General features: G+C 62.5%; 40 protein-coding genes and 1 pseudogene (1 of these 41 running past the window's edge). 26 read left to right on the top strand and 15 right to left on the bottom strand.

The genetic code is table 11. From position 1 onward, the window contains the following. Both mfd and FHW83_RS21525 read right to left on the bottom strand, forming a co-directional pair. Window positions 1-334, bottom strand: partial view of a transcription-repair coupling factor gene (mfd, locus tag FHW83_RS21530; RefSeq protein ID WP_218106390.1) — the beginning only. It extends 3119 nt beyond the left edge of the window; the window shows 334 of its 3453 coding nt (coding positions 1-334); its start codon is at window positions 332-334; its stop codon lies off the left edge, out of view. A 22-nt stretch (window positions 335-356) separates the two neighbouring features. Continuing rightward, window positions 357-1289, bottom strand: a complete 933-nt coding sequence (locus FHW83_RS21525) for a 5'-nucleotidase (RefSeq protein WP_176648409.1) — start codon at window positions 1287-1289, stop codon at window positions 357-359. A 145-nt stretch (window positions 1290-1434) separates the two neighbouring features. On the opposite strand from FHW83_RS21525, the gene FHW83_RS21520 reads away from it, so the two are divergent. Next, window positions 1435-2568 carry a GGDEF domain-containing protein gene (locus FHW83_RS21520; RefSeq protein WP_373997246.1) on the top strand — a complete coding sequence of 378 codons (1134 nt, stop codon included), beginning with the start codon at window positions 1435-1437 and terminating at the stop codon, window positions 2566-2568. Window positions 2569-2690: 122 nt separating this feature from the next. Here FHW83_RS21520 and FHW83_RS21515 read toward each other — a convergent pair whose 3' ends face one another. Then, window positions 2691-3920: a lipase family protein gene (locus FHW83_RS21515; protein WP_176648407.1), complete on the bottom strand. Its 1230-nt coding sequence runs from the start codon at window positions 3918-3920 to the stop codon at window positions 2691-2693. 115 nt (window positions 3921-4035) lie between these two features. On the opposite strand from FHW83_RS21515, the gene FHW83_RS21510 reads away from it, so the two are divergent. Together FHW83_RS21510 and FHW83_RS21505 are read left to right on the top strand one after the other, a co-directional pair. Then, on the top strand, window positions 4036-5052 hold the full coding sequence (locus FHW83_RS21510) for a helix-turn-helix transcriptional regulator (RefSeq protein ID WP_176648406.1): 1017 nt from the start codon (window positions 4036-4038) through the stop codon (window positions 5050-5052). Between the two features lie 63 nt (window positions 5053-5115). Next, window positions 5116-5640, top strand: a complete 525-nt coding sequence (locus FHW83_RS21505) for a DUF1640 domain-containing protein (protein ID WP_176648405.1) — start codon at window positions 5116-5118, stop codon at window positions 5638-5640. Here FHW83_RS21505 and FHW83_RS21500 read toward each other — a convergent pair whose 3' ends face one another. Together FHW83_RS21500 and FHW83_RS21495 are read right to left on the bottom strand one after the other, a co-directional pair. Next, window positions 5641-6570 carry a lipase secretion chaperone gene (locus FHW83_RS21500; RefSeq protein ID WP_176648404.1) on the bottom strand — a complete coding sequence of 310 codons (930 nt, stop codon included), beginning with the start codon at window positions 6568-6570 and terminating at the stop codon, window positions 5641-5643. Continuing rightward, window positions 6570-7484: a triacylglycerol lipase gene (locus FHW83_RS21495; RefSeq protein ID WP_176648403.1), complete on the bottom strand. Its 915-nt coding sequence runs from the start codon at window positions 7482-7484 to the stop codon at window positions 6570-6572. Before FHW83_RS21495 ends, FHW83_RS21500 begins: the two co-directional genes overlap by 1 nt. Window positions 7485-7631: 147 nt before the next feature. On the opposite strand from FHW83_RS21495, the gene FHW83_RS21490 reads away from it, so the two are divergent. Beyond that, window positions 7632-8342 carry a TetR/AcrR family transcriptional regulator gene (locus tag FHW83_RS21490; protein ID WP_176648402.1) on the top strand — a complete coding sequence of 237 codons (711 nt, stop codon included), beginning with the start codon at window positions 7632-7634 and terminating at the stop codon, window positions 8340-8342. Here the strand turns inward: FHW83_RS21490 and FHW83_RS21485 are convergent. Then, window positions 8311-10671: a penicillin-binding protein 1A gene (locus FHW83_RS21485; protein WP_176648557.1), complete on the bottom strand. Its 2361-nt coding sequence runs from the start codon at window positions 10669-10671 to the stop codon at window positions 8311-8313. The genes FHW83_RS21490 and FHW83_RS21485 overlap by 32 nt on opposite strands. Window positions 10672-10821: 150 nt before the next feature. On the opposite strand from FHW83_RS21485, the gene glpD reads away from it, so the two are divergent. Then, window positions 10822-12357, top strand: coding sequence for a glycerol-3-phosphate dehydrogenase (gene glpD / locus FHW83_RS21480; RefSeq protein WP_176648401.1), 1536 nt, complete (start codon window positions 10822-10824; stop codon window positions 12355-12357). Window positions 12358-12535: 178 nt separating this feature from the next. On the opposite strand, the gene FHW83_RS21475 is transcribed toward glpD, so the two are convergent. Continuing rightward, complete coding sequence (locus FHW83_RS21475; protein WP_176648400.1) at window positions 12536-14035, bottom strand: peptide MFS transporter; 1500 nt, start codon at window positions 14033-14035, stop codon at window positions 12536-12538. A 177-nt stretch (window positions 14036-14212) separates the two neighbouring features. Between FHW83_RS21475 and ppnN the strand changes: the two genes are divergently transcribed. After that, the gene (gene ppnN, locus FHW83_RS21470) at window positions 14213-15583 is read left to right on the top strand and encodes a nucleotide 5'-monophosphate nucleosidase PpnN (RefSeq protein ID WP_176648399.1); all 1371 of its coding nucleotides are present in this window, start codon (window positions 14213-14215) and stop codon (window positions 15581-15583) included. A 105-nt stretch (window positions 15584-15688) separates the two neighbouring features. On the opposite strand, the gene lysS is transcribed toward ppnN, so the two are convergent. The 3 genes from lysS to prfB form a co-directional block, all read right to left on the bottom strand. After that, entirely contained in the window at window positions 15689-17218 is a 1530-nt protein-coding gene (lysS, locus tag FHW83_RS21465) for a lysine--tRNA ligase (protein ID WP_176648398.1), read from the bottom strand. A gap of 27 nt (window positions 17219-17245) precedes the next feature. Beyond that, window positions 17246-17914, bottom strand: a complete 669-nt coding sequence (locus FHW83_RS21460) for an HAD family phosphatase (protein ID WP_176648397.1) — start codon at window positions 17912-17914, stop codon at window positions 17246-17248. Window positions 17915-17917: 3 nt separating this feature from the next. Then, a protein-coding gene (gene prfB / locus FHW83_RS21455; RefSeq protein ID WP_176648396.1) for a peptide chain release factor 2 occupies window positions 17918-19022 on the bottom strand; the annotation gives its coding sequence in 2 pieces (ribosomal slippage) (window positions 17918-18940 and window positions 18942-19022; 1104 coding nt in all). Between the two features lie 168 nt (window positions 19023-19190). Here prfB and FHW83_RS21450 point away from each other — a divergent pair. The 18 genes and pseudogenes from FHW83_RS21450 (at window position 19191) to FHW83_RS21370 (ending at window position 51409) form a co-directional block, all read left to right on the top strand. Beyond that, the gene (locus FHW83_RS21450) at window positions 19191-21188 is read left to right on the top strand and encodes a bifunctional 2',3'-cyclic-nucleotide 2'-phosphodiesterase/3'-nucleotidase (protein ID WP_176648395.1); all 1998 of its coding nucleotides are present in this window, start codon (window positions 19191-19193) and stop codon (window positions 21186-21188) included. Further along, window positions 21185-21727, top strand: a complete 543-nt coding sequence (locus FHW83_RS21445; RefSeq protein ID WP_176648394.1) for a tetratricopeptide repeat protein — start codon at window positions 21185-21187, stop codon at window positions 21725-21727. The genes FHW83_RS21450 and FHW83_RS21445 overlap by 4 nt, the downstream gene beginning before the upstream one ends. A gap of 127 nt (window positions 21728-21854) precedes the next feature. Then, window positions 21855-23012, top strand: coding sequence for an ABC transporter substrate-binding protein (locus FHW83_RS21440; protein WP_176648393.1), 1158 nt, complete (start codon window positions 21855-21857; stop codon window positions 23010-23012). 70 nt (window positions 23013-23082) lie between these two features. After that, window positions 23083-23973 carry a branched-chain amino acid ABC transporter permease gene (locus FHW83_RS21435; RefSeq protein ID WP_176648556.1) on the top strand — a complete coding sequence of 297 codons (891 nt, stop codon included), beginning with the start codon at window positions 23083-23085 and terminating at the stop codon, window positions 23971-23973. Between the two features lie 3 nt (window positions 23974-23976). Continuing rightward, the gene (locus FHW83_RS21430; protein WP_176648392.1) at window positions 23977-25914 is read left to right on the top strand and encodes an ATP-binding cassette domain-containing protein; all 1938 of its coding nucleotides are present in this window, start codon (window positions 23977-23979) and stop codon (window positions 25912-25914) included. A gap of 12 nt (window positions 25915-25926) precedes the next feature. Then, a complete protein-coding gene (locus FHW83_RS21425; protein ID WP_176648391.1) occupies window positions 25927-26649 on the top strand; it encodes an ABC transporter ATP-binding protein in 723 nt (240 codons plus the stop codon). Between the two features lie 160 nt (window positions 26650-26809). Next, window positions 26810-28504, top strand: coding sequence for a ShlB/FhaC/HecB family hemolysin secretion/activation protein (locus FHW83_RS21420; RefSeq protein WP_176648390.1), 1695 nt, complete (start codon window positions 26810-26812; stop codon window positions 28502-28504). 41 nt (window positions 28505-28545) lie between these two features. After that, window positions 28546-43497 (top strand): hemagglutinin repeat-containing protein, encoded by a 14952-nt coding sequence (locus FHW83_RS21415; RefSeq protein ID WP_176648389.1) that lies wholly within the window; start codon window positions 28546-28548, stop codon window positions 43495-43497. Window positions 43498-43507: 10 nt separating this feature from the next. Next, on the top strand, window positions 43508-44014 hold the full coding sequence (locus FHW83_RS21410) for a hypothetical protein (RefSeq protein WP_176648388.1): 507 nt from the start codon (window positions 43508-43510) through the stop codon (window positions 44012-44014). Window positions 44015-44951: 937 nt separating this feature from the next. Then, window positions 44952-45185, top strand: a pseudogene (locus tag FHW83_RS31100) (PoNe immunity protein domain-containing protein); the annotation flags it as partial. A 9-nt stretch (window positions 45186-45194) separates the two neighbouring features. After that, entirely contained in the window at window positions 45195-45644 is a 450-nt protein-coding gene (locus tag FHW83_RS30855; RefSeq protein WP_373997248.1) for a PoNe immunity protein domain-containing protein, read from the top strand. Window positions 45645-45655: 11 nt separating this feature from the next. Next, complete coding sequence (locus FHW83_RS21400; RefSeq protein WP_176648387.1) at window positions 45656-45958, top strand: hypothetical protein; 303 nt, start codon at window positions 45656-45658, stop codon at window positions 45956-45958. A 247-nt stretch (window positions 45959-46205) separates the two neighbouring features. Then, a complete protein-coding gene (locus FHW83_RS21395; protein WP_176648386.1) occupies window positions 46206-46628 on the top strand; it encodes a hypothetical protein in 423 nt (140 codons plus the stop codon). A 92-nt stretch (window positions 46629-46720) separates the two neighbouring features. Beyond that, the gene (locus tag FHW83_RS21390; RefSeq protein ID WP_176648385.1) at window positions 46721-46915 is read left to right on the top strand and encodes a DNA-binding protein; all 195 of its coding nucleotides are present in this window, start codon (window positions 46721-46723) and stop codon (window positions 46913-46915) included. A 13-nt stretch (window positions 46916-46928) separates the two neighbouring features. Next, window positions 46929-47768: an aldo/keto reductase gene (locus tag FHW83_RS21385; RefSeq protein WP_176648384.1), complete on the top strand. Its 840-nt coding sequence runs from the start codon at window positions 46929-46931 to the stop codon at window positions 47766-47768. A 14-nt stretch (window positions 47769-47782) separates the two neighbouring features. Further along, window positions 47783-48853 carry a DUF4272 domain-containing protein gene (locus FHW83_RS21380; protein ID WP_176648383.1) on the top strand — a complete coding sequence of 357 codons (1071 nt, stop codon included), beginning with the start codon at window positions 47783-47785 and terminating at the stop codon, window positions 48851-48853. Between the two features lie 9 nt (window positions 48854-48862). Further along, window positions 48863-49318 (top strand): YbaK/EbsC family protein, encoded by a 456-nt coding sequence (locus tag FHW83_RS21375; RefSeq protein WP_176648382.1) that lies wholly within the window; start codon window positions 48863-48865, stop codon window positions 49316-49318. 42 nt (window positions 49319-49360) lie between these two features. Next, window positions 49361-51409: an alpha/beta hydrolase domain-containing protein gene (locus tag FHW83_RS21370; protein ID WP_176648381.1), complete on the top strand. Its 2049-nt coding sequence runs from the start codon at window positions 49361-49363 to the stop codon at window positions 51407-51409. Between the two features lie 18 nt (window positions 51410-51427). On the opposite strand, the gene FHW83_RS21365 is transcribed toward FHW83_RS21370, so the two are convergent. Next, window positions 51428-52111: a hypothetical protein gene (locus FHW83_RS21365; RefSeq protein ID WP_176648380.1), complete on the bottom strand. Its 684-nt coding sequence runs from the start codon at window positions 52109-52111 to the stop codon at window positions 51428-51430. Then, window positions 52111-53031 carry a family 43 glycosylhydrolase gene (locus tag FHW83_RS21360; protein ID WP_176648379.1) on the bottom strand — a complete coding sequence of 307 codons (921 nt, stop codon included), beginning with the start codon at window positions 53029-53031 and terminating at the stop codon, window positions 52111-52113. The genes FHW83_RS21365 and FHW83_RS21360 overlap by 1 nt, the downstream gene beginning before the upstream one ends. Window positions 53032-53267: 236 nt before the next feature. Here FHW83_RS21360 and FHW83_RS21355 point away from each other — a divergent pair, with 236 nt between their 5' ends. After that, window positions 53268-55124: a carbohydrate-binding module family 20 domain-containing protein gene (locus tag FHW83_RS21355; RefSeq protein ID WP_218106388.1), complete on the top strand. Its 1857-nt coding sequence runs from the start codon at window positions 53268-53270 to the stop codon at window positions 55122-55124. On the opposite strand, the gene FHW83_RS21350 is transcribed toward FHW83_RS21355, so the two are convergent. The 3 genes from FHW83_RS21350 to FHW83_RS21340 are packed head-to-tail and all read right to left on the bottom strand — an operon-like array spanning window position 55125 to window position 56587. After that, on the bottom strand, window positions 55125-55454 hold the full coding sequence (locus FHW83_RS21350; RefSeq protein WP_176648378.1) for a DUF2288 domain-containing protein: 330 nt from the start codon (window positions 55452-55454) through the stop codon (window positions 55125-55127). Between the two features lie 2 nt (window positions 55455-55456). Further along, window positions 55457-56152, bottom strand: a complete 696-nt coding sequence (locus tag FHW83_RS21345) for an RES family NAD+ phosphorylase (protein WP_176648377.1) — start codon at window positions 56150-56152, stop codon at window positions 55457-55459. Then, window positions 56153-56587: an antitoxin Xre/MbcA/ParS toxin-binding domain-containing protein gene (locus FHW83_RS21340; protein ID WP_155465591.1), complete on the bottom strand. Its 435-nt coding sequence runs from the start codon at window positions 56585-56587 to the stop codon at window positions 56153-56155. Between the two features lie 90 nt (window positions 56588-56677). Here FHW83_RS21340 and FHW83_RS21335 point away from each other — a divergent pair, with 90 nt between their 5' ends. Further along, the gene (locus tag FHW83_RS21335) at window positions 56678-57109 is read left to right on the top strand and encodes a DUF4440 domain-containing protein (protein ID WP_218106387.1); all 432 of its coding nucleotides are present in this window, start codon (window positions 56678-56680) and stop codon (window positions 57107-57109) included. Window positions 57110-57671 lie beyond the last annotated feature (562 nt).

The following is a 57671-nucleotide window of genomic DNA, read 5'->3' as shown; positions in this document are numbered from 1 at the left end:
CGTCGCATTGACCGCTGGAGATTTCGTGCAGCGTCGCCAGGCGTTCGGACACCAGGTCCTGGTGCGGCGAGAAGGCGTCGTAGGGCAGGGTTTCCCAATCCGGCAGCAGGTGGCAGCGCAGTTGATCGCCGCCGAACCACGGGATCTCATCGAGCAGACGCTGGGCGTCGCTGGCGTTGGCCACCACGATGGCCAGCATCTGGCCGCGCGACTTCAGGTCAAGCGCGATTTGCGCCAACGCGTAGGCATCCGCCGAGCCATGCAGCGCGGGCAGGGCAAAGCGGTTGCCGGGTTTGGGTATGGATTTGCTTAAGGCTGACGACACAACATACATTCAACAGTTATCCAGACCGCTATTATACCAAGCGGTTGGCAACGCCGAAGGGGATGTGCACCATCGGGATATTCCCGGCCGGGGACTTCAGGTGGCTCAGCTGGTCGTCGAAGAACATGTGCGGTTTGAAAATGCTCAGCACCCGCGCTTTTTCCATCCCGCCGAGGAAGAAGGTCTCGTTGGCCGACACGCCCCAGCTCTTCAGCGTGGTCACCACGCGCTCGTGCGCCGGCGCGCTGCGGGCGGTGATGATGGCGATGCGCAGGATCTTCTTGTACCCCGGATCGGCGCGCTGGGCGTCCTCCTCCAGTTGCTGCATCACCGACAGCTTGCGGAACAGGTCGGCCAGCGGCCCGGGCTGGTGCGGAATCGCCACTTTTTCAATCTCGTGGGCGTGGAATTCGTCGACGTTGTTGTTGCGCTTGAAGACGGTTTCCGACTCGTCGTCGGCGATCACGCCGTCAAAGTCGAAGGCGATGCGCAGTTCGCCGTCGTTCTCGTCGTCCTCGGTGCGCGAGGGCAGCACCAATCCGGCCGGGTAGTTGGCGTCCAGCGCGCGCCGCACGTCCTCCTCGTTGGCGCTCAGGAACAGCGAGGTGTTGAAGGCCGGCAGGTAGGTGTACGGCGACTGCCCGGTCAGGAAGCAGGCGCGCGAGATGTCCAGCCCGTAGTGGGCGATCGAATTCATCACCCGCAGCCCGGTCTCCGGCGAGTTGCGCGAGAACAGCACCACTTCCACCGGTGAACTTTGCGGATGGTGCTTGTTGATGCTCAGGAAGCGGCGGATGAAGGGGAAGGCCACGCCCTTGTCCAGGACGGTGCCGATCTGCTGTTCCTGATACTTGCGATACGCCTCGGCGCCGCCTTCCAGGTACACCTGGTGCGAGGCGGTCAGGTCAAACAGGGCGCTGGAGGCGATGCCGATCACCAGCTTGTGTTCAATCGGGTAGGGCATGGGTCAATCGATAGTCTGCGATGAACCACACTTTACCTGATACCGGCCCGCAGTGAGCGCCCGATTGATTTCTTTTCTGCAATTTAGTCATTGCCTCAAGGCAGTCGCTGCGCTACATTGATAGCTCCTCAAGATGGATGCTGGCGTGCTGAATCTCGATACACTTTTACTGGTCCAAATTTGCGTGACGCTGCTGACCACGGCGTTGCTGGTGGCGTCGGCCTGTTATACCGATAGCCCGCCGGAGCAACGCTGGTGGGCGGCCGGCAATGTGGCGGTGTCGGCCGGCATGGCGATGTGCAATATCGACAGCCTGCCGCTGGTGGTGACGGCCATCCTCGGCTATGGCGTGATCGCCTTCGGCCTCGGGCTGGTGCTGCGCGGCTTGCGCGTGTATTGCGCCAGCACGCTGTCCTGGACCAGCATAGGCATCATCACCGGCATCGCGCTGGCGATCGCGGCGTATTACACGCTGGTGGCGCCGAGCCTGCGCGCGCGGCTGTGCTTCAGCGGCTTTTACTTCGCGCTGCTCAACTGGATTTGCGCGGCGGCGATCGCGCGGCGCGGCAGCTGGCGCGTGTCCGGCATCGCGGTGGCCGGCTTTGTGCTGCTGGGCCTGGCGTTGTTCCTGCGTGGCGTGCACATGCTGACCCAGGGCGACCAGGCCGGCGGCGCCAGCTCGCTGGTGATACACCTGAGCGCGCTGGTGGTGCCGCTGGCGCAGATCTGCATCGCCTTCGGCCTGATCCTGATGGTGATGTGGCGCTATGCCGAGCGCCTGCGCCGCCTGTCGACGCTGGATCCGCTGACGGGCGCCCTCAACCGCTCGGGGCTGGAGATGCAGGGCAAGCGCACCGGCTTGCGCGCCCAGCGCGGCGGCCGCAGCCTGGCGGTGATCATGATCGACGTCGATTACTTCAAGGTCATCAACGATACCTACGGCCACCCGGTGGGCGACGAGGTGCTGCGCCACCTGGCGCGGCTGGTGCGGCTGGAGCTGCGTCCGCTGGATTTGCTGGCCCGTTTCGGCGGCGAGGAGTTCGTGCTGGTGCTGGACGGCGTCGACCGCGAGGCCGCGCTCAAGGTGGCGGAACGGCTGCGCGCGCGAATCGAGTACGAGGTGGTGGAGCTCGACAAGCTGACGGTGCGCTACACCGCCAGCATGGGCGTGGTCTGCTCGGACCAGTATGACTACGACCTGATCCGCCTGATCTCGGTCGGCGACGCCGCCATGTACGAAGCCAAACGCGCCGGGCGCAACCGCGTGATCGCCGGTTGATGCTGTGCGCCTGGCTGCTGCCAGGCGTGGAAAGAACTCTCAGCCACGTCGTTCCGGCGCAGGCCGGAAACCCATAGAACGCTCGCGACAAGAAAAGCTCAGCATCGACCGCAACAGCCCACCTAGTTACCGCAATTGCTGCTGGCGGCCTGCCCCTTGAACCGCCCCTCGACCCAATCCGGCAGCAGCTTGGCCGCTTCCGCCACCACGGCAACGTGATCCAGGCCGGCGAATTCCTGATAATTCACCGCCGAGCCGGCGCCGCACAGCGCCACGCGTTCACGCCTGGTCAGTGGCGGCGGGGTGGTGGTATCGGCCGAGCCCTGATAGATCATGAACGGCATGCTGCCCTTGGGCGTGAAGTTATCCACCGCCGTCATCGCATCCCACCATGTCGATCCGCTCACCAGCGCCCCCGGCACATAAGCATCCTTGACGCCGGACGCCGTGCTCCACACGTCAAAGCAGCCGCTGGCCAGCACCGGCAGCTGTTCCATCGCGTCGGCGGTCAGGAAATCGCGGTACTTCAACTCCGGGAAGTAAGCCTGGATGCCGGGCAGGGTGGAGATCACATAGCCGGCGTTTTCCGCGCTGGTCATGGAGTTCAGCGTCAGGTCCCTGATGCGCACGGCCGGTGCGATCAGCGCCGCGCCGAGGCCGGTGAATTCAGGCGCATACGTGGCGGCGATGCTTTCGCTCCACATCGTGGTTTGTCCGCCTTGCGACCAGCCGTACATCACATAGCGTTTGGACGGATTGGCGTCGGTGAATTTCTGCGCCACGCGCAGCATGTCGAGCGAGGCGCGGGCGTTCGGCTGGCCGGCCATGTAGTAGGCCGGACCGGGCAGGCCGAGGCCGGGATAGTCGCTCATCACCACGATGTAGCCCTTGGCCAGCAGGGCCGGCATGGCGGGCACGCGGTCATTGCCTTGCTCGACGGTGTTGCGGCGCGACGGCGCGCAGGCGTCGGCCAGGCCGGCGGTTTCGTGGTTCCACAGCACCACGTCGCGCTGGCCGCTGGCGGCGGCGGTCGGCACGTAGATCTCGCCGGACACGTAGGCCAGCTTGCCGGGCTGGATCTCGGACACGTAGATCACGCTCCAGCCCTTGCTGCCGCTGGGCGCGTCGGTGCGTGGCTGAACCTGGTGGATATCGCCGGCCTTGGCGGTGGCTGGCGGGGCGCTGTTGATGTCCCAGAAATCGCTGCCAATGTGGACCTCCTTGTAAGGCGGCACAGTGGCCGCGACCGCGATGCCGGCGCCGTCGCCGCAACCGCTTAACAAGGCCGCGCCGGACAGGGCTAGGCCGCAAGCCAAAGCCAGCGCCCGCAACTTGTTGCTGAATATCGTCATGATGGTCTCCGTTATGATTATGGATGATAAATATCAGGTGGCCTGATATGATCGATCTTACTGTCTGCATGGCCGCGAACGGCCCTCCTCAAATGCAGAGTATGGAGAGAGCGCGATGGAACAAGACTATCCATGGATCAAGGGAGTGGGCCGGGTGGCGGAGTTGCCGGCGTCGTTTTATCACTCGTTCAGCGGCGGCCTGTTGGAGATGGGCGAGCTGATGCGGCATGCCGAGCCGCAGGTTTTCCTGCGAGAGACCTTGCTGATCCTGCGCCGGTTTATCGGTTTCGATTCGGCGTGGTGGGGGCAGGTGTGTCCTGGCGTGGACGGCGCGGGGCCGCGCAATCTGCTGCATGCGAGCATAGGCTTGAGCCCGACCTTCGCGCAGGAGTGGAATGGCGTGATCGCGGCCTGCGACTGGTTCGCGCAGGATTCGATCGGCTCGCTGGGGACGGTGCTGCGCGCCAGCGGCGAGTGCGACGAGGGGCCGGAGGAGATGCTGGCGTTTGTCGAGCGTCACGGCCTGCATACGATCATGGCGATCACCTTTGAGTTGCCGGGCAGCGGCTTGTTGTTCTTTGTCTGCCTGTATCGCAATTGCCCGCATGCGGCGTTCAATGATGTGGAAAGCATGCTGTTCCTGGAGTTCTCCCAGCACATGCTGCAGAGCTGGAAGTATCGGCTGGCGGATTGGCGGGCGGCGTTTGGCGCGGCATCGCTGGAGGAAATGGCGGTGGCGGATACGCGCGGGCAGTTGTACTACCTTGGCCGGCGTATCGGAGATGCGCTGGCGCGGCATTGCGATGACTGGCAAGGAACGATATTGCCGCCGTCGATGATGGCGGCGTTCGCGCGGCTGCCGTGCGGCGTGACGCTGGGTGGCGCCAAGCTGGTGCTGGAGCCTGCGGGCGAGCTGGTGGCGATGGTGCTGGCGGGCGCCGGACAGCGCGCGCAGTTGTCGCCGCGCGAGCTCAGTGCGGCGCTGCTGTATGCGCGCGGCCAGTCGTACAAGGAGATCGCGCGCGAGATGGGTTTGACGCCATCGACGGTGCGAACCTACTTACGCAACGCCTACTACAGCTTGGGCGTCTCCAACAAAATCGAGCTCGCCGCCGCGCTGGCGCACGCTTGATCCGCATCAAAGCTGAACGGGAGCCTGGTGCTAGCTTGGTAGCTCATCGATAGGAGAGCGATCATGCACGGCACCAATGAAAACCCACGGGTTGAGGACTCTGGGAAAAGTTCTTATGATGTGCGTATCGCTGCACTGGAGACAGACGTGGCCGTCATACGCAACAGCTTTGCCACCAAAGATGACATTACGGCGCTGCGCGCCGAAATGCACGCCAGTCATGAGCGCCTTTTCGCCCTCATCTATGAGTTCAAACTTGAGGTTCAGACGAACTCAGCCAAGCAGCGGGAGGAATTTCAAACTGAGCACGCGACGCTGCGATTTGATTTCAAGGTCGCGCTGGACAAGCAGCGAGAGGAGCTCAATACCGCTTTGGCCAAGCAGCGAGAGGAGCTCAATGCCGCTTTGGCCAAGCAGCGAGAGGAGTTCAATGCCGCTTTGGCCAAGCAGCGAGAGGATTTTCATATCGCGTTGCAGGAGACCAGAATGGATTTGCACCGGGCGTTGATGGGGCATGTGTGGAGGCTGTATGGCTTCGCCTCGCTGCTGCTGGGCTGCGTGTATTACATTGCCCGCTACGTGCACTGATTATTCGTAGGCGGGCAGGCGTTTTTGTTCGTCGGCGCTGAAGCCGCTGTCACGCAGTTGCTGGAGGGCGGCGGCGGGGGCGGCGGATTGCAGCAGTTCGCGGCGCTGGGCTTGATAGGCGGCGATGCGGCGCTGCCAGTCCGCTTCCTCATGATCGACGTCGGCCAGGCGCGCCGCCGCCGCCGGGGACAGCGCGGCCGAGCGCAGACGGTAGACCTCGTTGTCGTCCGCGCCGCGCGCGCGGGCCGCGCTCACCGCCTCCTCCAGGCGCAGCACCTGGGTAGGCGCTTCTTTTTCTTCCCGGACTTTTTGCGGCAGGGCGGCGTCCAGCGCGGCCAACTTCTGCTTGCGCTGCGCTTCGCTCAGGCTGGCGTCACTGTTGATCTCAAGACGGGCGATGGCGTCGATATCGTAGGCGTCCGAAGCACTGAACAGGCCGGCGATTTCCTCGTTGCTGAAATATGTGGCGCGCAGTTGCTGCATGGCGGTGAGCCGCTGGCGCGCGCGCAGCACCGGATCGGCTTGCGCCGGCAGTCCGCGTTCCACGTCCACCAGTGCGCGCTTGTAGGTGAGATAAGCGTCCAGCAAACGCTTTGCCTCGGTGGCGGGCGCCGGCCGCAGGCGGCGCTCCAGCTCGCGGATGATTTCCGTGCGAATGGCTTCCAGCGGCCGCTCGCCCAAGCCGGCCAGATAATAGTCGAACAGGTAGGCCAGTTCGGCATTTACTTCCAGCCGGCCGTCGGCGCTGGCGCGCACGGCGCCGTCCGGGCGGGTGCCAGCCATGGACGGCACGAAGGCGAAGTAGTCAGGCGTGCCGCCTGCGGAAGCGACGCCGCCGGCCACCGCGTCGGGCGCCGGCTGGCGCCACAGCAGCGACGCGCCGCCAGCCGCGACGGCAAGCAGCACTGCCGCGCGCAGCGCGGTCCGCATCAGAGCCCCAGTCCTTGCAAGCGGTTGGCCTGCTGGCGGTAGATGGTCACTGGATTGGTCTCGAACAGATTGCTGATGCCGATCAGCTGATTGACCTCATCGAGGTGGTTGAGCGCGTAGTCGTCGCGGATCACCCGGCCCAGGTGGCTGGAGCAGCTGCTGACCAGGCCATCGTTCTTGGCGCCGTTGAAGGCCAGCGCCGTCAGCGCCAATACTGGATCGCTGGCGTCCAGCACGTTGGTATAAGGCTGCGCGCCGCTCCACGAGAAGTAGTACACGCCGTTCACCTGATAATCACCCTCGCCGCATGCGGAGGTCGGCACGCCTTGCGGATGACGGCTGTTGAATGCCAGCGTGCCCGCCGTGCTGAGCGAGGTCGCCGCCGCGCGCGCGTTCTGCGGCAAGGTCGGGCTGCCGGACAGGAAGCTGATCAGGCCCGACACCGCGTTCGCCACGTTGTAGGTGACATCCGGCACCGCGCCGATCAGCACGTCGGCCACGCGCGAGCCCTTGTTGACGCCACCGACACTGGTCACCGATGCCACCAGATCCGGCCGCACCGAGGCCACGTAGCGCGACGTCGGCCCGCCGTGGCTATGCCCCACCAGATTCACCTTGGAAGCGCCGGTGGCGGCCAGGATCTGCTTGACCTGCAACAGCAGCTGCTCGCCGCGCACCTCGGTGCTGTTGGCGGCCGATACCGACGTCACGTACACATTGGCGCCGCCGCTGCGCAGCGCGGACGCGATGCCGTAGAAGTAGTCCACCGGCCCCACGCTGTCAAAGCCGAACAGGCCGTGCACCAGCACGATGGGATATTTGGTCTGGGTGTAGCCGGCCGCCCACGAGGGGGCGGGCAGGGCGATGAGCAGGGTGAGGCATAACGTGAGGCAGTTCCAGAAGCGTTGTTTCATGGCGGTCTCCGATGGTTATGTTGTCTGCTCAATGTAACATCGGCGACGCGGCCTTGCAGGTCGCACGCTTGGCCTCAGGAGCCAATCCGCGGGCAAGGGGAGGGTCTGCGCTATAATCTTCTCAAAAATATCACTACAGGGACAACCTTGCCGGCGCAATTCGACTTCCAACATTTCCAGGCCAGGACGCCGCTGGACGGCGTGAACATCTGGGCCTATCTGCTCGATCGCTATGCCGATCGCATCACGGTCAAGCGCCGCAAGCCGGCGCTGGAGAACCTGGAGAAAATCTTCAACGCCACCTTCAAGCTGGCCAACGACGTCGGCTTCCGCGCCATGAACCTGCGCGACCTGTGCGGCGAGACGGGGCTGTCGATGGGCGGCTTGTACGGCTACATCAGCAGCAAGGACCAGCTGGCGGAAATGATCGAGGACGTGGTGCGCCACGCCACCCACGAGGTGCCCAAGATGTACGCCGACATCAGCGATCCGCTGGACCGTCTGGAGGCGCTGATCCGCGCGTCGATCTATGTGTCAGAGATCCTGCAGCCGTGGTTTTACTTCGTCTTCATGGATTCGCGCGTGCTGCAGGCCGAGCAGCGTAGCACCGCCAAGGAATCGGAGCTGCACGTGCAGGCGTTGTTCGCCGAAGTGATCGCGCAGGTGCCGGACCGTCCGCAGGTCAGCCCGGACTTGATCGCGGCGCACATCATGGCCATGTTCCAGGACTGGTACGTCAAGCGCTGGAAGTACCGCGCCGCCGATATCGATCCTGACCGCTTTGCCGACAGCGCCGTGCGCATGATGCGCGGCTATCTGAGCGCGGTTAGCGCCCCGGGCCCGCTGGCACCGGTTTGATGTTTTCCGCGTTCGGCGCGGCCGCCGGCGCCGCTGCCGGCGCGGGCGCCGCGGCCGGCGCCGCGCCCGCAGCGGTCGGCTCCACGTTCTCGGCGCCGGCCGGTTCCGTATCCATGTCCAGCGTATGGCGCGCGGCGTCGCCGGTGAATTCATCGTACAGCCACTCGCCGTTCACCTGCGTCAGGCCGGTCGGCACCGGGCGTTCCTGCGGCGGACGGCTTCGCATCGCCACCCGCATGTAGTCGATCCAGATCGGCAGCGCCACGGTGGCGCCGAACTCCTTGCCGCCCAGCGACTTGGAATCGTCGTAACCCATCCACGACACCGCCACGATGCCGCCGCCGTAGCCGGCGAACCAGCCATCGACCGCATCGCTGGAGGTGCCGGTCTTGCCGGCCAAATCAGGGCGGCCGAGGCGCGCGACCGCACCGCCGGTGCCGCTGCGCGTCACTTCGCGCATCATCGAATCCATGACATAAGCGTTGCGCGGATCGAGCACGCGCGCCTCGTCCGGCAGCGTGGTGCGCGGCTTGGCTTCCTGAATCACCTTGCCGTCGCCGTCAACGATCTTGGCGATCAGGTAGGGCTCGACGGTGTAACCGCCGTTGGCAAACACCGAGTAGGCGCCGGCCAGCTGCGCCGGCGTCACCGAGCCCGTGCCCAGCGCCATGGTCAGGTTCTTTGGATGCTTGGCCAGGTCGAAGCCAAACTTGCCGAGGTAGCTGTGCGCATATGGCACGCCGATGGCGCGCAGGATGCGCACCGACACCACGTTCTTCGATTCCGACAGCGCGCGGCGCATGGTGATCGGGCCGTCGAACTTGCCGTCGTCGTTGCGCGGCGACCAGGCCTCGTTGCCGGTTTCGGCGCCGGTCAGCTCCAGCGGCACGTCGTTGATCAGCGTCGATGGCGAGAAGCCGCGCTCCAGCGCCGCCGAATACACGAACGGCTTGATCGAGGAGCCGGGCTGGCGCCACGCCTGCGTGACGTGGTTGAACTTCTGCAGGTTGTAATCGAAGCCGCCGACCATGGCGTGGTAGCCGCCGGTCACCGCGTCCAGCGACACGAAGGCCGCCGCCACCTGCGGCACTTGCGTGATGCTCCAGCCGCCTTTGTCGTTCTGCATGATGCGGATCACCGCGCCGGGACGCACGCGCAGATTGTCCTTGGCCTTGTCGGTCAGCGCGTTGGCGGCCAGTTTCAGGCCGTCGCCGGTGATGGTGATTTCCTCGCCGGCGGGATTCTGCACCTTGACCGCTTTCGGGCCGGCCTCCAGCACCACGGCCGGAATCAGGCCGTCGCTGCTCGGACGTTTTTGCAGCGCGTCCTCGATGGCGTCGTCGCGTTCGTCCTCGTTGGCGGGCAGAGTGATCACGGCTTCCGGACCCCGGTAGCCGTGGCGCTGATCGTAGTTCAGCACATTGCGTCGCATCGACTCGTAGGCGGCTTTCTGGTCGGCCTTCAGGATCGTGGTGTAGACGCTGATGCCCTTGGTGTACGAGTCCTCCTTGAACTGCGCGTACACCACCTGGCGCGCCAGCTCGGCCACGTATTCGGCGTGGACGTCGAAGTCGACGCCCTTGCGGTTGATGTGCAGGGTCTCCTTCAGCGCCTTCTGGTACTGCGCCTCGGTGATGTAATCGAGATCGCGCATGGAGCGCAGCACCACGTGTTGGCGTTGCTTGGCACGCTTGGGATTGACGGCCGGGTTGTGGCGCGCCGGATTTTGCGGCAGGCCGGCCAGCATCGCCATCTCGGCCACGTCCAGGTCCTTGAGTGGCTTGCCAAAGTAGACTTGAGCCGCCGCGCCGAAGCCGAACGAGCGCTGGCCGAGGTAGATCTGGTTCATGTACAGCTCCAGGATCTGATCCTTGCTCAGCGCCGCTTCGATTTTCAGAGCCAGCATCACCTCGGTCAGTTTGCGGCTGACGAATTTTTCGCGCGTCAGGTAGAAGTTGCGCGCCACCTGCATGGTGATGGTGGAGCCGCCCTGGCGGAAGGCGCCGCCCAGGTTGGCCCGCACCGCGCCCAGCGCACGCACCCAGTCGATGCCGTTATGCTCGTAGAAGCGTTTGTCCTCGATCGCCAGCAGCGACTTTTTCATCAGCTCCGGCATGTCCTTGATGGGGATGAAGTCGCGGTGTTCTTCGCCAAACTCCCCGATCAGGGCATTGTCGGCGGTATAGATGCGCAGCGGGATTTTCGGGCGATAGTCGGTCACCGCCTCCAGCGACGGCAGGTTCGGGGCCACGTACAGCAGCATATAGGCCAGCAGCAGACCGCCGCCGATCAGGGCGGCCAGTCCGGCGGCAAGGGCGGCGCGTATCATATTGCGGCGATTGATCCAGGTGGGGATGGAGCTCGAGGTTGTCAAAACATCATCTCTCGGTTGCGGAAGTATGCGCGATTATAGAACAAGGCTATTGTTACTTGCCGTCACTTGTCGTAACGTACAGGTATACAGCTCCAAAGGGACCATATGGCGGAACCGCAGCACATACTCGATTGCGACGTCCTGATCGTCGGCGGCGGCATCAACGGCGCCGGTATCGCCCGTGACGCGGCGGGACGCGGGCTGTCGGTGGTATTGTGCGAGAAGGATGACCTGGCGTCGCATACCTCGTCGGCCTCCACCAAGCTGATACACGGCGGCCTGCGGTATCTGGAGTATTACGAATTCAACCTGGTGCGCAAGGCCCTGATCGAGCGCGAGGTGCTGCTGCGCGCCGCGCCGCACATCATGTGGCCGCTGCGTTTTGTGATGCCGCACGCGCGGGGCCAGCGCCCGGCGCTGCTGATCCGCGCCGGCCTGTTTTTATACGATATGCTGGCGCGGCGCGAGCTGTTGCCGGCATCGGCCGGCATCAACCTGCGCAACCACGTCGCGGGCAAGCCCCTGAAGCCGGAATTTGAGCGCGGCTTTATTTATTCCGACGGTTGGGTGGACGACGCACGGCTGGTGGTGCTGAACGCCATCGACGCGTGCGAGAAGGGCGCCACCATCCTGACGCAAGCCGTGTGCACCAAGCTGGAACGCAAGACGGCGGACTGGGAAGCGACTTTATTCAAACCAAGCTGCGGCCATATCCGCGTCAATGCGCGTTATGTGGTGAATGCCGCCGGACCGTGGACGGCCAACCTGCTGCACGCGGCCGTGCCGCGCGCCGGCGGCGGCCATCTGCGGCTGATCAAGGGCAGCCACATTGTGGTCAGGCGCATCTTCGAGCATGACAACGCCTATATCTTCCAGCATCCGGACGGGCGCATCGTGTTCGCGATTCCGTATGAGCGCGACTTCACGCTGATCGGCACCACCGATCTCGATTATCAGGGAGACGCCAACCAGGTCGCGATCAACGAAGAGGAAATCGCCTATCTGTGCCAGCTGGCCAGCCAGTACTTTGTCCGGCCCATCGTGCCGGCGGACGTGGTGTGGACCTATTCGGGCGTGCGCCCGTTGGTGGAGGATGGCGCCGACGCCAAGGCCGTCACGCGTGATTACCGGCTGGAGGTGGACAGTGACGGGCCGCCGATACTGAGTGTCTTCGGCGGCAAGATCACCACCTTCCGCAAGCTGGCGGAGGAGGCCGTCGATCATATCGCCAAGGCGCTGGACAACCGCCACGGCGGATGGACCCACAACGCTTGCCTGCCGGGCGGCGATTTGTTCGGCGCCGAGCCGCGGAATAAATCGGTGCTGGAATTCGACGCCTGGCGGCGCGCGCAGATCGCCCGCTACAGCGGACTGCCGTCGGAACTGGTGTCGCGCTACTGCCGCAGCTACGGCACGCGCATCCACACGCTGCTGAGCGAGCGCACCGATGTGGCGTCGATGGGCGAGGAAATCGTCCCCGGCCTGTTTGCGGCGGAAGTGGAATACCTGCGCCGCTACGAATGGGCGCGCACCGCGCAGGACATCCTTTGGCGCCGCACCAAACTGGGCCTGCACCTGCCCGCCGGCAGCGACGAAACGCTACAGACCTGGCTCAACGCCCATCCGCTGGCGCCCAAGTAAAAACGGCACCCTGGGGCGAATGCCGTTCAGTTAGCGCTTAATTCGTCATTCCGGCGAAAGCCGGAATCCATAGAACGTATGCGTAACCACAGCGCATGCGTTCTATGGGTTCCGGCCTTCGCCGGAACGACGCCGTTTAACTGAACGGCATTAGCGCCCTGGGGCGCCGTTTGCAGTCTTACTTCACACCGTGCATCAGTTTCTGGATCAGCGGGGCGATCAGGAACAGGAGCACGCCGCCGATGATCAGCGACCAGAACCCGAAGGTGTAGCCCGACAGTGCCGATGGCACCGACATGCCGCCTTCGCCCGATACCGCCGACGCGAAGATGCCCGACAGGTTGTTGCCGATGCCGGTCGACAGGAACCAGCCGCCCATGCCCAGGCCCACCAGACGGGTCGGCGCCAGCTTGGTCACCATCGACAGGCCGATCGGCGACAGGCACAGCTCACCGATCGATTGCAGCACGTAGACCATGAACAGGGTCCAGAACGGGATCTTGTTGTTGGCGTCCACCAGCGACGACAGCGCGAACATCAGCAGCAGGAAGGCGGTGCCGTTGAAGATCAGGCCCAGGCCAAATTTGCGCGGAATCGAAGGATTGGCGCGGCCCATGGCTACCCAGGCGAAGGCGATGATCGGCGCGAAGGCGATGATGGCCAGCGAGTTCACGGTCTGGAACCAGGCTACCGGGAATGTCCAGTTGAACATTTCGCGGTCGACGATTTTCTCGGCCAGGAAGGTGAACGAGCTGCCCGCCTGTTCGAAGAAGCACCAGAACATGATGTTGAAGAAGAAGATCACCAGCATGGCGATCACTTTGTCGCGCGCCACCTTGCCGTTCTTGATGCCTTCCACCAGCAGCATGACCGACAGCAGCACGAACAGCACCGACAGCACCACCTGCAGGCTCTTGGCGCCTGCCGCCAGCAGCGAGTACACCAGCGGAATCACGCACAGCGAGCCAATCACCACGTAAATCAGGCGTTTTGGATCGCCGCTCTGCGCATCTGGCGCGCCGATGCCTTTCAGGCCGCGACGGCCGATGTAGAACCATACGAGGCTAATCAGCATGCCGACACCGGCCGACATGAACACCACTTTGTAGGCCGGCATGCCGCCGGTGCCGAAGATGGCCGATGCCAGCCACTCGGTCAGCACTGGTGCGACTAGCGCGCCGGAGTTGATGCCCATGTAGAAGATGGTGAAGCCCGAGTCGCGGCGCGTGTCGGTGGTGCCATACAGCTTGCCAACCATGGTCGAGATATTTGGCTTGAACATGCCGTTGCCGACAATGATGGTGGCCAGGCCGAATTTGAATATCGTCTGGTCCGGGAAGGCGATCATGAACAGGCCGGCGGCCATGAAGGACGCGCCGACCAGGATGGAGCGCTGGTAACCCAGCACGCGGTCGGCCACGTAGCCGCCGAACAGCGCCGCCGCATACACCAGCGCGAGATAAGAGCCGTAAACGAGGTTGGCGGCGGATTCACCGGACGGGTCGCCGTTGTAGAACTGGGCGACCACGTAGAGCACCAGGGCCCAACGAATGCCGTAGAACGCGAAGCGCTCCCAGAACTCGGTCATGAACAACATCCACAGCGGGGCGGGATGCCCCATGATCTGCTTAAATTCCGGAATCGCGGCTTCCGTAGGTTGGGTGGTCGCACCGCTCATGCGGCTTCTCCTGTCATTATGGTCTATAGGAACTGGCGTCTGCCCTTGTGGGGCGGCCAAATTGGGCGACATTTTAATCTACAAATCGATCGCAACGCACTTTTTGCGAATCTCCCTGCGAAATTGTCGTATATTGGTGGCGCAGGACCAATAGAAACTGAATAGGACTTAAGCATCATGGAATATGACGTTGTCGATACCCAGATTTCGCCCGAAGGTCAGCTGGAGATCCTTTCGAAGGCGGAAGTGAACAAGCTGCTCGATACTAGCCAGGGCGGCCTTTATAACGTCTTCCGCAAGTGCGCCCTGGCCGTGCTCAATTGCGGCAGCACTATCGACGATGGAAAGGAACTGCTGGACCGTTATAAATCGTTTGACATCAGCATCGTGCAGCGCGAGCGCGGCATCAAGCTCGATATCAAGGGCGCGCCGGCCATCGCTTTCGTCGATGGCAAAATGATCAAGGGGATCCACGAGCACCTGTTCGCGGTGCTGCGCGATATTATCTTCGTCAGCAACGAGGTGACGGACAACCCGAAGTTCGACCTGAATAAAACCGAGGGCATCACCGACGCCGTGTTCCACATCCTGCGCAACGCCGGCGTGCTGAAGCCCATGCTCAATCCGAACCTGGTGGTGTGCTGGGGCGGCCATTCGATCAACCGCGAGGAGTACAACTACTCCAAGAAGGTGGGCTACGAGATGGGCCTGCGTGACCTGGATATCTGCACCGGCTGCGGCCCGGGCGCGATGAAAGGCCCGATGAAGGGCGCCACCATCGGCCACGCCAAGCAGCGCCTGCATCGCGGGCGTTACCTGGGCATCACGGAGCCGGGCATTATCGCGGCGGAGTCGCCGAATCCGATCGTTAATGAGCTGGTCATCATGCCGGACATTGAAAAGCGCCTGGAAGCGTTTGTACGCACGGGGCACGGCATCGTGGTGTTCCCGGGCGGCGCTGGCACCGCAGAGGAGATCCTGTACATCCTGGGCATCCTGCTGCATCCGGATAACGCCGAGATCCCGTTCCCGCTGGTGTTCACCGGCCCGGAAACGGCGCGCGAATACTTCGTGCAGATCAACCAGTTCATTCACGACACGCTGGGTCCCGAGGCGCAAAGCCGCTACAAGATCATCATCGACGATCCGGAACTGGTGGCGCGCGAGATGCAGGCCGGGATCAAGGCGGTGCGCGAGTTCCGCAAGTCGCGCAGCGATGCGTATTATTACAATTGGGGCCTGAAGATCGACACCGAGTTCCAGCGTCCGTTCCCGCCGACGCACGAGAACATGCGCAATCTGAGTCTGCACAAGAACCAGCCGGTGCACCTGCTGGCGGCGCATCTGCGCCGCGCTTTCTCGGGTGTGGTGGCGGGGAACGTGAAGGAAGAGGGTATCCGCGCCATCGAGAAGTACGGCCACTTCGAAATCCATGGCGACAAGGAGATCATGGGGCCGATGGACGCGCTGCTGGCCTCCTTCGTGGCGCAGCACCGCATGAAGTTGGCAGGGAAGCCGTACACGCCGTGCTACCGTGTGATCCAGTAAGCAGCGGTTCCGTCGTTCCGGCGGAGGCCGGAACCCATGGAACGCAAGCGATGTGTCAGCGCAAGCGTTCCATGGGTCCCGGCCTTCGCCGGGACGACAGCGGGATTACTCTTCGCGGCGCAGGTGCGGGAACAGCAGCACGTCGCGGATGTTAGGCGAATCGGTCAGCAACATCATCAGACGGTCGATGCCGATGCCGCAGCCGCCGGCCGGCGGCATGCCGTATTCCAGCGCGCGGATGTAGTCGGCGTCGTAGAACATCGCCTCCTCATCGCCGGCGTCCTTGGCCGCCACCTGCGCCAGGAAGCGCGCCGACTGGTCTTCCGCATCGTTCAGCTCCGAGAAGCCGTTGGCGATCTCGCGGCCCACCATGAACAGCTCGAAGCGCTCGGTGATGCCTTCGCGCGTGTCCGAAGCGCGCGCCAGCGGCGACACTTCCACCGGATAGTCGATGATGAAGGTCGGCTCCCACAGCTGCGCTTCCGCCGTTTCCTCAAACAGCGCCAGTTGCAGCGCGCCCAGGCCGGCGGTGGCGAATGGCTTCACGCCGAACTTCAGCAGCTCGGCCTTGATGAATTCCGCGTCATTCAGCTGCGCGTCGGTGTAGTGCGGCGCGAACTTGTTGATGGCGCCAACGATGGTCAGACGATGGAACGGCTTGGACAAGTCCAGCTCACGGCCGCCGTAGGTCAGCACCGCCGTGCCCTTGGCATCGATCGCCGCCTGGCGGATCACCGACTCGGTGAAGTCCATCAGCCACTTGTAATCGGTGTAGGCCGCGTAGAATTCCATCATGGTGAATTCCGGGTTGTGACGGACCGACACGCCTTCGTTACGGAAGTTGCGGTTGATCTCGAACACGCGGTCGAAGCCGCCCACCACCAAACGCTTCAAGTACAGCTCGGGCGCGATACGCAGGTACATCTGCATGTCCAGCGCGTTATGGTGGGTGATGAACGGCTTGGCCGCCGCGCCGCCCGGAATCGGGTGCAGCATCGGGGTTTCCACTTCCATGAAGTCGTTCTTTTCCATGAAGCGGCGGATCGACGACATGGCGGCGGTACGGGCCTTGAAGGTGCGGCGCGTCTCCTCGTTCATGATCAGGTCCACGTAGCGCTGGCGGTACTTGGTTTCCTGGTCGGCCAGGCCGTGGAACTTGTCCGGCAGCGGGCGCAGCGACTTGGTGATCAGACGCAGTTCGGTGACCTTGATGGTCAGTTCGTCGGTCTTGGTCTTGAACAGGGTACCGACCACGCCCAGGATATCGCCCAGGTCATAGTGGTGCAGGGCGGCCATGGCGGCTTCGCCGGTCAGGTCCAGCGTGGCGTAGATCTGGATGCGGCCATCGGCGCGCGGGCCGGACGAATCCTGCAGCGTGGCGAAAGCGGCCTTCTTGCCGGCTTCGCGCTTCAGCATCATGCGGCCTGCCAGCTTGACGGTGACCGGGTTGGCTTCCAGATCTTCGCGCGACTTCTCGCCGTACTGCGCATGCAGGTCGGCGGCCTTGTGTTCCGGCTTGAAGTCGTTCGGGAAGGCGACGCCTTGTTCGCGGATGGCGGCCAGCTTGGCGCGGCGCTCGGCGATGATTTTGTTGTCGTCAGGAGCGGCTGCTTGGTCTTGAAGATCCGTAGTCATGGTCTTTACTTTTGTTGAGGTGATGATTTAGTTGGTGGCGGATGCGAAGAGTTCTTCCACATCCAGCTCGCTGAAGTCGCGCACGACGGCGATGACGTTGTCGAACTCCTTGAACGCTTCAGCCGGCAAAGTGGTGGTCAGCACCACGGCGCGCATGCCCGCGCGGCGCGCCGCCTCCACGCCCAGCGGCGCGTCTTCGAACACGATGCTGTCGGCCGGCAGGGCGCCCGCGCGCTCGGCCGCCAGCAGGAACACGTCCGGATTCGGCTTGCCGCGCGCCACGTCGGCGGCGCCGGCGATGGCGCTGAATTCCTTGCGCAGATCCAGCCCGTCCAGCGTGAAGTCGATGTTCTCGACCGGCGCGGCGGTGGCCACGGCCAGCGTGACACCGGCCGCCTTGGCGCGCGTGATGAAGTCGATGAAGCCGGTGGTCGGCGCCAGGTGCGGCGCGTACATCTCGCGGTACAGTTCTTCCTTCTCGAAATCGAGGGCCGCGCTTTCCTCCTTGGTCAACTGCTTGCCAAAGTAGGTGCTCATGATTTCATGACCCTGGCGGCCGGCGGTGTTGCGGAAGAATTCATCCGCATCGACCACGTGGCCGCGGCGCTGGAAAAACTCCAGCCACGATTTCACGTGGAAGGACATATTGTCGACAATGGTCCCATCCATGTCGAAGATGAATGCACGCTTGGTCATGGATTACACGCCTTGTTTGAGCGAAGCGGAGATGAAGTCGTCCAGGTCGCCGTCCAGCACGCCCTTGGTGTTGCCGGTCTCGAAGTTGGTGCGCAAGTCCTTGATGCGCGACTGATCCAGCACATAGGAGCGGATCTGGTGGCCCCAGCCGACGTCGGTCTTGGAGTCTTCCAGTTTCTGCTGCTCGCTCATGCGCTTGCGCAGTTCCAGCTCGTACAGCTTGGCCTTCAGCATTTCCATCGCCTCGGCCTTGTTGCGGTGCTGCGAGCGGTCGTTCTGGCACTGCACCACGATGCCCGACGGGCCGTGGGTCAGACGCACCGCGGAGTCGGTCTTGTTAATGTGCTGACCACCGGCGCCCGACGCGCGGTAGGTGTCGATGCGCAGGTCGGCCGGATTGATCTCGATGTCGATCGAATCATCCACTTCCGGGTACACGAACAGCGACACGAACGAGGTGTGGCGGCCGCCGGCCGAGTCGAACGGCGATTTGCGCACCAGGCGGTGCACGCCGGTCTCGGTACGCAGGAAGCCGTAGGCGTATTCGCCTTCCACTTTCAGGGTGGCGGTCTTGATGCCGGCCACCTCGCCCTCGGATTCCTCCATCACCTCGACCTTGAAGCCCTTGCGTTCGCAATAGCGCAGGTACTGGCGCAGCAGCATGGAGGCCCAGTCCTGCGCCTCGGTGCCGCCGGCGCCGGCCTGGATGTCGATGAAGCAGTTGTTCGGGTCCATCGGATTGTTGAACATCCGGCGGAACTCCATGCCTTCGATGACTTTGCGGACTTCTTCCGCGTCGACGATCAGCGCTTCCAGCGTGTCGTCATCGCCTTCTTCCTTGGCCATCTCGATCAGGTCGGCCATGTCCTTCAGGTCGGCGTCGGCCTTGGTGAGCGCGAACACCACCGCCTCCAGCGATTTCTTTTCCTTGCCCAGCTCCTGGGCTTTCTTCGGATCGTTCCAGACCGCGGGATCTTCCAGCTCGCCGTTTACCTGTTCGAGCTTGTCGACTTTGCGATCGAAGTCAAAGATACCTCCGAAGTTCGGCTTCGCGCGTGGTCAGGTCGGCGAGCAGGGAGGTGAGGGCGTTGATGCGTTCGGCTTCCATGGTTTTCTTCTTTTCTAAGGCTGAAATCAAACCTTGGATTATACCGTAAGCGGCTACGCTCTCCCAGTACCGCACCGCAGCAAGCCCGGGTGCCGCCAAATCCTGCCATTTAAGCCACAAAACGGATAGAATGTTGCAGCCTGAAACTTAACCCGAGCCGTACCGTCCATGCGCCCAGACCACCGCGCCTGCCTCCTGTTGCCCGTTTTTCTGACCGCCTGCGCCAGTGTGCCGCAGGGCGGCACCGAGGCTACGCTGGCGCTGCTGGAGACCTCGGACCTGCACGCCAACGTGCTGAGTTATGATTATTACAAGCTGCAGGCCGATCCTGCCATCGGCCTGGAACGCACCGCCACCCTGATCCGCCAGGCGCGCGCCGAATACCCCAACAATCTGCTGTTCGATAACGGCGACGCCCTGCAAGGCACGGCGCTGGCCGATTACCAGGCGCTGGTCAAGCCGGCCGCCTGCGGCGACACGCTGGCCATCTACAAAGCCATGAACGCGCTCGGCGTGGACGGCGCCGGCGTCGGCAACCATGAATTCAACTATGGGCTGCCGTACCTGAACCAGGTCACCGGCAGCCATTTCGACGTCGACGGCGTGCCGGCCGACGCGCCGCGCTGCGCCGGCCCGAACTTCCCGATCGTGCTGGCGAATATCTACAGCGCCCGCACGCGCCAGCCGCTGTTCGCGCCGTACCGCATCCTGCGGCGCCAGATCGCCGCCACCGGCGCGGACGGCAAACCGGTGACGGTGACCATCAGGGTCGGCATCATCGGCTTCGCGCCGCCGGGTGTGCTGTCGTGGGACAAGCAATGGCTGGCCGGGAAGGTGTACGCGGAAGGCGTGCGCGAGACGGCGCTGAAGTACATCCCGCGCATGCGCGCCGAGGGGGCGGACCTGGTGGTGGCCATTTCACATGGCGGCATCGACGGCGCGCCCTACACGCCGGAGATGGAAAACGCCAACTACCATCTGGCGCAGGTGCCGGGCATCGATGCCATGTTGATCGGCCATGAGCACCTGCCATTCCCGGATGCGGCCAGCCAGCGCGCCGCCTTCAACCTGCCGGGCGTGGACAAGGCCAAGGGCACGGTCTTCGGCGTGCCGACCGTGATGGCCAGCCTGTGGGGCAAGCATCTCGGCGTGATTGGCCTGCATCTCAGGCACGACGGCACGCGCTGGGTGGTCGACAAGAGCCGCACCACGGTGGAGGCGCGCGGCACCAGGCAGAAAGATGGCGGCTACGTCGCCGCCGATCCCTCGATCGCGCCGCTGGTGGCCGACGAACACGCCGCCACCATCAACTACGTGAAAACGCCGGTGGGAACCAGCGATTTCCGCATGAGCAGCTACTTTGCCGACGTTGGCGACATCAGCGCCATTCAGCTGGTGAACCAGGCGCAGACGGCGTACGTGCAGGACTACGTCAAGGCCAACCTGCCGCGGTATGCGGCGCTGCCGGTGCTGTCGATGGCGTCGCCGTTCAAGACCGGCGCGGCCGGCGTGGCCGACTACACCGACGTCAAGCCGGGCCCCGTGGCGCTGAATAACGCCGCCGACCTGTATTTGTACCCGAACGCGCTGCACGCCGTGAAGCTCGACGGCGCCGGCCTGAAGGCCTGGCTGGAGAAATCGGCCGAGCGCTTCAACCGCATCGATCCGGCCAACGGCGCGCAGCAGGAGCTGGTCAACAGCGCGGTCTACGGCTTCAACTTCGACATGCTGACCAGCGCCGACGTGAGCTACCAGATCGACGTCACCCAGCCGGTGGGGCAGCGCATCGTCGACTTGCGGTACCGTGGCGCGCCGTTGGCGACGACGCAGGAATTCCTGGTCGCCACCAATAGCTACCGCGCCGCCGGCGGCGGCGCCTTTCCCGGCCTGGATGGCGGCAAAACCGTGATCGCCGCGCCGGATTCCAGCCGCGAGGTGCTGATCGCCTACATCCAGAAAGCCAAACAGCTGACCCGTGCCCGCAACGGCGCCACCCGCAGCTGGCGTTTCGCGCCGGTGGCGACCAAGGGGGCTGTGGTCTTCCATTCCGCCCCGGGCCTGCTCGACCTCGCGCGCGAAGCCGGCCTGGCCGGCGTGTCCCAGCTCAAACAGGACGATGGCGGCGGCAAGGGCTTTGCCCTCTACGCCATCGATTTAAGCAAATGAAGATCCGGCGCCTGCTCACCATATCGCGCGCCGCTGGCGCCACCCTGCTGGCGGCCGGCCTGGCGCTGACGCTGCCCGCGTCGGCCGGGCCGGTGGAAGAGGGGCGCTTGTACCTGCGCGGCGCCGAGGGCGTGCCGGCCAACCTGCCGCGCGCCTTTGAACTGTTCAGCGGCGCCGCCAAAAAAGGCGACGCGCAAGCCGCTTACTACCTCGGCATGATGTACCAGAACGGCATGGCGGTCGCGCGCGACCCCAAGGCCGCCGCGCACTGGCTGCAATTCGCCGCCAACCGCCAGACCCCGGCCGCCATGTACGCGCTGGCCAAACTCTATCTCAGCGGTGAAGGCGTCAAGCGCGACGAACTGGCCGCGCGCCGCTGGATCGAAAAGGCCGCCGACCTGGAATATCCGGAAGCCGTGATGGCCATGGCCATCGGCCTGCGCGACGGTTCCATGGGCTTCGAGCGCAACGAGGCGCTGTCCGAAACCCAGATGCGCTTCGCCAACCGCGCCCTCAAGCGCGCCACGCCGGGCATGTAATCCTTGCTGCGATGCCGCACATGTATCTGTTGCTGATGTAGTTCTACTAACCTACAATGATTTCCCGATGGGGCGACTTTCCAGCGTACGACTACTATAAAAGCGTTGTATAAACAGGAGATGGCACATGAATTTCAAGTTGAAATTGCTCGTTGCAGGTGTAGCACTCGGTTTCGCGGCTGCCTCCCAGGCGGCTGATCCCATCAAGATCGGCGTGTCCGGTCCCTTCACCGGCGGCTCCGCGCCGATGGGCGTGTCGATGCGCGACGGCGTCAAGCTGGCGGTGGCGGAGATCAACGCCAAGGGCGGCCTGCTGGGCCGCCAGATCCAGCTGATCGAGCGCGACGACGAAGCCAAGAACGAGCGCGGCGTGCAAATCGCGCAGGAGCTGATCAACAAGGAACGCGTGGTGGCCACCGTCGGCTACATCAACACCGGCGTGGCGCTGGCCTCGCAGCGCTTCTACCAGGACGCCAAGATCCCGGTGATGAACAACGTGGCCACCGGCTCCGTCATCACCCAGCAGTTTGCCAAGGAACCGGAGAACTACATCTTCCGCAACTCCGCCAGCGACCAGATTCAGTCGCAGATGATCATCAAGGAAGCGGTGGACAACCGCAAATTCAAGAAGGTCGCCATCCTGGCCGACTCCACCAACTACGGTCAGCTCGGTCGCGAAGACCTGGAGAAGGTCCTGACCAGCAAAAACATGAAAGCGGTGGCGGTCGAGAAGTACAACATCAAGGACGTCGACATGACGGCCCAGCTGCTGAAGGCCAAGCAGGCCGGCGCCGAGGTGGTGCTCACCTACGGCATCGGGCCTGAACTGGCGCAGATCGCCAACGGCATGGAAAAACTGGGCTGGAAAGTGCCGCTGATCGGCAGCTGGACCCTGTCGATGGCCAACTTCATCGACAACGCCGGCAAAAACGGCAACGGCACCCGCATGCCGCAAACCTTCATCCAGGAGCCGAACACGCCCAAGCGCAAGGCCTTCATCGACGCCTACATCAAGGCCTACAACCCGCCGCAAGGGCGCATGCCGTCGCCGGTGTCGGCCGCGCAGGGCTACGACTCGATCTACCTGCTGGCCGCCGCCATCAAGCAGGCCGGCACCACCGAAGGCCCGAAAGTGAAGGCGGCGCTGGAAAACCTGAACGAGAAAGTCGAAGGCGTGGTCACCACCTACGACAAGCCGTACAGCAAGGACGATCACGAAGCCATCACCGCCGACATCACCGTGTTCGGTGAAGTCAAGGACGGCAAGGTCGTACATGCCAAGTAAGGCCGCCTAGCGCCGCACAGTGGCCAGACTTGTTGACGCAAGCCTGGCCATTTTCTTATCGGGGAAAATGATGGAAATCCTGTTGCAACTGGTGTTCAGCGGCATCGCGCTGGGCATGATCTACGCGGTGATCGCCTTCGGCTACCAGCTCACCTTCGCCACCTCCGGCACGCTCAACTTCGGGCAGGGAGAATCGCTCATGCTCGGCGCGCTGGTGGGCCTCAGCCTGGTGGGGAACATCCACGGCGGCCCTTACATGGGCTACCTGCTGATGATTCCACTGGTGATCGTGTTCGGCGCGCTGCAAGGCATGCTGGTGGAATGGATCGGCGTGCGGCCGGCCATCAAGATCAAGTCGGAATTCGGCTGGATCATGTCCACCATCGCGCTGGCGATCATTTTCAAGAACGTGGCGGAGAACATCTGGGGCAAGGACGACCTGACCTTCCCGTCACCGCTGGACTCGGCGCCATTCCAGATCCTCGGCGCCAACGTGCAGCCGATGCAGGTGGCGGTGGTGCTGGGCGCGCTGGCCATCATGGCGGCGGTGGAAATCTTCAACCGCAAATCCATCTACGGCAAGGCGGTGGTGGCCACCGCCAACGACCGCGACGCGGCGGGCCTGATGGGCATTAACACCGGCATGGTGATCACCTTCTCGTACGCGCTGTCGTCCGCCGTCGCCGCCTTTGCCGGCGTGCTGGTGGCGCCGCTCACGCTGACCGGCGCCACCATGGGCGCCTCGCTCGGACTGAAGGCGTTCGCGGTGGCGATCATCGGCGGCCTGACCTCGGGCGTTGGCGCCATCGTCGGCGGCCTGATACTGGGCATCGCGGAAACCACCACCGGCTACTACATCTCCACCGGCTACAAGGAAGTGCCGGGATTGCTGCTGCTGTTGCTGGTGCTGGCGATCAAGCCGTCCGGCCTGTTCGGCAAAGCCGCCATCAAAAAGGTCTGATCCATGAAGAAGACAATTGTCGCGGCAAGCGTGGCGGGGCTGGCGGTACTGGCGTTGTACCCGACGCTGATACCGAATCCTTATTACATCCATTTGTTCGAAACGATCCTGATCTACGCCATCCTGCTGTTCGGGCTCGATATCGTGGTCGGCTACACCGGGCAGGTGTCGCTGGGGCATGCGGGGCTGTTCGGCATCGGCTCGTACGTCACGGGTGTGCTGGTGTTTAAAATGAGCGCGCCGTTCTGGGTGGCGATACCGGCCGCCGTGGTTGGCGCGGCGGTGTTTGGCGCCATCCTCGCGCTGCCGGCGCTGCGCGTGACGGGGCCGTACCTGGCCATGGTGACGCTGGCCTTCGGCACCATCATCCAGATCCTGATCAACGAAATGACCTTCCTGACCGAGGGGCCGATGGGGATCAAGATCTCCAAGCCGGTGCTGTTCGGCCAGAAGCTGAGCGAGGTGCAGTACTACTACATGGTGGCGGCGCTGATGGTGGTGTCGCTGGTGGTGGTGCACCGCATCCTCAAATCCAACCTGGGGCGCGCGTTCGAGGCGCTGCGCGACAGCCCGATCGCTTCCGACTGCATGGGGGTATCCGTGTACCGCTACAAGGTGTACGCCTTCATCATCAGCGCCGGCTTTGCCGGGCTGGCGGGCAGCCTGTACGCCTATTCGGAAGAATACATCTCGCCCAACACCTACAACTTCGAGCTGACCATCCTGTTCCTGCTGGCGGTGATCATGGGCGGGCGCAAGACCCGTTCCGGTTCGCTGATCGGCGCGCTGATCGTGGTGATGCTTCCCAGCCTGCTGGCGGACATTGAACTGTTCCGCAAGATCGCCGTCGCGGCGGCGGTGCTGGGCGTGATCGGTTCCGCGCTGGCGATCGCGCGCAAGCGCTCCACGCTGCGTGGGGTGCTGGTGCCGCTGATCGCCACCATCGGCATGGCGGCGTTCTCGTTCAAACTGGAGAACATCGTCGACTGGCGCCTGACCATCTTCGGCTTGATGACGCTGTTCGTCGTCTACTACCTGCAGGACGGTATTGTCGGCTTCCTGCTAGGCCTGATGGGGCGCGGCGCGGTGCACGCCAAGGCCGTGCAGTCGACGGGCGTGGAGCCATTCGCCCACGCGGAGGGCGGCAAGGCCGGCGACAGCCTGCTCAAGGTCGACCGGATCCTGATGCAATTCGGCGGCCTGAAAGCGCTGAACCAGGTGGACCTGAACGTGGTCCAGGGCTCGGTGCATGGCCTGATCGGCCCTAACGGGTCCGGCAAGAGCACCATGATGAACGTGCTGACCGGGATCTACAAGCCGACCGCCGGCAAGGTGGCGTTCTCCGGCGCGGTCATCTCCGGCCGCACGCCGTCCGAGATCGCGCTGGGCGGCGTGGCGCGCACCTTCCAGAACGTCCAGCTGTTTGGCGAAATGACCGCCACCGAGAACGTGCTGGTCGGTCTGCACAACACCTTCAAATCGAATGTGCTGGACGTGATGCTGCAAACACCGCGCTACAGGCGGGAGGAAAAAGCAGCGCGCGAGCGCGCGGCCAGCATCCTGGAATTCGTCGGCCTGTCCGACCTGGCCAACGAGGAGGCGCGCAACCTCCCGTACGGCAAACAGCGCCTGCTGGAGATAGGGCGCGCGCTGGGCCTGAATCCGCGCCTGCTGCTGCTGGACGAACCGGCGGCAGGCCTGACGGCGCCGGACATCAAGGAGCTGATGGCCATCATCCGCAAGATCCGCGACCACGGCATCACCATCATCCTGATCGAGCACCACATGGACGTGGTGATGGCGCTGTCCGACACCGTGACGGTGCTGGACTTCGGCCAGAAGATCGCGGAAGGCAAACCGGCGGCCGTGCAAAGTGATCCCAAAGTGATCGAAGCCTATCTTGGCGGCGGCACCGATGGAACCGCGCCGGCGGCGCATTAAAAAGGACACGACATGCTATCGATCTCCAACCTGCACGCGGCCTACGGCAAGGTCGAAGTCCTGCACGGCATCTCGCTGGAGGTCCCGAAAGGGAAACTGGTGACGCTGATCGGCTCCAACGGCGCCGGCAAGACCACCACCATGCGCGCCATCTCCGGCATGATCAAGCCGAAGGGCGGCAAAGTCACGCTGGACGGCAAGGACATCACCGGCCACGACTCGCACAAGATCGCGCGCGCCGGGCTGGCGCACTCGCCGGAAGGGCGGCGCGTGTTCGCCTCCATGAGCGTGGCCGACAACCTGCTGCTGGGCGCCTTCCCGCGCTTCACGCGCGCGCGGCCGAAGGGCGACATCAAGCGCGACCTGGACAAGGCGCTGGAACTGTTCCCGCGCCTGAAGGAAAGGCAAACGCAGCTGGCCGGGACGCTGTCGGGCGGCGAGCAGCAAATGCTGGCCATGGCGCGCGCCGTGATGCTCAATCCCGAGGTGATCCTGCTGGACGAACCGTCGATGGGCCTGGCGCCCATATTGGTGGAAGAAGTGTTCCGCATCATCCAGCGCCTGAAGTCCGAAGGCGTCACCATGCTGCTGGTGGAGCAATTCGCGGCCGCCGCGCTGAACGTGGCCGACTATGGCTACGTGCTGGAAAACGGCAGCATCTCCGTCCATGGCCCCGCCGAAAACCTCAAAACCGACCCCAAGGTGATCGCCGCGTATTTAGGGGGAGGGCATTAACTCAGTATTATTACGTATAAATGTGAGAATTAGTGAGAATTAATAAAAAATATACTGAACTAAAATACTTCAAATAAATAGAATTTTTAATTAAATAATATATTGCCGCAAGGGAACTACGTGGATATAATCCGCAAAAATAGTTTCCATAAGGCAATCAATGCAACCGCAATTCGTGCTGCTCGTCAATCTGGCGGCGGCTTTCAGCCTGCTCGGCGCGAGCGCGCAGGCGCAAAACCAGGCTGAGTTCGCTGCTCAACAACTGCAGCGGCAGCAGCAACGTGAAAAGGCGTTAAGCGACAAAGCTGAAGAGCAGCGGCCCGACGTGCGCCTGCCGCGCGCACCGGCGGCGGACGCCGGCGCTTACCCCGCCAACGAGCAGCCTTGTTTCCCGATACGTCATATCGCCCTGAATGGTGATGGCGCCGCGCAATTCGCGTGGGCGCTCAAGGCGGCGGACGGGGCCATCGGCTTATGCCTGGGCAGCGCTGGCATCAACGCTATCCTGGCCAAGGTGCAGAACGCGCTGGTGGGCGCCGGTTATGTCACCACCCGCGTGCTGGCCGCGCCGCAAGACCTGACCACCGGCCACCTGGCGCTGCTGCTGGTGCCGGGGCGTGTGCGCGCGGTGCGCTTTGCGGCGCCGGCGGACGAGAGCGGCCCTTCCTGGCGCAACGCGGTGCCGGCTCGCCCCGGCGACATCCTCAATTTGCGCGACATCGAGCAGGCGCTGGAAAACCTCAAGCGCGTACCGACCGCCGAGGCCGACATTGAGATCGTGCCGGGCGAGCAGCCGGGCGAGAGCGACCTGCTGATCAAGTGGCGGCAGTCGCGCCCTGTGCGCCTGAGCCTGTCGGCGGACGACAGCGGCAGCGCTTCAACCGGCAAATACCAGGGCGGCGCCACAGTCTCGCTGGACAACCTGCTGGGTTGGCACGAGTTGTTTTATTTCAGCGCCAACCGCGACCTGCCGGTTGGCGACGCGCGTGGCGAACACGGCACCCGTAACTATGCGCTGCATTATTCGATGCCAGCCGGTTACTGGCTGTATGCCCTGAACGCCAGCCGCTACCGCTACTACCAGAGTATTGCTGGCGCCAACCAGAACTACATCTACAGCGGCACCAGCGCCAACGTCGAACTCAAGGTGGCGCGCGTGGTGTACCGCGACGCCGCGCGCAAGACGACGGCGGCGCTGCGCCTGTACCAGCGCCGCAGCAACAACTACATCGACGACACCGAGGTCGAGGTGCAGCGCCGTCAGATGAGCGGCCTCGAGTTCAGCCTCGCGCACAAGGAGTTTGCCGGCGACGCCATCCTGGAGGGGACGCTGGCCTATAAGCGCGGCATGCGTTTTTTCGGCACCCTGCCGGCACCGGAAGAGGAATTCAACGATGGTACGTCGCGTCCAGCGCTGGTCAACCTCGACGTGTCGCTGACGCTGCCGTTCAAATTGCGCGCGACGCAACTCCAATATCAGGCCAGCCTGCGCGGACAGGCCAGTAACTCGCTGCTGATACCGCAAGACCGCTTCGCCATTGGTGGCCGTTACACCGTGCGCGGCTTTGACGGCGAGGCCAGCCTCTCCGCCGAGCGCGGTTGGTTGCTGCGCAACGAGCTGGCCTGGGCGGCCGGCGCCGCCGGCCAACTGTATGTGGGCCTCGACTATGGCCGCGTATCCGGTCCGCATGCGGCGCTGCTGGCGGGCGACAGCCTGATGGGCGGCGCCATCGGCTGGCGCGGCCAACTGGCCGGCGTGCAGCTCGATATTTTCTCCGGGCGGCCGATACGCAAGCCCGAGCATTTCCGGAGCGCCCGCCATAGCGCCGGTTTCAGCCTGAACTATCAGTATTAATTTGCAGGCCGGCCCCGACCCCGCCGGCGTAAGGATCGAACATGAACAAGCTTTGCTATCGCGTCGTCTTCAATAAATCCCGTGGCCTGATGATGGCGGTGCAGGAAATCGCCCGCAGCCATGGCAAGGCAGGTGGAAACGCGTCGACCACCGCGCCGGATACCGGCGCGGGGACGGGGCGGGTACGGAATATGGCGTGGTGGGTGGCGTCGGCGTTCGGGCTGACGTTCGCGATTGCCGGCGTGGCGGCGGCGCAGATTGTCGCGGATCCGAACGCGTCCGGCCGCCAGCAGGCGACCGTGCTGAACGCCGCCAACGGCGTGCTCCAGGTGAACGTGCAGACGCCGAGCGCGGCCGGCGTGTCGCGCAACGTCTACAACCGTTTCGACGTGCCGCGGAGCGGCGCGATCCTGAACAACTCGCGCACCGCCGTGCAAACACAGCTTGGCGGCTGGGTCGACGCCAACCCATGGATGGCGCAGGGCACGGCCAAGGTCATCCTGAACGAGGTGAACTCGAACAATCCGAGCCAGTTGCGCGGCTATATCGAGGTGGCGGGGGCGAAGGCGGAAGTGGTGATCGCCAACGCGGCCGGGATCGCGGTGGATGGCGGTGGTTTCATCAACGTCAGCCGGGCCACGCTGACCACCGGCGCGCCGGTGTTGAACGCGGACGGTGCGCTGACCGGATACACGGTGCAGCGCGGCGCGATCAGCGTGGACGGCGCGGGGCTGGATGCGCGCCAGGTCGACTATACGGCACTGATAGCGCGCTCGGTGCAGCTGAACGCCGGCCTGTGGGCGCAGCAGCTGGAGGTGCAGGCAGGCGCCAACCAGGTCAGGCTGGCGGACGAACAGTCCGGCGCCGGCGGCACGCTGGCCCCGATCGCCGGGCAGGGCGCCGCACCGCGCTACGGCATCGACACCGCGCTGCTGGGCGGCATGTACGCGAACAAGATCACGCTGGTCGGCACGGAAGCCGGTGTGGGCGTGCGCAACGCCGGCACGCTTGGCGCGTCCGCGGGCGAACTGGTGGTGACTGCCGAGGGCCGGCTTGAAAACAGCGGCGCAATCGCGGCCAACAAGGCGTTGACGTTGAAGGCACAGGGCGGCATCGGCAATAGCGGCAGCATCTACGGCGAGGCCGCGGTATCGGTGCAGGCCGGTGCGGCGGTCGACAACAGCGGCACGGTGTACGCGACCGGAGCGCTGGAGATGCGCACGCCGGATGCGTTGAGCAGCAGCGGTACCCTGAATGGGGAAGCCGGCTTGCAGCTGGCTGCGGCCAGCCTGGCCAACAGCGGCATGATCAGCAGTGGCGGCCGCGCCGGCATCGTGGCGCAAGGGAATATTGATAACCGGCACGGCGTGATTCAGGCGCAGAGCCTGGCGATCGACAGCGCGGGCGGGACGCTGGACAACCGCTCCGGCAAGATCGTGCAGAGCGGAGCGGCGTTGCTGGACATCGCCGCCGATGCCTTGGTGAATACCCATGGCGGGCAGGTCGGCGCGACGCCAGCCGCCGCTGCTGGCGACGGCGGTGCCGGCGCCGGCGTTGGTGGTAACGGCGGCAGCGCCGGCGGCGATGGCTCCGGTGGCGGCGCCGCAACGGGCGACGACCCGGGACCGGCTGCGGGCGGCGCTGGCGGCGGCCCCGGAGCGGGTGACGGCGGCACGGGTACGAGCGGCACCTTGCCGGTTCCCATTCCGGCCGGCTATCTCCACGTCGCCGGCGCCGTCAATAACGATGGGGGCCAGATCATGTCGGGCGGCGCGATCGGCCTCAACGTGCATACACTGGACAACACAGGTGGCCAGCTCAATCTGTCCTCGCTGACCATCAACGGCGGCCCCTTCAGCAATCGCGCCGGGCAGATCAGCGTGCTGCAGGATTTCACCCTGCGTACCGGCGCCTTCGACAACAACAGCGGCAAGCTGCTCGTCGGCGGCAGCTTCGACGGCCAGTCGCGGGATTTCGACAACGCCAGCGGCATCCTCTCCACTGGCCGGAACCTGTCGCTGGCCAGCGGCGCCATCGCCAATGACGGCGGCAAGATTGTTTCCGCCGGCAGCAACACCATCAGCGCCGCCGGCGCGGTCGGCAACCACACCGGCTACATCCAGGGCGCCACCAGCTTGATACTGAGCGCCACCGGAAAACTCGACAATCAAGCGGGTACGCTGGAGGCGACCCAGGCCACCGGGGCGATGCAGATCCATGCCAGCGCTATCGACAACAGCGCGGGCCGTATCGCCAATGCCGGTAGCGGCGCCAGCACCGTGCGCAGCGACACCAACCTGCTGAATACCGGCGCCATCGGCGCCAATGGCGCGCTGGCCATCGACGCGCAAACCATGCAAAACCTGGCCGGCGCCACAGTGCAAGCCGGTGGCGCGCTGGAACTGGGCGTGAGCCGGCAACTGGACAATCCGGGCGCCATCAGCAGTGGCGGCGGCCTCAACTTCGCCCAGGTCGGTGCCAGCCTGAACAACGCCGGCCAGATCGCCGCCGGCGGCAATATCAACATCGACATCCTGCACGCCAACAACAGCGGCGGCCAGATCGGCACCGCCGCCGGGTCCGGCGGCAACCTGGCATTGAGCGCGCAGGAGATTGACAACACCAGCGGTCAGATGATCGCCGACCGCGACTTCAAATTGAATGCGCGCAAGGCTGGCCTCAACAATAGCTACGGCGTGATCCACGGCGACGGCGACGGCGTCATCGCCGTCGCGCAAACCTTGGCGAACACCTCCGGCGTGATTGAGACCACCGGTGGCGGCAGCAAGCTGAGCATGGTCGCCGACACGATCGAGAACAGCGACGGCAGCATCGTCAACACCGGCGCCGGCGCCAGCCTGATCCGCGCGATCTCGACGGTGCACAACGGCGGCATCATCGCCGGCAACGGTCAACTGAGCCTGCGAGCGGCCAGCGTGTTCAATCCGGGTACGATCGCCAGCGGCAGCCATATGACGTTGACAGTGGCGCAGCTGCTGGACAACACCGGCGACATCAGCAGCGCTGGCATGCTGCGGATCGACGGCGCCGCTGCCGAGATCGGCAACAAGGGCGACATCTTCGCCGCCGGCGATATCAGCGTGCTGGCCCTGAACATCCACAATCCCGGACGGATTGCGACCACCGGCAGTTCCGGCGCCCGTGTCGAGCTGCAGGCCGTCGATCTGGTCAACGACGGCGGCAGCATCGTCGCCAGTGGCGATGTCGACCTGCGCCTGGACGGCCAGGCCGCCAACCGCAACGGCCTGATACGCGCTGGCGGCGACCTGAACCTCGCGGCCGCGGGCCAGCTGGACAACAACGCCGGCGTGGTCGAAAGCCTGGGGCCGGCCAGTGTCATGAGGCTGCAGGCCCAGGCGATCGACAACACGGCGGGGCGCATCACCAATGTGGGCGCGGGCGCGACGCATATCGGCGCCGACACCAGCATCTACAACAGCGGTGTGATCGCCGGCAACGGCGCGCTGGAACTGGGCGCCGACAGCGTGACGAACACACTGGACGGCAGCGTGACGTCCAGCGGCGACATGAAGCTGGCCATCGCCAGCCAGCTGCGAAATGACGGCGCGATCCAGAGCGGCGGCACGCTGGCCTCCACCAAGAGCACGCAGCAACTCACCAATGCCGGCGACATTATTTCCCAAGGCGACATGCTGCTGGATGCCGGCCAGTTGAGCAACAGCGACGGCCGGATTGCCACCGTGACCGCATCGGGCGCCAAGCTGACGATACGCAGCCACGACCTGGACAATCAGCGTGGCCGCATCCAGTCGGACGGCGCCGCCGACCTCGCCGCCAGCGGGACCCTGGACAATCGCGCCGGCGTGCTGCAATCGCGCGGCACGCAACAACTGAGCGTGGGCGGCCTGCTCGACAACCGCGGCGGCGTGGTCGAAGCCCTGGGCAGCGTCAGTGGCATGCAGGTGCGGGCGGGCGCGATCGAGAATACCGGCGGCCGCATCGTCAACGCCGGCAGCGGCGAGACCAGCATCAGTTCCGGCAGCTACATCCAGAACGGCGGCGTGATCGGCGCCAATGGCAATCTGGCGGTGAGCGCGCTCACGGTGAACAACACGGCTGGCGCAACCATCGCGTCCGGCGCCGACATGCGCCTTGGCGTGCGCGGCACGCTGAGTAACCACGGTGTCATCAGCAGCACCGGCGGCATGAGCTCCACGCTGGCCACCGCCACCCTGATCAATGCGGCGCAAATCGTCGCGGGCGGCAGGATGCAGCTGGCCGCCGGGGTGCTGAACAACGATGGCGGCCAGATCGTCACGCTGAAGCAGTCGCAGGCCGATGTCGGCATCACCGCCGGCAGCATCAGCAACCGCTCCGGCGTGATACAGGCGGACCGCAACGCCATCTTTAACGTCACCGGCGCGGTGAACAATGCGCAGGGCCTGGTCCAGGCCGGTGGTGGCGTGAGCGTCGCCGCCGGTGGCGCGCTCGACAATACCAGCGGCGCGATCGAAGCGATTGGCGCGGACAGCACCTTCCACTTGCAGGCGGCGGCAATCGGCAACAGCGCCGGCCGCATCGTCAATGTGGGGACTGGCGTGATGCAGGTGGGGGCCGAGGGTCTGCTGTTGAATGGCGGCCTGGTGGCCGGCAACGGCAAGCTGGACATCGGCGCGCAAATCCTGCGCAACACCGCCGCCGCCAAGCTGTCCTCGGGCGCCGGCTTGACGCTGGGCGTGAGCGACGAACTGACTAATCAAGGAATGATCAACAGTGTCGGCACGCTGGATTTCACGCTGGCCACGGTGGCGGTGCACAACGGCGGCGGCATCGTCTCGGGCGGCAGGGCGACCATCGCGGCGGGTCTGTTCGACAACAACGGCGGCCAGTTGGCGACTCTCAAGGGCAGTGGCGGCGATATCGTGATCGACAGCCAAAACCTGAGCAATCGCGGCGGCGTGATCCTGGCTGACGGCAGCGCTGCGATCCGCGCGGCGGATGCGGCCGACAACAGCGGCGGCACGGTCCAGGCGCAGAAAGACGTGCGCCTCAGCGCAGGCGGCGCGCTCTATAACAACAGCGGCGTGATCGAAGCTGTCGGCACGGACAGTACCTTGCAATTGGATGCCGGAGCCATCGACAACACGGCTGGCCGCATCGTCAATATCGGCAGCAGCGCCACCCGCATCAGCGCACAGGATGCGGTGCTGAACAGCGGCGTCATCGCGGGCAATGGCGCGCTCGACCTGACATCCGCCTCGCTGCGCAACATGGTGGGCGGCAGCGTCACCTCGGCCCAGGCCATGACGCTGGGCGTGACGCTGCAACTCGACAATGCCGGCGCCATCAACAGCGCCGGCGCGCTGACCTTCACCCAGTCCACCGCCATCGTCAACAACGGTGGCCGGATGGTGTCCGCCGGCCTGGCGACGATACGGGCTGGCGCCTTGAACAACGATGGCGGCATCATTGCCACCTTGCCGGGTTCGGATTCCGCCATCGCCATCACCGGCGACAGCATGCGCAACCGCGGCGGTAGCGTGCAGGCCAGCGGCGACGCCATCGTTCAGGTGGCCGGTGCGCTCGACAACGCCCAAGGCCTGATTCAGGCGGCCCGCGACCTGCAACTGGACGCCGGCGGCTTGCTGAGCAATAACGCCGGCGTGATCGAGGCCGTCGCCGCCGCCAGCGCGTTGGAGGTGCAAGCCGGTGCGATCGACAACGGCAGCGGCCGCATCGTCAACGTCGGCGCCGCCAGCACCGGCGTGACGGCGCAGGCCGGCATCACCAGCAGCGGCACGATCGCCGGCAACGGCGCCCTGGCGCTCACCGCGCAAAGCCTGCGGAACAATGCCGGCGGCTTGATCCAGTCCGGCCGGCCGATGGCCTTGTCGCTCAGCCAGCGCCTGGAAAACCACGGCGCCATCCAAAGCGGCGGCGCGCTGGACTTCCTGCAAACCACGGCGCAGGTCAGCAACAACGGCAGTATCGCCTCGGCCGGCCAGGCCACCATCCATGCGGGCAGCCTGAACAACGATGGCGGCCAGATCGCCACCCTCGGCGGATCGGGCGCCGATGTCGTCATTGAAAGCGCCAGCCTGAGCAACCGCGGCGGCCGCGTACTGGCCAGCGGCGATGCCGTGCTGTCGGCCTCTGGCGCATTCGACAACAGCCTGGGCACGCTGCAAGCCGGACAGGACATGCAACTGAACGCGGGCGGCGCCCTCACCAACGTCAGCGGCGTGATCGAGACCGCGTCCGCCGGCAGCGCGATGAGTGTGCAAGCCCGCTCCATCGACAGCAGCAGCGGCCGTATCGTCAACGTCGGCGGCGGCGATACTTTCATCACCAGCCAGACCAGCCTGATCAACAGCGGCATGATGGCCGGGAATGGCGACCTTTACCTCTTGGCCTTGACGGTGCAGAACAAGGCCGGCGGCACGCTGGCCTCGGGCGGCAATCTGGAACTGGGCGTGACGCAGCAGATGCAAAACGCCGGCACCATCAGCAGCGCGGGCACGCTCAACTTCACGCAGGCCGGCGCCAGCTTCAGCAACAGCGGCCAGCTGATTTCCGGCAGCGCAGCGGTATTCCGCGCCGCCAGCTTCAACAACGATGGCGGCCAGATCGCCACCGCCGCCGGCTCGGGCGCCGATATTACGGTGGAGAGCGGCAGCATCAGCAACCGCAGCGGCAAGATCCTCGCCAGCGGCGAAGCCAGCTTCACCAGCGACGCCGGCCTCAACAACAGCAACGGCACGCTACAATCCGGGCGGGACATGACCGTGCAGGCTGGTGGTGCGCTGAACAACAGCGGCGGCGCCATCGAAGCCGGCGGCGCATCCAGCACGCTGGATATCCGCGCCGCCTCGGTGGACAGCAGCGGCGGACGCATCGTCAACGTCGGCAGCGGCGACACCACGGTGCACGCCGACAGCAACATCGTCAACAGCGGCACGCTGGCCGGCAACGGCAAGCTCGAACTGCTGGCGCAAACGCTGGTCAACAACAGCGGCGGTGCCATCGGCGCGGGTGGCGACATGGAGCTGGGCATCACCGGACAGCTGGACAACCATGCGGCCATCACCAGCACGGGCAAGCTGAACTTCAACCAGTCCGCTGCGGATCTGACCAATGACGGCCAGATAGTGGCCGGCGGCACGCTCACCGTGGTGGCGAAAAGCGTGGTCAACGATCACGGCCAGATCGCCACCGCCAAGGGCGGTGCGGCCGACCTGAGCGTGACCACCAACAGCCTGAGCAACGTGCAGGGCCAGATCCTGTCGGACGGCAAGGGCACGCTGACGATTGCCGGCGCCGTCAATAACGTGCAAGGCACGATCCAGTCGGTGGGCGACCTGGTGCTGAAAGCGACGGGCGCGCTGGCCAACGATGGCGGCGCCATCGAAGCGGCCGGTGCGGCTGCCAACCTGACGCTGGAAGCGCTGTCCATCGACAACGGCATCGGCCGCATCGTCAACATCGGCAGTGGCGACTTGAGTGTGACCAGCCAGGGCACCATCGGCAACAACGGCATCATCGGCGGCAACGGTAACCTGCTGATCAAGGCGACCACCTTGCAAAGCGGGGCGGGCGGCAATATCGCCTCCGGCCTGAACATGGAATTGCAGGTGACGCAGCAGCTCGATAATCAGGGCAAGATCAACAGCGGCGGCACGCTGACCTTCAACCAGGTGGCGGCCACGCTGAACAACAGCGGCTCCATCGTCGCCGCCGGCAACGCGCTGATCAACGCCAAGACCGTCAACAACAACGGCGGCCAGATGGGTACCGCCATTGGCACCGAGGGCGACCTGAGCCTCGCTACCGAGGCGCTCAGCAACGACGCCGGCCATATCACCACGGGCCGCGACCTGGCGATTGCCACCCGTACGCTGCAAGGCAGCGGCGAGATGCAGGGCGGGCGCGACTTGTCGCTGACGATGGAGGGCGATTACACGCAGAACAACGGCACGCAGCAATTCCATTCCAATCGCGACCTCAGCCTGACGGTCAGCGGCAACATCACCAATAACGCCACCTTTGAAGCGGTGCGCAACCTGAGCCTGAGCGGCAATAAGGTGGTCAACAATGCCGGGGCGGTGATTCAGGGACAGGGCGTGTCGATGCGTGCGGCGGGCGATCTGACCAATGCCGGCGAAATCAACGGCGAAGGCCGGCTGAACCTGAGCAGCGGCGGCACGGTCGACAACAGCAACGCCATCGTCGGCGGCGACGTGGTGCTGGTCGCGCAAAACCTCAACAACACCGGCGCCAGCACCTTGCTGGGCGCGACCAATTCGATCGCGCTGGGCGTGGCGGGCACGGTGAACAATACCGGCGGCGCCACCATCTACAGCGCCGGTTCGCTGTCGATCTCGGCCGCCGACGGCGGCGCGACGGGCGTCGTCAACAACATCTCCTCGACCATCGAAGCCAGCGGCGACCTCGGCATGAATACCGGCACGCTGAATAACATCCGCGAGAATGTGACGCTGGCGAAGGTGGAGACGGTGGATGAAACAAAATTGATGCTGAAGCCGAGCTGGTACAACCACGGCGACAATCACAACTCCTATGAAACCAGTGCCGCGAATTACTACCCCCACGAGGTCTACTATGTGAATCCTGACGACATCCTGGAAAATGAAACGCTGGTTGCGCCCGACGGCACCACGTACGGGAGGGCAGTCATCCGCACCCACGCGAATGACTCGGCGTTCTTCTGGGCGTCCACCGGCTTGTACAACGCCTACGGATCGCGCTTGCGCATCAATGTGAGCGAAGGCACGCGCGTGCTGTATTACTTCGTCGCTGACCATCAGACGAATCCTGACCAGGGCGGCTCGACCGCAACGCCGGATGGTCTCTATCTGGAATACGTCACCAACTGGATCAATCCGGCACCCGATTACTCCAGCAGCTACGGTAGCTGCAGCACGAACTGCATACGTTTCATCACCGACCCAGGTTGGGTTGATCCGACGGGCGTATTCCGGCGTGACCAGTCGCGCTCAACTGGCGGTGGCTACGACATGGAGCAATCCCGCCTGGCCCATCACACGGCGGTGGAAGACCAGATCGCTCCGGGATCCGGTGCCGAGGCGCAGATTCTTTCCGGCGGCAATATGTACCTGACCGTTGGCCAGGCATTGACCAATCAGTACGGCAACATCATGGCCACCGGCGGCCTCAGCATCGACGGCGGCGCCGCCATTACCAACGAAGGCGCGACGCTCTACCGTACCCACACCTTCGACGGCACCTGGACCTCGGACAAAGGTGTGGTCACACCCTACACCGCGCCGACGCTGACCGAAGTGATCGGCAGCGCCGCCGGCACCATCTCCGGCGGCCAAGGCGTTTCCATCAGCGGCCGCAGCTTCGCCAACGTCGACGTCACCGCCGGCACGGCCGGCAACATCCGCGACAGCGTCAATGTCGTCGCCACCGGCAACAACACCGCGACCGGCGTCAGCGTCGCCAGCGGCCACAGCGCCAGCGGCGGCGCCACCACCGGCCGGATCAACGGCAGCGCCATCGGCAACAACAGCAGCGCCGCCGGCGTGGCCAGCGGCACTGGCGGCAGCAACACCGCGGCGCTCGACGGCCAGGCCAGCGGCAGCGGCCGCCTCAACCAGGCGGCGCAAGCCACGCTGGTCAGCGGTGGCGGCACCGGCAACGATGCCCAAGCCATCTTGGACACCAACGGTAGCGGCCTGCAGAACAGCGCCAGCGGAGTCGACGACACCGGTGGCAGCAACCGCATCAGCCGCGCCAGCGTCAGAGGCGCGGCCGGCGGCAGCGGCGCCCACAGTGGCGCGCTGGGCGACATCAGCACCAGCGGCGGCGCCAGCCAGACCCAGGGCGCTTCGCAAGTCGGCGGCAACGCCAATGCCGTCAAGGTGGCGCCGAACGGCCTGTCCACCATCAACCCGGACAGCAGCGGCAGCTATCTGTTCGAGACGCGCTCCCAGTTCGCCAACCACGGCGAATGGATCAGCAGCGACTACCTGTTGAGCGCGCTCAACATGGATCCCGCCGCCACCCAGAAACGCCTGGGTGACGGTTTCTACGAGCAGCGCATGGTGCGTGACCAGTTGATCGGACTGACCGGCCGCGCGCCAAGCGACGGTCTGAGCGACGATAGCCGCTACAAGGAATTGTTGAACAGTGGCATCAGCTTTGCCGAGGAATACAACCTGCGTCCCGGCATCGCCCTCACGGCCGACCAGGTCGCCCACCTGACCAGCGACATCGTGTGGATGGAAAGCGAAACCGTCAGTCTGCCGGACGGCACGGTGGAACGAGTGCTGGTGCCGAAAGTGTATCTCGCGCATGCGGGCCACGATGCGGTCAAACCGAGCGGCGCGCTGGTCACCGGCGCCGGCGTGGACATCCGCACCGCCGACAGCATCGTCAACCGCGGCGGCCTGATCGATGGCGGCAACGGCCGCACCGTGCTGGTGGCGGGGCAGGACATCCTCAACAAAGGCGGCGCCATCAGCGGCGGCGAGATGGTGCTGAAGGCTGGCGGCGACGTCATCAACCAATCGCTGACGGTGAAGCAGGAATACGTCAACGCCAGCAACAACGGCAGCTACACCTCGCTGTCCAACCAGGCCAGCATCAACGCCGGCGGCGCGCTGACCATCAGCGCCGGCCGCGACGTGGTGGACACCGGCGGCACCATCACCGCCGCCAGCGCCAGCATCGGCGCGGGACGCGACATCAGCTTCTACGCGCTGCAAACCGGCAGCAACTATGCATCGCAATTGGCCGGCACCACGGAGAAAGACAGCAGCACCACCTACAAAGTCGGCCAGATCACGACCGGCGGCGACCTGTCGCTGGCGGCAGGACAAGACCTGAAACTGAGCGGCACCCAGGTTTCGGCCGGCGGCAACGCCTCCGTGCTGGCCGGCCGCGATATCGCGATTACGGCGGTGGTCAATGAAGTCAAGACCTCGCAGGAAACCGAGCCAGGCAAGTCCTATGACAAGCAGGTCCTGGAAAACCAGACAGTGGTGAGTTCCAGCATCGCCGCAGGCGGCAACTTGACGGTAGGCGCCGGCCTGACCAACACCGGCAACCTGGCGATTGCGGGCAGCACGCTTGCTGGCGGCGGGGCGGTGCAGTTGAGCGCTACCGGCGACGTTAGCATCACGCAGGTGCAGGAAACGCATTTGTCCGATATCGACCATCATCGCGAGTCGAGTGGCTTCCTCAAGAAAAGCAGCGACACCACGGCGGACTTCAGCAGCACCAGCGCCGTGGTGGGCAGCAGTGTGAGCGGCGACGCCGTGTCGGTAAAAGCCGGCAACGACATCGTCGTAACCGGCAGCCAGCTGGCGGCGGACAACGCCCTGACGCTGAACGCCGGCCGCGACCTGCTGGTGTCGAGCGCCGCGCAGACCAACACCGAGCAGCACAGTGAAGAGCACCAGAAGAGCGGCTTCTCGCTCGACTTCAAGCAGGGCATAGGCTACAGCAAGACCGAGAGCGCCAATGCCAACAATGGCGACACCGTTACCCAAGTCGGCAGCGTGCTGAGTGGTGGCAGCGTCAGCGCCACCAGCGGCCGCGACACCGTCATCAAAGGCAGCACGGTGGTGGCGGACGAAAATATCACCATTGATGCCAAGCGTGACCTGAGCATCGTCAGTGCAGAGAACAGCTTTACTGGGGACTCGTCCAGCAGCTACAAGAAATCTGGCTCGATCGGTTCCGGCTTCCAAGTGGCGATTGGCTCCATGAAAACCACTAACGATGGCACGCAGGACAGCGTCACTCAAGTCGGCAGCCAGATCGCCAGTTTGGGCGGCAACGTCACGCTGAAAGCTGGCGAGCAGTACACCCAGACTTCCAGCGACGTCAAGGCGCCATCCGGCGATATCTCGATTGTGGCGCAAGACGTGCTGATCAACAGCGCCATGAATATCACCAACAGCACGGATCACTCGACCTTCAACAAGACGGCAATCGGCGGCACGATTACGGCGCCTGTGGTGGGTCAGATCCAGAGCCTGGCCAACATGGCCAATGCCGCGAGCAACACCAGCGACAGTCGCATGCAGGCATTGGCTGCGCTGAACGCGGCTGGCACGGTAAGCAGCATGCCTACCTCGGTTGAAGCGTTGCAAAAGACCGGCCTGCAAGTCAGCATCAGCCTGGGCAACTCCAAGAGCGATAACAAGGTTGTGACCACCAGCGAGACCGCAGTCGGTTCCACGGTGGCGGCCGGCGGCAACGTCAGCATTGTCGCGACCGGTGCAGGTAAGGATAGCAATCTAACTGCGATCGGCAGCGATATTTCTGCTGGCGGTAACGTTGTGCTGAAGGCCGATAACGATGTGAACTTGCTCGCCGCGCAGAATACCGCAAGCCAGCACAGCACCAACAGCTCCAGTGGCACGAGCATCGGCATCGGTTTTGGCATCGGTGGAACCTCCAATGGCTTTACCATTGACCTGGCCGCCAGCCGGGCACGCGGAAACGCGGACGGCGACGATATCAGCTATACAAATACCCATGTGACCGCTGGCGGCAACGTCAGCGTGACCAGCGGCGGCGATACTACACTGAAAGGCGGTGTGATTGCCAGCGACAGCGTGGTGGCGCAAGTCGGCGGCAACCTGAATATCGAAAGCCTGCAGGACAGCAGCAAGTTCGACAGCAAACAAAGCAGCTCGGGCTTCAACGCAAGCCTGTGCATTCCGCCGTTCTGCTACGGCACGAGCACGGTAGGCATCAGCGTCGGCAAGTCGAACGTCAACGGTGATTTTCTGTCGGTGCTGGAGCAAAGCGGCATCAAGGCTGGCGATGGTGGCTTCCAGGTCACCGTGGTTGGCAATACCGACCTGAAGGGCGGCGTGCTAAGCAGCAGCCAGGTCGCGGTGGACCAGGGCAGCAACCTGCTGATGACGGGTAGCCTGACGTCGAGCGATTTACAAAACAAGGACGAGTACAGTGCCAGCGGCTACTCCTTGTCCGCCTCGGTCAGCGGCAAGTTGGGCGATCAGATCCCGCCTCCGGAAAAGAAATTGACTGACGACCAGAAGACGGCTGCAACGGCCGCCAGTAAGCCGGGAGCCAGCGCAGGCTTTGGTTCCGAAAACGGTAGCCAGAGCAGCACGACCGTCAGCGGTATCAGTGGCGGCCTGATCGTCATCACCGACCCGACCAAGCAATTGGCGACCGGTACAGACGCAGCAACCGTGCTGTCCACAATCAACCGCGACCTCACGACCGAGACGGCGGATGCCGGCGCCTTGGCCAAAGGCTGGGATGCGCAGCAACTGCAGAAAGAAATCGACGCCCAGATCGCCATCACCCAGGAGTTCAGCAAGCAGGCACCGAAGGCGATTGCTGATTTTGCGCAGAAACAGATGGATGAGCTGAAAAAGGCAAATGCCAGCGAGGCGGAAATTGCGAAATGGGACGAGGGTGGCGAATATCGCGTGGCACTCCACACCATCAGCGGCGCTTTAACCGGGGGTATCGGTGGCGCGGTCGGTGCTGCAACTGTCGCTGGCTCGGCTGAATATCTGAATAAATTGCAGTCGATGACTGAGGCCGCCTTGGTCGAACAAGGTTTGAGTCCTGAAGTGGCCAAAATGTTCGCTCAAGGGTTGGCTGAGACGACTTCACTGACGATGGGAGCTATTGTTGGAGGCGTTGAAGGCGGTGCCGCCGCCTTGGCCACAGATACTAATAACCGTCAATTGCATCCCCAGGAGGCTAGTTTTATTAAAAGTAAAGTTAAGGACTATGCGATCTTAAAAGGCATTTCGCCTGAGCAAGCCGAACTTGAACTTACGCGTGGTGCTTTGTTTGCGAATGATGCTGATTGGCAGAAAGCATATGCTACCTACACACCGGAGGAGGTTGAGCGGTTAAAGGAGGCCGGGGCCTATTTGCAAAATCAAGCCAAAGTGGCAGGTTTGACCTTCACCACTGCAGATGGCAAGCAGGCTGCTTTCACCTCTACGAAAGCACAATTCTCAAACGGGAATTATCTGGCAGTTCAAGCAATCACCGACCCTCAAACGCGAAATCTCTACGCGGCGCAGGCAGCGATTTCGTTTACTGACATGGGATGGAGTGGCGCCGCAACGTTTACAGCCAATACGGCTAAGGGCTTCGGTTCGGGAGTGCCACAAGGTGTCATGACCTCATTGGAGGGATACGCGTCATTACTGGATAAAGAAACCTACTCAAAATTGGTCGATGCTGTAAATGTTATGGTGGCTGATCCCAAAGCGACGATGACCAAGTTAGCAGCGTCACTTAAGGGACAAGCTCAAGATGCCGCAATTGCCTTGTACATTGATTGGCTACAAAGGGATAGTGCAGCGCTTGGTGAATCGTCTGGGAAAATGTTCGGTGGAGCGCTGGTGGATTTCGCTATGTCTGCGGTCGGAGCTAAAGCCGCTGGTTTGGCTATCGATTCGGCTGAACAGTTATCTCGTGCACTGGCGAGTAAAATCAAGGGTGCCAGTCCTGATGTTGTCGCAGAGCTCGCGGGAAATCTTGCAGACATCAATAAGGTCGGATTCGGTCTTGAAATTAAGCGATACGATTATTCTCCTGATGGAAAAGTAATATCGCAAGCTATGCCTGACTCTTGTGTTCCGGCAGCCTGTAGAATGGTCATCAGTGACTTTGGTATTGACGTCCCGGAAGCGTATTTACGCGCAGATTTGAATTGGATTTCTGGTCAAGGAGCTTCTTTCCGCGATATCCCAGGAGCATTAGCTATAACGGAAAATGGAGGACTTACAGCGGTATTTAGTCGAGATAGTATGAGCTTAACTACTTTGCGAGACGTAGTTGCAAGTGAAGGACCTGCAATTGTCAATGTAAACGGCCATGCTGTGGTGGTTGACGGAATAAAAGATGGTATCGTTAATATCAGAGATCCTCTTCAGGGGGCCTACGGAATTTCGGCTCGAGATTTTCTTGCCGCCTGGAAGAAAAATAGCCGTGTTGTGGTAAAAGTTAAGAAATAAGGAGGGTTTTATGAAGAATTATGATATTTGCTGTTCACGTGAATTTTCATTCTCCGATGCCAGATTGTCCAGGATTTTTTCCGTTGATCCTGTATTTTCTTCTATGGAGAAAAATCTCCGTACTGATGACAACGGATTTTTGGGACTGTCTATTACTCAACTTGAGGCGCTTTGGGTCACGAAGGTCCTGAGGAAAATTGGTGTTGAAGCGTATCCAATTTGCAATAAATATAGATTGAGTAGTCTTAGAAAAGATGAGGCTAGGGATATCGCAAAAAATCATCTGGTTAAAATTCAGAAAGAAACGGTTGGATTCGATTTTCAAGAGTTGCAAGACGCTCCTGCAGCTTGGTGGATTGATAAAATTGCGTTCTGTTTTTTTTCAAAATCTGAAAAAATGGCGCTAGATGATATATCTCCGCCTGGCGTAATTGTATGTGTTGATCGTATGAATTTTACGGTGATGGAAAAGGAAGATCTTTTATACGCAGAATTGCCAATAATGCTTATCGAATAATTTTTCTAGTGTGGACCATTCCAGGCATATAAATCGCGGCCCGCATCGACGTACTACCACTACGGCTCATGATGGTAGACCCCTGAGCGAGAAGCCCATTAGTAAGGTAAAGGTTAATGACGAATATCATTTTCTTTTGGGGGGGAAAATCACGATGCTTTTTCTCCACGATGCCTATCTGATAAATTAAATAATTATGATATTAGTCCATTGGCATGTTTACTCTACGATGATGGTGGGGTTTCTTATTTAAAGTCTATAGAAGTGATAGATGAGGGTTTGCAGGAGGTACTTTTCAGTCCTTCATCAAGAGGCTATTTTTAGTAGTTGGAGCAGAGAATCTTGAGCAGTAAACATTGAACGTTCTGAAGTTGAAATCTTTTCGTTGTACGAAGAAGCTTGTCTTGAGAAGATTTCAATAAATAATTTTTATATCATTTTGAATGCTTGGCGTGAATTCGTGCTTTCTGGCCCAGTTGAAGTAGAGAAAAAATTTAACTTTTCAGACTTTACTTAAAGAACTATCAGGGTGATGATTCATTCAAAATAAATTAGCAGGGACTTTCTACGGTTCGAGCAGAAACACGGCCCGCAAACGCAGTCAACCTGAAGCGACTACTGGGAAAAGTAAGTCAAGGGAGGATGCACTGAAACCAGGGTGGTTACTACTCGACCTGACGGCTCTACCGAAGTGCAGGTTTTGGATTCATTAGGTAACGCCCAGCCTGTCGATCCACCAAAATAATTCTTCGTATTAAAAATATGTCGGAAGCTACACCGTGATTCGTGACGTGATGGGCCAGTCAGAATATTGGAATAAGTGGGTTAAGCATAGTCAGGATCGTGTAATAAAAATGCGTTCACTTTTAGCTGCGCCAAGCCTGAATCCACTTATGACCTTCAGTACGCGCTTGATGCTGCATTTGAATTTCTCCGGCTAATATATGAGCGTTATTCGCACGGAGATTCTCTTGCTGAGTTGGGTTCGAATTTCAGCGGCGTGAATGACATGTGGGAACTGTCCAACCGTTTGGCCGAAGCTGTATGTAAAGAGCACAATCTGAATACCTGCCGCGATTGGATATTCGAGCTTAGCAATTTGAATCACTATAACTGGTGCTTCTGGTTAGTTGGGCTGGCGCTTACACTAGAGATTCCAGATGAACAGTGGAATCGTCTGGTGACATTGATCGGCACAGCTGGGCAGGATGAGCTGCTCGACCGCGTCATGGCGGCCCGCCAAAAGGACCGGACCATTGGCACCCAACTGTTGCATCGTAAACCTTATGCGAGATTATTGAAGTCCATCGAGGCTTTGCCTGAACATCGTCCCCAACTGCTACGCGAGTTCGTGGATAACTGGTATTCCGAACTGGCTCGTAAAGGCAAAGACGAAGTGTGGTGGTACGACTACGGCGATCCGGTAAAGAATCCGCTTGATAGAGGAAGCTATTTTGGGCGTTGGTGCGTCGAGGCTGCCGTTGCGGCAAAAGCGTTTGATATAGACGATACGCTCTGCTTGGGACATGAACATTATCCCGGCGACTTGTTGCGTCCAAACGGACCAAGCACGCATATCAGTCGCGTCACGCCGAAACCTGGCTTCTTTAAAATACTGTTCGGTGACTAAAATCCTACGCGTTGGATGCTTATTTTGATTATTGCAGGGATCGGGCTTTAAAAGGTGGTCATTCACACAGCGAGATAGTAGGGTATGTGTCCTGTGTTTTTGAAGGCGGATTCGAACGTTCAATTGAAAATTTGATGTGGGATGTTGTTGTTTTGGTTATCTCTGGTGGATGGTATTTTGATTGGGATGCTAAGCTAAGAGAAAATATTGCGAATCGGATAAGAGCTGATGGGCTGGATAACATCTTAGCCGGAGTTCCCAACGATGAAGTTGATGTATTTGTACGCGACCTTAAGCTTGTTGGCTTGATATAAGCAGGGAGCGCTTTGATAGGCCGTGCTGGTTTATGGGTACCCCGGCTGTGGCTGTCTATGACCGAATGACTCAGTAATGATCTCAAATTTTAAATCACTCATTGTTTTCAAATTATCGCTGCCATTAATCTTGCTTGGGCTGCTGGTTTCGGGTTGCGCAACTACGCCTCCGGCGAAGCCGCCAGGGCTTACGGACGCTGTGCCGGATAATAGTTCGCGGATCTGGATGCGCTCCACCGGAATGCCGATGAATGTCGATTACTCGATTGGCGCTGCGGACCTGACGTGCAAGGACCTGCAAAAAGTAGGTACGGTGCGGGACAAGGGCGAGAATGTGCTGCTGCCGTGGATCGTCAAGCTGACGGAGAAGGTGAGCAGTGTTTCCGATCAGCTTGAAGCTTCGGTGCCGGCCGGCCAGGCGGTTCAGGTTGCCAGCTACGGTAACTGGCAGGACACCAAATCCAAGGGCAACTGTGGACCCGTAATTATGTCCTTCCTGCCCGAGGGCAAGCATACCTATCTTGTGGAGTTTGTCTGGCAAGGAACCGCCCGTTGCATGAGCCGCGTGTATGATGTGACCGACCCGGCGTCGAAGGTGGCTGTGCCGACAGTGCCGAGGACCTGCCCACGTTCGGTTATTGATATCTGGTTGGGACGCTCCGGCCTGTAAACTCCTGGAAGAAAAACGGGCTGCTGCGCGCTTGAGGCGAACGGAGGACGGTAATCTTAAGGACGCGCTCAGAAAATTTTGGATGAATTGTCATGAGCAATAAAAAACCGACCAAGCAATTGATACCATTTGATGCAAGCCGGTATTTGCATGACGACGTTGTGGCTGCCGAGTATATGACGGCGGCGCTGGAGTCGGATGATCTGGAGTTTCTACTCAGCGTCTTAAACGATATCGCGAGGGCGCGTGGGATGGCGCAGGTCGCGAAAGATGCGCGTACCGTTTAGATAAGGAAGCGGCATGAAAGAAATCAGTTTCCGAACTGGGCGCGCGGTACCAGCGCTCGGGCAGGGCACGTGGAATATGGGAGAGAAGGCGGCGCGCAAGCAGGATGAGGTGCGGGCTTTGCAGCTTGGCCTCGATCTTGGCATGACGCTGATCGATACCGCCGAGATGTATGGCGAGGGCGGGGCGGAGGAGGTGGTGGGCGCCGCCATCGCTGGGCGGCGTGATGAGGCGTTCATTGTCAGCAAGGTGTATCCGCATAACGCCAGCTTTGACGGTGTGCAGCAGGCTTGCGAGCGCAGTTTGCGGCGCTTGAAGATCGAGACCATCGATCTGTACCTGCTGCACTGGCAAGGCCATCACCCACTCGCCGAAACCTTCGACGGCTTCGAAGCGCTGAAGAAGGCCGGTAAGATCAAGGCCTACGGCGTCAGTAATTTTGATCTCGAAAACATGGAGGAGGCGCAGACTTACGGCGCGCCGGCCACCAATCAAGTCTTGTACAACCTGATGAAGCGCGGGATCGAGTTCGATCTGCTGCCGTGGGCACGTGCGCAGGGCATGCCTATCATGGCTTACTCGCCGCTGGAAACCTCGGGCCGCGAGCAGGCGGCGTTGCTGGATAATCCCGGCCTCAGGGCGGTCGCCGATGCGCATGGCGTCACGCCGGCGCAGGTCGCGCTGGCCTGGGTGCTGCATCAGGATGGCGTGATTGCTATCCCCAAGGCCGTCGATCCTGTACACTTGCGCGCCAACCGCGCCGCGGCTGATCTGCGGCTTTCCACCGATGATCTGGCCGCATTGGATAAGGCATTCCCGCCGCCGCGCCGTCGCCGCGCGCTCGACATGCGATAAATGAATAAATTGTTATGCTAAATCGACTCAAGCAGCTGTTTTCATCGAAAGACATCAGCAACCACGTTCTGCTCAACGCTTACTGCACGGTGGGCGATGTGCCCAAGCCAGCCTTCCCGCACGTGATCAACGGCCGCCGCGACCTGTCCGGCGGCGAGCTGGCGCCGCACCTGAACGGCATGATGCATCTGCTGGCCGATCAAGGGCAGGGCGCCATGAGCCGCACCCGCTATCACGTGATCCGTCACCTGCAACGCACGCAGCACCATATCAGCCTCGCCGTGGATCCAGCCCACATGGCCGATTTTCACGCCTGGGCGGAAGCGGCCAACGCGATTGTCTTCATGGACGATGGCAGTGTGCGTGATCCGCAGGGGCGCGTGCTGCTTGCGGTCACTGGCGATGGCGATCCCAATGCGGTGGTGCCTTATCCTCCTCAAGCCTGGCAGCGCAAGGCGCGCAGCGAGCAGCAGCTGGCCGCGCGCAAGGTCGACGTGCCGGCCGATTTGCCGCCGCTGGTGTCCGAGCCGGAACTGCGTCAGCGCCAGCCGGAAGACATCCTGCGCCGCATGCTGGCCTTGTTCGTGGTGGCCATTCGCGCTGAATCGTTGACCAGCAAGACGCCGATCACAGTGGCCGACCTGCGGCAGCGCTTTCCGCCAGCCTTCGCCAATCTGACCGACGCCGAACGCGCTTTCCTCGCGCAGGAGACGCCGTCCGAACACGAGATCGCGCAGTTCTTGTGGCGCTACGAGGCTATCCTCGTGCTGCAATGGGCGATTGGGCTGCAAGCCGAACTGCCGTTCGCGGATGCGATCTGTGATGTGTCGGCGATCTCCAGCACGGTGATCGATCGCGGCACCGAAGGCTTGCGCAAGCAGCCCGTCGCGCGTTCCGCCACCGAGCTGCTGGACGTGCTGGACCTGCATTACCGCCAGCATTGGGCCAGCCGCCAGGCCATTCTGAAAAAGATGCCGGCTCCCGCCAACCTGAACGACGGCGTGCTGCAAGAACGCCACCACGCCCTGAACTGGTTGGTGCGCTTCGAGGATCGCGACTGGGACGATGTCGATACGCCTACCTGAGTTAAATCTATGAGCCTGCAATCTGTACGCGCGTTTTTCGACGCGCGCGATATTCAACTGCCCATCATCGAGACCGAAGCCAGTACCGCCACCGTGGCGCTGGCTGCGGAAGCGCACGGCGTGGAGCCGGGCCGCATTGCCAAGACGCTGGCGTTCCGTGTCGCCGATGGCAAGGTGATTCTGCTGGTGGCCAGCGGCGTCGCGCGCGTGGATAACCGCAAATTCAAGGACGCCTTCGGCAAGGGCAAGATGCTGTCTGCGGAGGAGGTGGTGGAACTGACCAGCCATCCGGTCGGCGGCGTTTGCCCGTTTGGCCTGCCGCAGCCGCTGCCGGTCTTTCTCGACCATTCGCTCAAGAACTTCGATGAGGTGTTGCCGGCCGCTGGCTCGATCAACAGCGCCATCCGCATCTCCCCGGCCATGCTGGCCGCCGTCACCGAAGGGCAGTGGGTGGACGTCTGCTAAGCGCCTTGTTACGATAGGTGTTTTACCTATCGGGAGCGCGGGATGAAACGCAACTTGGCAATGTTGGCGATGGCGGCGGCGGTCAGCACGGCGCACGCCGCGGTGGAGCGTATTCAAGTAGTTGAACGTGTGCCGTTCGCGCCAGGCGTCAGCTTTGGCGAGTACGGCGCGTATGAGAAGATACGCGGCATCGCCCACTTCGCGCTCGATCCCAAGGCCGCAGCCAACGCCGCCATCGTCGATCTGAAGAAAGCCCCGCGCGACAAGCAAGGCCGCGTGCTGTTCTCCAGCGAGTTTGTGCTGCTGCGCCCAACCGCCGCGCAGCCGACCACTTTGCTCTACGATGTGAACAACCGCGGCAACATCGCCATCCTCGGTCAGGTCAACGGCCGCAGCCCGGCCAACAACGATCCCAGCACCGCCGCCGATGCCGGCGATGGCTTCCTGATGCGCCATGGCTTCTCGCTGTTGTTCTCCGCCTGGACGTGGGATGTGGCGCCAACCGTGCCGGCCGCTGGTACGGCGCCGCGTCCGCTGGTGTTCGCGCCACCGGTGGCCAAAGGTGCCAAGGGCAAGGTGCAAAACGAATTTACCGTCAATGCGCCCACCGACATCGTCACCTACGCCGGCATGCGGGGCCTGACCTACGAACCGGCCACGCCCAACGACCCGCACGCCCAACTGACCGAGCGCACACGGCCCGACGACAAGCGCAAGACCATCCCGCGCAGCGCATGGCGCTTCGTTGAACCTGAGTTGAAGGGTGGTCCGGGCCGCGTGCAACTGGATGGCGGCTTCAAGCCGGATACGATTTACGAGATCACCTACGTCACCAGGGATCCTTACGTCACCGGCGCGGGCCTGGCCGGCATCCGCGACCTGCTGTCGTACTTCCGCGACCATCCGTTCGAAGGAGCGCCTGCGCCGCGCAATGTGCTCATGTTCGGCATCAGCCAGTCCGGCCGCCTGATCGGCCGCATGATGCGCGATGGCCTCAACGTCGACGAAGGCGGCAAGCTGGTATTCAGCGGCGCTTATCTGCAGGTGCCTGGCGCCGGCGGTTCGGCGGGCTTCAACAGCCGCTTCGCCCAGCCGACCCGCCATCCGTCGATGATGGAGGAACACGACTATCCGGCCGATGCCTTCCCGTTCACCAGCATGCCGACGCGTGATCCGGCCACCGGCAAGACTGCGTCCACGCTGGACAAGGCGCGCGACAAGCAAGGCAATCTGCCCAAGCTGTTCTACGCGAACACCTCCACCGAGTTCTGGAATCGCGGCGCCTCGCTGATCGCCACCACCCCGGATGGGGAGCGCGATGTGGCGCCGGCCGACAATGTGCGCATCTATGGCTTCATGGGGGCGCAGCACTACGTCGGTCGCTCCAACAAGCGCGCGCCGTTCACCGCCTGCGTATCGACCAGCGACCATTATCTGCCTATGCGCGCCCTGATCCTGGCGCTGGACGACTGGACTGTCAAAGGCACGCAACCGCCGGCCAGCGCCTACCCGCGGCTGGCGGACGGCACGTTGACCACGGTGGCCGATTACCGCGCCATCTTCCCGAAAGGGCTGGGTATCACGCCGCCGGAGCAGAACCTGCGCGAGCCACGCCTGAACTTCGGCCCGCGCTTCGCCAGCCAAGGCATTGCCGATATCGTCCCGCCAAAACACGGCGACGATTTCGAAACCCGCGTGCCGACGCCGGACGCGGATGGCAACGACAAGGGCGGTGTGCGTCTGGTCGAGCTGCAGGCGCCGCTCGGCACGCACACGGGCTGGAATCTGCGCGCGCCGGACACTGGCTTCGCCTGGGCCACCTCGCGCTTCGACGGCAGCTTTGTGCCGTTCGCCCGCACCGAAGCGGAGCGTGTGGCCGCTGGCGATCCTCGCCCAAGCCTGGAAGCGCGCTACCCCAACCGGGATGCCTACGTGGCGGCAGTGCGCGCGGCGGCAGAACGCCAGGTCGCCGCCGGCCTGCTGCTGGCTGAAGATGTCGAGCGCACCATGAAAGAAAACGTCGGCCTGTATGACCGCATCCTCGCCCGCGATCCAGCCGACGCGGAGTGCGGTTATTTGTTCGCGCAGTGATCGCGCGGGCCACCGCGCTTAGTTGATGCTGGCCTGCGGCGTATAACGTGACGCTGGCCGCGCCGGGCCAACCGCATCGCGCAGCACTTGCCGCATGTGCTCGCGGTGGCGGGCCTCGTCCTCGTTCGCTGGCGGACCGGTTGGGGGCTGGGAGGCTTCCGCCAGCGCTTGCGTGAGATAGGCATCCTCGTTGCCGAACCATTCCTCGTAGACCTTGGGGCCCAGCATGCGCAGGCGCAGCTGGCGTTGCTGCTGCTGCCAGCTCGCCAGCCGCCCAGGATCGGGCCGTTCCTGGAAGTTTTGGGCGGCCAGCAGCGTGTCATGCTCGGCCAGGTAGGCGCTATAACTTTGCGCCAGTTGTTCGGCATCGCGCGCAGCCGCAGGCGGCAATGTGCGCCGCAGATGATCGGTCAGCGCCTGCAGGCGGTCCGCGTCGCTGCGCCCCAGCAGGTAGTAATCCATGATCTCGCGCAGCGCGAAATCGGCGATCAGGTCTTGCGTGTCGGTCAGCGCGATCTCGATTTGCGAACCGGGATCGCCATTTCCCAGCTCACGCAGAAAGCGCGCGGCGGCCGCTGTCGGCGCGCGCGCTTCCGTGGGCGGCGCGGCGGCTGGCGCTTCGGCTGTCGGCTGCGGGACGTACACCGTCACCGCCGCCAACAGCGCCGCCGCCACGCCGGCCAGTACGTGGCGCTGCCGCATCAGTAAGTCGGCCAGCCGTTGACGAAGGTCAGGTCATTCATGAACAGCACGCCGTTGTAGCCGTTCTGGCTGTCCAGTTCATGACGCGCCATCACGCCGTTGCTGACCGATTCGCCGCCCGGCGCGATGAAGCGTCCGCCACCCGCGTCCAGCGTGGTGCCGCCACCATTCAGCATGTTGACGCCGTTCTTGTCGAGATAAGGACCGGTAATGCTGGTCGAACGGCCGTAGGAGATGTGATAGGTGCTGTTGGCGCCCGCGCAGCAAGTGCCCTTGGAAACGAACAGGTAGTAGTAAGAACCGTTCGACATGATGAAGGCATTCTCGATGCCGCTGCTGTCGGCTGCCAGATGGTAGCGCGAGCCGATCGGCTTGAGCGTGTTCGCATCCACGCGGGTGGTGTAGATGCCGGTCCAGAACGAGCCGTAGCTCAGCCAGGGCTGGCCGGCTTTGTCGACAAAGAAGTTGGGATCGATGGCGTTGAAATCACCGCCCGGTGCCGAGGTCAGCACAACGCCCTGGTCGGTCCAGTTGCCGGTGGCGATGCTGGATGCCGTCGCCAGGCCGATGGCCGATTTCTGCGAACCGAAGGTCGAGACGGCGTAATACAAAATGGCCTTGCCGTTCCAGACATGGACATCCGGCGCCCATACGGTCTTGCTGTTGCCATTGTATTGCCCCCACCACGACAGGCCATTGCCGAAAATGCTGACGCCCTGTTTCCAGGCGTGGCCGTCGGCCGAGTATTTGACGCCGATGCCGGTGTCGCTCGTTTCAACGATCCACCAGGTACTGTTTTCCTTGTACAGGTCGGGGTCGTGGGTGACGAGGTCACCGCTGAGGGTCCAGGTGGCGGCTTGCGCCGACAGGGCGAGCAGGGCGATAGCGCACGCCGCCCCTTGCTTCAGGTGCTTGAACATAAGGTCTCCGTTGTTGTGTTTTGTGTCTTTTCATGCTGCGCCGCCGGTCGGGCGAGCGTCCAATGACTTTTTGTTCGCGCGCGATGCGCGGAATCGTATCGCTGTTGTACTTTGATTACAAAGAACAGAATGGCACCGCTTCCATGTGCTGAGCACGATTGCTGTTTACTGTAGTTCTGCTACATTTTGTGCGGGAGACATTGTTTCCCGAATCATAACTACACTGGAGATCGCACATGACAATCATGAAATCGCTGCTGGCGGCCGGCATTTTGGCCGGCGCCGCAACGGGGCCGGCGCACGCCGCCTTCAACCCGGCCGACACCTCGGTCCAGATGTTCCGCTGGAAGTGGAACGATATCGCCAAGGAGTGCACCAACTGGCTCGGGCCGCAAGGCTTTGGCGCGGTACAAGTCTCGCCGCCGCAGGCCTCGGCCAGCTTGGGCGCGTGGTGGGACGTGTACCAGCCGGTCAACTTCGTTTCGTTGAAAAGTAATATGGGTACAGAGGCCGAATTCCAGGCCATGGTCAACACCTGCCACGCCGCCAAGGTGCGCGTGTATGTGGACGTGGTGGTCAACCATCTTGCGGCCGGCGCCGGCACGGCGACGGATGGCTCGACCTGGAATTCGTCGTCGCTCACTTATCCGTACTTCAGTGGCAGCGATTTCCATCCGGCCTGCGATATCGCAGGTGGCGATTACGGTTCGCCCGGCAACCGCTACAACGTGGTCAACTGCCGCCTGAGCGGCCTGCCGGACCTGAAGACGGAAGGGACCTATGTGCAAGGCCAGGTCAAAAACTTCCTCACCAAGTTGATCAACATGGGCGTGGACGGCTTCCGCTTCGACGCCGCCAAGCACATGCTGGCTTCCGACATCACGGCCATCCTGAACGGCGTTACGCGCACCACCACCTCCGGCGAAACGCTGTGGGTGACGCAGGAGGTCATCCCGGACAGCAACGTGGTGCGCTCGGATTACTACCCGAATGGCACGCTGAACGAATTCCAGTTCACCTATGCGATGAAAGCCGTGTTCCGCAACGAGAACGGCGCCAACCTGTCGCAGATCCGCTCCATCATGGGCACCCCGGGCAACTGGGGCGGCACCTGGGGCTTTGTGCCGAGCGATAAGGCGACGGTGTTCGTCAACAACTGGGATACGGAGCGCAACGGCAGCTCGCTGGTGGCCAGCAACTACGTCTCGGGCACCACCAACGACACGCAAGGCACCAAGCGCTACGACCTGGCCAACATCTTCATGCTGGCGTGGCCGTACGGTTCGGCGCAGCTGCATTCCGGCTTCCGCTTCACCAGCTACGATCAGGCGCCGCCAAGCGCCAGTCCGTTCGACGCCAGCGGCAATCCGCTGATTAACCAGAACTGGGACTTCATCCACCGCTGGAGCGATATCGCCAACATGGTGGCGTTCCGCGCCGCCACCTCGGGGCAGGGCGTGGATTACTTCACCAATGGCACCGGCAACCAGATCGCCTTCGGCCGTGGCGCCAAAGGCTTTGTCGCGATCAACAATGAAAACGCTGTGTGGAACGCGACGCTGCAAACCGGACTGCCGGCGGGGACTTACTGCAACGTGGTGCATGGCGTGCTGAACGCCGCCGGCACCGCGTGCGGCAGCGACAGCGTCACCGTGGGCAGCAATGGCGTGATCAGTGTGAGCATTCCGGCCAATGGCGGCTCGGTGGTGCCGGCGGTGGCGCTGCACGTCAATCAGAAAATCGGCGGCAGCGGTGGTGGTGGCACTTGCACCTCGGTGCCGGTGACCTTCCGCGTGGCGAACGCCAATACGGTCTTCGGCCAGAACGTTTATGTGGTCGGCAACCTGGCGCAGTTGGGCAACTGGGTGCAGGGCAGCAGCAATCAGTTGAACATCGAAGGCAGCGGCGCCAACGTGCCGTGGTCGCGCACCTTCCAGTTGCCGCCGGCGACGGCCTTCCAGTATAAGTTCATGAAATACGGCGTCAGCACCGTCTGGGAGAGCAATCAGTCGACTGCCAGCGGCAATCGCGAGGCCACCACGCCAGCATGCGGCGGCACGCTGACGCTGGACGCGGGCAGCTTCAAGTTCTGATCAGTGGATGTTGGCTGGTACGGCTTTTTCCTGCTGTACCAGAATAAACGGGCTGACCACGCACGCCCACAGCTGGGCGTGCGTGGTCAGCCATTCCTGCGCCTGTTGGTCGCTGACTTTGGCCAGCAGGCCGGCATTCATCCACTGGCTGATGTTGGCCTTGTCGTCGTGTGAGATACGCACGGCGACATCCACCAGATCCAGCGAATTGGCCACCCACACCACGTTCCCCTGCGCGAAATGCTTGAGCAGCTCGGTCCAAGGCAGGCGTGCTGTTTCGCGGTTTACTTTGTCGCGGAGTTCGAGGTCTTTTTCTGGTTTGGTTTGCATGTTTAAATAATTTCTATCTTCGGTACAGGGCCACCTTGCCATGTTAACCGATAGGCCGCGCCTTTGCGAACATTGCCCACCAGCGCGGGGCGGAAGCAGGCGAGGTTAGTGCCGCCCGCGTGCCGCACGCTCGGGTAGATGATGCCCAGCGAGCCGCTGTCCAGCAGGCGTTCGGCCAGCGTTTGCGATGCGATATAGCTGTCCGGCGACAGGCAGTCCTCATAGCGCGCCTGTCCGCGCAGGTCGTGGAAGCTGGCGGTGAAGTCGGCCAGCATGCATTGATACTGCACGCTGTCGTCGAAGCGGTTGATCTCCGCGTATTCCACCGCCTTATGGAAGCTGACTTCCGCCAGCGCGGTCTCGGCATCGAACGCGCAGTACCACGCGCCACGGCGGCCGTCGTTGAAGCGGCTGCCCTCGGGACGGGCATAGGTGAAGGCGGCGTTCACGATGCGGAAGTTCGGCACGCCAAACACCAGTTCATCGACGTTGATGCCGGCCGAGCCGCTGTTTTGCGCGCGCAGGCGGGCGTTGGTGGCGTTGTCGAGCTCGAACAGGTCGCTCAGGTGATCGTCGCTCTCGGCCAGCGGCGCGAGGACGGAATCCTCCAGGTCCGCGAAGCGGGAGGGCAACAGGCGGCAAGTGTCGAACTGGCGCAGCGTGGTCAGGGGCAGGGATGGAACGAGGCTGACCGGCACTTACAGACCTCCGCGGCGCGCGTCCAGCAACTGACGCACGGTTTGCATGGCCAGCAGGCCGCCGCCCAGCATATAGGCCAGCGGCGTGCGGCCTTCGAAGATCTGGTTGTTGTTGGGCAGGCTGATCCATTCATCGGCCAGCTTGTCGCCGTAGATGATGTGCAGCGCCTTGTAGATACCCAGCAGGTAGGAAATGCGCGTGATACAGTCGACTTCCAACGTGCGTTCCGGATTCTTTTTCCAGTCGTAGTAGGCGCTGTTGGACAGGCCGCCCAGCAGTTGGCGCGCGTCCTCATCGCGCACCTTCCAGGTGGCGACCAGCTTGAAAAAGCCCTTGAGGGCCGACTTGGACAGCCGCTCGCGCTCGGCCTTGGCGTTCAGATCCACCAGTACGGTCGGTTCGAAGCGGCTGCGGGGGTAGGCGTAGTTGAGCATAAATCCTCCGGTAATGGAGTCTTTATACTCCTTTTTCGGATAAAAGGCAACCGTGCTAGTATTTTCCGATCCACAAACAGGGAGATCACAATGAAATGGATGGCTTTTCCGCTGGCGGCGTTGCTGACCGTAGGGGCGCATGCGGCGCCGGTATTCACTGGCATACAGGAGGAAGTGGCGAATGTGGAGCGCGCGTTCGCGGCCACCATGAAGGCGCGCGACCATGCGGCGTTTGTCAGTTTCCTGTCCGAGGAGACGATCTTCGAGACCGGCGAGCGCGCCCAGCGCGGCAAGCAGGCGGTGGCGGACGGCTGGAAGAAGTTCTTCGACAAGCCGGCCGCGCCATTCTCATGGGAGCCGGACCAGGTCGACGTGCTGGCCTCCGGCACGCTGGCGCGCACCTCGGGGCCGGTCTATGCGCCGGACGGCAAGCTGATCGCGCGCTTCAACTCCATCTGGCGGCTGGAAGCGCCCAAGACCTGGCGGATAGTCTTCGATGGCGGCAGTGAGGTTTGCCGGTAGGTATGCCATTCTGGCTTTTACAAGTGCATGTTGATAAAGCGACCGTTGCTCAGATTTAATTCCTTCACCCACATCCGGATAGCCTCATCTCCGAGATGGGGTGCCATATTTAAAAAATGGACAGCAGGACGCCAAAATTTCTGCCCGAATCTCAATATTCCATTGAGTTGTATATGTCTACTATTGGCTGTGGATTCAACCGGTCGACGCAACACATCGTTTAAATCGTTGAGCCGGCGTATCGTAGTATAGCGTCTTTCTTGGCCGACCGTTTAACCGAATTGCCACCGCGTCGAGCTCTCCCTGAGATACGTTCGATAGGTCGAGTCCCATGAATCCGCAGCCGAACGCCGCCGCATGGCTGCTCAAGAATCATCAGTCAAATTTCAACGCTTTATCTAGCGCGCTTTCAAGATCTTCAAAGGACAGGTCTTTAGCTGGACTGACCTGATCGGAACTTTGTAGCTATGCGGCTGGTTAGTCTTCATGATATTTTTACACATGGAGGCTAGATGAAGAAACGATTTACCGACGAGCAGATTATTGGGATTTTGCGCCTGGC

This window comes from Duganella sp. SG902 (genome assembly GCF_013376005.1).
Lineage (GTDB): Bacteria > Pseudomonadota > Gammaproteobacteria > Burkholderiales > Burkholderiaceae_D > Rugamonas.
The sequence above is the reverse complement of the archived record's forward strand: the minus strand, read 5'-3'. Positions and strand labels throughout refer to the sequence as shown.

Coding starts and splice junctions, on each gene's coding strand:
- FHW83_RS21485 (WP_176648557.1), bottom strand. CDS start 10,671: ATGATACGCGCCGCCCTTGCCGCCGGACTGGCCGCCCTGATCGGCGGC.
- FHW83_RS21495 (WP_176648403.1), bottom strand. CDS start 7,484: ATGAAACAACGCTTCTGGAACTGCCTCACGTTATGCCTCACCCTGCTC.
- FHW83_RS21380 (WP_176648383.1), top strand. CDS start 47,783: ATGCTAAATCGACTCAAGCAGCTGTTTTCATCGAAAGACATCAGCAAC.
- FHW83_RS21360 (WP_176648379.1), bottom strand. CDS start 53,031: ATGTTCAAGCACCTGAAGCAAGGGGCGGCGTGCGCTATCGCCCTGCTC.
- FHW83_RS21445 (WP_176648394.1), top strand. CDS start 21,185: ATGAAGATCCGGCGCCTGCTCACCATATCGCGCGCCGCTGGCGCCACC.
- FHW83_RS21500 (WP_176648404.1), bottom strand. CDS start 6,570: ATGCGGACCGCGCTGCGCGCGGCAGTGCTGCTTGCCGTCGCGGCTGGC.
- FHW83_RS21415 (WP_176648389.1), top strand. CDS start 28,546: ATGAACAAGCTTTGCTATCGCGTCGTCTTCAATAAATCCCGTGGCCTG.
- FHW83_RS21395 (WP_176648386.1), top strand. CDS start 46,206: ATGAATGTCGATTACTCGATTGGCGCTGCGGACCTGACGTGCAAGGAC.
- FHW83_RS21375 (WP_176648382.1), top strand. CDS start 48,863: ATGAGCCTGCAATCTGTACGCGCGTTTTTCGACGCGCGCGATATTCAA.
- FHW83_RS21430 (WP_176648392.1), top strand. CDS start 23,977: ATGAAGAAGACAATTGTCGCGGCAAGCGTGGCGGGGCTGGCGGTACTG.
- FHW83_RS21510 (WP_176648406.1), top strand. CDS start 4,036: ATGGAACAAGACTATCCATGGATCAAGGGAGTGGGCCGGGTGGCGGAG.
- FHW83_RS21370 (WP_176648381.1), top strand. CDS start 49,361: ATGAAACGCAACTTGGCAATGTTGGCGATGGCGGCGGCGGTCAGCACG.
- ppnN (WP_176648399.1), top strand. CDS start 14,213: ATGGAATATGACGTTGTCGATACCCAGATTTCGCCCGAAGGTCAGCTG.
- FHW83_RS21385 (WP_176648384.1), top strand. CDS start 46,929: ATGAAAGAAATCAGTTTCCGAACTGGGCGCGCGGTACCAGCGCTCGGG.
- FHW83_RS21335 (WP_218106387.1), top strand. CDS start 56,678: ATGAAATGGATGGCTTTTCCGCTGGCGGCGTTGCTGACCGTAGGGGCG.
- FHW83_RS21365 (WP_176648380.1), bottom strand. CDS start 52,111: ATGCGGCAGCGCCACGTACTGGCCGGCGTGGCGGCGGCGCTGTTGGCG.
- FHW83_RS21525 (WP_176648409.1), bottom strand. CDS start 1,289: ATGCCCTACCCGATTGAACACAAGCTGGTGATCGGCATCGCCTCCAGC.
- FHW83_RS21450 (WP_176648395.1), top strand. CDS start 19,191: ATGCGCCCAGACCACCGCGCCTGCCTCCTGTTGCCCGTTTTTCTGACC.
- FHW83_RS21475 (WP_176648400.1), bottom strand. CDS start 14,035: ATGAGCGGTGCGACCACCCAACCTACGGAAGCCGCGATTCCGGAATTT.
- lysS (WP_176648398.1), bottom strand. CDS start 17,218: ATGACTACGGATCTTCAAGACCAAGCAGCCGCTCCTGACGACAACAAA.
- FHW83_RS21435 (WP_176648556.1), top strand. CDS start 23,083: ATGGAAATCCTGTTGCAACTGGTGTTCAGCGGCATCGCGCTGGGCATG.
- FHW83_RS21355 (WP_218106388.1), top strand. CDS start 53,268: ATGACAATCATGAAATCGCTGCTGGCGGCCGGCATTTTGGCCGGCGCC.
- FHW83_RS21420 (WP_176648390.1), top strand. CDS start 26,810: ATGCAACCGCAATTCGTGCTGCTCGTCAATCTGGCGGCGGCTTTCAGC.
- FHW83_RS21350 (WP_176648378.1), bottom strand. CDS start 55,454: ATGCAAACCAAACCAGAAAAAGACCTCGAACTCCGCGACAAAGTAAAC.
- FHW83_RS21425 (WP_176648391.1), top strand. CDS start 25,927: ATGCTATCGATCTCCAACCTGCACGCGGCCTACGGCAAGGTCGAAGTC.
- FHW83_RS21340 (WP_155465591.1), bottom strand. CDS start 56,587: ATGCTCAACTACGCCTACCCCCGCAGCCGCTTCGAACCGACCGTACTG.
- FHW83_RS21410 (WP_176648388.1), top strand. CDS start 43,508: ATGAAGAATTATGATATTTGCTGTTCACGTGAATTTTCATTCTCCGAT.
- FHW83_RS21505 (WP_176648405.1), top strand. CDS start 5,116: ATGCACGGCACCAATGAAAACCCACGGGTTGAGGACTCTGGGAAAAGT.
- FHW83_RS21460 (WP_176648397.1), bottom strand. CDS start 17,914: ATGACCAAGCGTGCATTCATCTTCGACATGGATGGGACCATTGTCGAC.
- FHW83_RS21515 (WP_176648407.1), bottom strand. CDS start 3,920: ATGACGATATTCAGCAACAAGTTGCGGGCGCTGGCTTTGGCTTGCGGC.
- FHW83_RS21440 (WP_176648393.1), top strand. CDS start 21,855: ATGAATTTCAAGTTGAAATTGCTCGTTGCAGGTGTAGCACTCGGTTTC.
- glpD (WP_176648401.1), top strand. CDS start 10,822: ATGGCGGAACCGCAGCACATACTCGATTGCGACGTCCTGATCGTCGGC.
- FHW83_RS21390 (WP_176648385.1), top strand. CDS start 46,721: ATGAGCAATAAAAAACCGACCAAGCAATTGATACCATTTGATGCAAGC.